The sequence below is a fragment of the Pseudomonas sp. ICMP 3272 genome (assembly GCF_001466905.1).
GTDB lineage: Bacteria > Pseudomonadota > Gammaproteobacteria > Pseudomonadales > Pseudomonadaceae > Aquipseudomonas > Aquipseudomonas amygdali.
The window spans coordinates 1-55,555 of record NZ_LKEK01000119.1 but is presented as its reverse complement, the minus strand read 5'-3'; the positions used below and the strand labels follow the sequence as shown (position 1 = coordinate 55,555).

At 59.4% G+C, this 55,555-nt stretch carries 57 protein-coding genes and 2 pseudogenes (1 of these 59 cut by a window edge); 30 read left to right on the top strand and 29 right to left on the bottom strand.

From position 1 onward, the window contains the following. On the top strand, positions 1 to 615 hold the end of the coding sequence (locus AO068_RS25460; protein WP_058409793.1) for an ABC transporter ATP-binding protein. Its footprint begins 969 nt before the window's first position; only the last 615 of its 1,584 coding nucleotides appear in the window; its start codon lies beyond the left edge, outside the window; the stop codon is at positions 613 to 615. A 28-nt stretch (positions 616 to 643) separates the two neighbouring features. On the opposite strand, the gene AO068_RS25455 is transcribed toward AO068_RS25460, so the two are convergent. The 4 genes from AO068_RS25455 to gabT all read right to left on the bottom strand — a co-directional run bounded on the left by AO068_RS25455 (position 644) and on the right by gabT (position 5,077). Further along, complete coding sequence (locus AO068_RS25455; protein WP_058409792.1) at positions 644 to 2,140, bottom strand: methyl-accepting chemotaxis protein; 1,497 nt, start codon at positions 2,138 to 2,140, stop codon at positions 644 to 646. A gap of 358 nt (positions 2,141 to 2,498) precedes the next feature. After that, positions 2,499 to 2,987, bottom strand: a complete 489-nt coding sequence (locus AO068_RS25450; RefSeq protein ID WP_002555947.1) for an Lrp/AsnC family transcriptional regulator — start codon at positions 2,985 to 2,987, stop codon at positions 2,499 to 2,501. 47 nt (positions 2,988 to 3,034) lie between these two features. Next, the gene (locus AO068_RS25445) at positions 3,035 to 3,691 is read right to left on the bottom strand and encodes an HAD family hydrolase (protein WP_058409791.1); all 657 of its coding nucleotides are present in this window, start codon (positions 3,689 to 3,691) and stop codon (positions 3,035 to 3,037) included. A gap of 81 nt (positions 3,692 to 3,772) precedes the next feature. Continuing rightward, positions 3,773 to 5,077 (bottom strand): 4-aminobutyrate--2-oxoglutarate transaminase, encoded by a 1,305-nt coding sequence (gabT, locus tag AO068_RS25440; protein WP_058400880.1) that lies wholly within the window; start codon positions 5,075 to 5,077, stop codon positions 3,773 to 3,775. A 284-nt stretch (positions 5,078 to 5,361) separates the two neighbouring features. Here gabT and AO068_RS25435 point away from each other — a divergent pair, with 284 nt between their 5' ends. Continuing rightward, entirely contained in the window at positions 5,362 to 6,291 is a 930-nt protein-coding gene (locus AO068_RS25435) for a 2-hydroxyacid dehydrogenase (protein WP_058409790.1), read from the top strand. Positions 6,292 to 6,480: 189 nt separating this feature from the next. Here AO068_RS25435 and AO068_RS25430 read toward each other — a convergent pair whose 3' ends face one another. The 11 genes from AO068_RS25430 to AO068_RS25380 all read right to left on the bottom strand — a co-directional run bounded on the left by AO068_RS25430 (position 6,481) and on the right by AO068_RS25380 (position 19,497). Beyond that, on the bottom strand, positions 6,481 to 7,938 hold the full coding sequence (locus AO068_RS25430) for an NAD-dependent succinate-semialdehyde dehydrogenase (RefSeq protein WP_044322026.1): 1,458 nt from the start codon (positions 7,936 to 7,938) through the stop codon (positions 6,481 to 6,483). A gap of 114 nt (positions 7,939 to 8,052) precedes the next feature. Beyond that, positions 8,053 to 9,210, bottom strand: coding sequence for an acetylornithine deacetylase (argE, locus tag AO068_RS25425; RefSeq protein WP_058409789.1), 1,158 nt, complete (start codon positions 9,208 to 9,210; stop codon positions 8,053 to 8,055). Next, on the bottom strand, positions 9,207 to 10,361 hold the full coding sequence (locus AO068_RS25420) for an NAD(P)/FAD-dependent oxidoreductase (protein ID WP_058400883.1): 1,155 nt from the start codon (positions 10,359 to 10,361) through the stop codon (positions 9,207 to 9,209). The genes argE (AO068_RS25425) and AO068_RS25420 overlap by 4 nt, the downstream gene beginning before the upstream one ends. Then, complete coding sequence (locus tag AO068_RS25415) at positions 10,358 to 11,767, bottom strand: FAD/NAD(P)-dependent oxidoreductase (RefSeq protein WP_058400884.1); 1,410 nt, start codon at positions 11,765 to 11,767, stop codon at positions 10,358 to 10,360. Before AO068_RS25415 ends, AO068_RS25420 begins: the two co-directional genes overlap by 4 nt. Further along, entirely contained in the window at positions 11,746 to 12,057 is a 312-nt protein-coding gene (locus AO068_RS25410; protein WP_058400885.1) for a (2Fe-2S)-binding protein, read from the bottom strand. Before AO068_RS25410 ends, AO068_RS25415 begins: the two co-directional genes overlap by 22 nt. Then, a complete protein-coding gene (locus AO068_RS25405; RefSeq protein ID WP_058409788.1) occupies positions 12,054 to 13,895 on the bottom strand; it encodes an ABC transporter ATP-binding protein in 1,842 nt (613 codons plus the stop codon). Before AO068_RS25405 ends, AO068_RS25410 begins: the two co-directional genes overlap by 4 nt. 1 nt (position 13,896) lies before the next feature. Next, the gene (locus AO068_RS25400; protein WP_004659576.1) at positions 13,897 to 14,775 is read right to left on the bottom strand and encodes an ABC transporter permease; all 879 of its coding nucleotides are present in this window, start codon (positions 14,773 to 14,775) and stop codon (positions 13,897 to 13,899) included. Continuing rightward, positions 14,772 to 15,728: an ABC transporter permease gene (locus AO068_RS25395; RefSeq protein WP_002555958.1), complete on the bottom strand. Its 957-nt coding sequence runs from the start codon at positions 15,726 to 15,728 to the stop codon at positions 14,772 to 14,774. The genes AO068_RS25400 and AO068_RS25395 overlap by 4 nt, the downstream gene beginning before the upstream one ends. Positions 15,729 to 15,759: 31 nt before the next feature. Further along, entirely contained in the window at positions 15,760 to 17,397 is a 1,638-nt protein-coding gene (locus tag AO068_RS25390) for an ABC transporter substrate-binding protein (RefSeq protein WP_058400887.1), read from the bottom strand. A 90-nt stretch (positions 17,398 to 17,487) separates the two neighbouring features. Next, the gene (locus AO068_RS25385; protein WP_058409787.1) at positions 17,488 to 18,762 is read right to left on the bottom strand and encodes an NAD(P)/FAD-dependent oxidoreductase; all 1,275 of its coding nucleotides are present in this window, start codon (positions 18,760 to 18,762) and stop codon (positions 17,488 to 17,490) included. A 66-nt stretch (positions 18,763 to 18,828) separates the two neighbouring features. Continuing rightward, positions 18,829 to 19,497: a haloacid dehalogenase type II gene (locus AO068_RS25380; RefSeq protein ID WP_058400889.1), complete on the bottom strand. Its 669-nt coding sequence runs from the start codon at positions 19,495 to 19,497 to the stop codon at positions 18,829 to 18,831. 35 nt (positions 19,498 to 19,532) lie between these two features. On the opposite strand from AO068_RS25380, the gene AO068_RS27745 reads away from it, so the two are divergent. The 5 genes from AO068_RS27745 to AO068_RS25360 all read left to right on the top strand — a co-directional run bounded on the left by AO068_RS27745 (position 19,533) and on the right by AO068_RS25360 (position 23,500). After that, entirely contained in the window at positions 19,533 to 19,886 is a 354-nt protein-coding gene (locus AO068_RS27745) for a hypothetical protein (protein WP_227447903.1), read from the top strand. A 145-nt stretch (positions 19,887 to 20,031) separates the two neighbouring features. Further along, a complete protein-coding gene (locus AO068_RS25375) occupies positions 20,032 to 20,889 on the top strand; it encodes a GNAT family N-acetyltransferase (protein ID WP_058409786.1) in 858 nt (285 codons plus the stop codon). A 160-nt stretch (positions 20,890 to 21,049) separates the two neighbouring features. Next, positions 21,050 to 21,763, top strand: coding sequence for a cupin domain-containing protein (locus AO068_RS25370; RefSeq protein ID WP_058409785.1), 714 nt, complete (start codon positions 21,050 to 21,052; stop codon positions 21,761 to 21,763). Between the two features lie 450 nt (positions 21,764 to 22,213). Then, on the top strand, positions 22,214 to 22,663 hold the full coding sequence (locus tag AO068_RS25365; protein WP_003367576.1) for a hypothetical protein: 450 nt from the start codon (positions 22,214 to 22,216) through the stop codon (positions 22,661 to 22,663). A 129-nt stretch (positions 22,664 to 22,792) separates the two neighbouring features. Continuing rightward, on the top strand, positions 22,793 to 23,500 hold the full coding sequence (locus AO068_RS25360) for a hypothetical protein (protein WP_058409784.1): 708 nt from the start codon (positions 22,793 to 22,795) through the stop codon (positions 23,498 to 23,500). Between the two features lie 95 nt (positions 23,501 to 23,595). Here AO068_RS25360 and AO068_RS29415 read toward each other — a convergent pair whose 3' ends face one another. The 4 genes and pseudogenes from AO068_RS29415 to AO068_RS25345 form a co-directional block, all read right to left on the bottom strand. Continuing rightward, on the bottom strand, positions 23,596 to 24,036 hold the full coding sequence (locus AO068_RS29415) for a GNAT family N-acetyltransferase (protein ID WP_003367574.1): 441 nt from the start codon (positions 24,034 to 24,036) through the stop codon (positions 23,596 to 23,598). 6 nt (positions 24,037 to 24,042) lie between these two features. Beyond that, positions 24,043 to 24,918: pseudogene (locus tag AO068_RS25355) on the bottom strand (phosphoenolpyruvate carboxykinase (ATP)); the annotation flags it as partial. A gap of 179 nt (positions 24,919 to 25,097) precedes the next feature. After that, positions 25,098 to 26,000 (bottom strand): Hsp33 family molecular chaperone HslO, encoded by a 903-nt coding sequence (hslO, locus tag AO068_RS25350; protein WP_004663183.1) that lies wholly within the window; start codon positions 25,998 to 26,000, stop codon positions 25,098 to 25,100. A 171-nt stretch (positions 26,001 to 26,171) separates the two neighbouring features. After that, a complete protein-coding gene (locus AO068_RS25345; protein ID WP_002555828.1) occupies positions 26,172 to 26,579 on the bottom strand; it encodes an RNA-binding S4 domain-containing protein in 408 nt (135 codons plus the stop codon). A 170-nt stretch (positions 26,580 to 26,749) separates the two neighbouring features. Here AO068_RS25345 and rimA point away from each other — a divergent pair, with 170 nt between their 5' ends. From rimA to AO068_RS25310, 7 genes are all read left to right on the top strand, one after another. Continuing rightward, a complete protein-coding gene (gene rimA, locus AO068_RS25340; RefSeq protein WP_058409783.1) occupies positions 26,750 to 27,532 on the top strand; it encodes a S6 modification regulatory phosphodiesterase RimA in 783 nt (260 codons plus the stop codon). Between the two features lie 16 nt (positions 27,533 to 27,548). Continuing rightward, entirely contained in the window at positions 27,549 to 28,025 is a 477-nt protein-coding gene (gene rimB / locus AO068_RS25335) for a retropepsin-like aspartic endopeptidase RimB (protein WP_002555826.1), read from the top strand. Further along, on the top strand, positions 28,022 to 28,927 hold the full coding sequence (gene rimK, locus AO068_RS25330; RefSeq protein ID WP_003318100.1) for a 30S ribosomal protein S6--L-glutamate ligase: 906 nt from the start codon (positions 28,022 to 28,024) through the stop codon (positions 28,925 to 28,927). Before rimB ends, rimK begins: the two co-directional genes overlap by 4 nt. A gap of 456 nt (positions 28,928 to 29,383) precedes the next feature. Next, entirely contained in the window at positions 29,384 to 30,715 is a 1,332-nt protein-coding gene (gltP, locus tag AO068_RS25325) for a glutamate/aspartate:proton symporter GltP (RefSeq protein ID WP_002555824.1), read from the top strand. Positions 30,716 to 30,806: 91 nt separating this feature from the next. Continuing rightward, positions 30,807 to 31,082 (top strand): hypothetical protein, encoded by a 276-nt coding sequence (locus AO068_RS25320; protein ID WP_080394867.1) that lies wholly within the window; start codon positions 30,807 to 30,809, stop codon positions 31,080 to 31,082. Positions 31,083 to 31,299: 217 nt separating this feature from the next. Further along, a complete protein-coding gene (locus tag AO068_RS25315; RefSeq protein ID WP_002555822.1) occupies positions 31,300 to 31,548 on the top strand; it encodes a TIGR02647 family protein in 249 nt (82 codons plus the stop codon). 183 nt (positions 31,549 to 31,731) lie between these two features. Further along, on the top strand, positions 31,732 to 34,578 hold the full coding sequence (locus tag AO068_RS25310; RefSeq protein WP_058409782.1) for a class I adenylate cyclase: 2,847 nt from the start codon (positions 31,732 to 31,734) through the stop codon (positions 34,576 to 34,578). Between the two features lie 169 nt (positions 34,579 to 34,747). Here AO068_RS25310 and rnk read toward each other — a convergent pair whose 3' ends face one another. The 3 genes from rnk to cyaY form a co-directional block, all read right to left on the bottom strand. Continuing rightward, complete coding sequence (gene rnk / locus AO068_RS25305) at positions 34,748 to 35,155, bottom strand: nucleoside diphosphate kinase regulator (RefSeq protein WP_058409781.1); 408 nt, start codon at positions 35,153 to 35,155, stop codon at positions 34,748 to 34,750. Between the two features lie 137 nt (positions 35,156 to 35,292). Beyond that, positions 35,293 to 35,523 carry a DUF1289 domain-containing protein gene (locus AO068_RS26280; protein WP_044295754.1) on the bottom strand — a complete coding sequence of 77 codons (231 nt, stop codon included), beginning with the start codon at positions 35,521 to 35,523 and terminating at the stop codon, positions 35,293 to 35,295. Positions 35,524 to 35,525: 2 nt separating this feature from the next. Then, positions 35,526 to 35,858, bottom strand: a complete 333-nt coding sequence (gene cyaY, locus AO068_RS25300) for an iron donor protein CyaY (RefSeq protein ID WP_058409780.1) — start codon at positions 35,856 to 35,858, stop codon at positions 35,526 to 35,528. A gap of 237 nt (positions 35,859 to 36,095) precedes the next feature. Here cyaY and lptM point away from each other — a divergent pair, with 237 nt between their 5' ends. From lptM to AO068_RS25275, 6 genes are read left to right on the top strand one after another with little or no spacing between them, the layout of a single operon-like run. Then, a complete protein-coding gene (lptM, locus tag AO068_RS26275; RefSeq protein WP_002555817.1) occupies positions 36,096 to 36,242 on the top strand; it encodes an LPS translocon maturation chaperone LptM in 147 nt (48 codons plus the stop codon). A gap of 9 nt (positions 36,243 to 36,251) precedes the next feature. Next, entirely contained in the window at positions 36,252 to 37,499 is a 1,248-nt protein-coding gene (gene lysA, locus AO068_RS25295; protein WP_004659605.1) for a diaminopimelate decarboxylase, read from the top strand. Between the two features lie 4 nt (positions 37,500 to 37,503). After that, positions 37,504 to 38,334 carry a diaminopimelate epimerase gene (gene dapF, locus AO068_RS25290; protein ID WP_005734557.1) on the top strand — a complete coding sequence of 277 codons (831 nt, stop codon included), beginning with the start codon at positions 37,504 to 37,506 and terminating at the stop codon, positions 38,332 to 38,334. 13 nt (positions 38,335 to 38,347) lie between these two features. Continuing rightward, positions 38,348 to 39,082 carry a DUF484 family protein gene (locus AO068_RS25285; protein ID WP_058402145.1) on the top strand — a complete coding sequence of 245 codons (735 nt, stop codon included), beginning with the start codon at positions 38,348 to 38,350 and terminating at the stop codon, positions 39,080 to 39,082. 2 nt (positions 39,083 to 39,084) lie between these two features. Beyond that, positions 39,085 to 39,984 carry a tyrosine recombinase XerC gene (gene xerC, locus AO068_RS25280; RefSeq protein ID WP_058409779.1) on the top strand — a complete coding sequence of 300 codons (900 nt, stop codon included), beginning with the start codon at positions 39,085 to 39,087 and terminating at the stop codon, positions 39,982 to 39,984. Then, on the top strand, positions 39,977 to 40,669 hold the full coding sequence (locus AO068_RS25275) for an HAD family hydrolase (protein WP_058402147.1): 693 nt from the start codon (positions 39,977 to 39,979) through the stop codon (positions 40,667 to 40,669). Before xerC ends, AO068_RS25275 begins: the two co-directional genes overlap by 8 nt. A 74-nt stretch (positions 40,670 to 40,743) precedes the next feature. Here the strand turns inward: AO068_RS25275 and sutA are convergent, their stop codons facing one another. From sutA to glnK, 4 genes are all read right to left on the bottom strand, one after another. After that, positions 40,744 to 41,073, bottom strand: coding sequence for a transcriptional regulator SutA (gene sutA, locus AO068_RS25270; RefSeq protein WP_058402148.1), 330 nt, complete (start codon positions 41,071 to 41,073; stop codon positions 40,744 to 40,746). Between the two features lie 104 nt (positions 41,074 to 41,177). Further along, positions 41,178 to 41,597, bottom strand: a complete 420-nt coding sequence (locus AO068_RS25265) for a secondary thiamine-phosphate synthase enzyme YjbQ (protein ID WP_058409851.1) — start codon at positions 41,595 to 41,597, stop codon at positions 41,178 to 41,180. A gap of 242 nt (positions 41,598 to 41,839) precedes the next feature. Beyond that, positions 41,840 to 43,177, bottom strand: coding sequence for an ammonium transporter (locus AO068_RS25260; protein ID WP_003435008.1), 1,338 nt, complete (start codon positions 43,175 to 43,177; stop codon positions 41,840 to 41,842). Positions 43,178 to 43,210: 33 nt separating this feature from the next. Then, on the bottom strand, positions 43,211 to 43,549 hold the full coding sequence (gene glnK, locus AO068_RS25255) for a P-II family nitrogen regulator (protein WP_002555808.1): 339 nt from the start codon (positions 43,547 to 43,549) through the stop codon (positions 43,211 to 43,213). Positions 43,550 to 43,967: 418 nt separating this feature from the next. On the opposite strand from glnK, the gene AO068_RS25250 reads away from it, so the two are divergent. Next, complete coding sequence (locus AO068_RS25250) at positions 43,968 to 44,243, top strand: accessory factor UbiK family protein (protein ID WP_058402149.1); 276 nt, start codon at positions 43,968 to 43,970, stop codon at positions 44,241 to 44,243. A 171-nt stretch (positions 44,244 to 44,414) separates the two neighbouring features. Here AO068_RS25250 and AO068_RS25245 read toward each other — a convergent pair whose 3' ends face one another. Further along, positions 44,415 to 45,278 carry a LysR family transcriptional regulator gene (locus tag AO068_RS25245; RefSeq protein WP_058402159.1) on the bottom strand — a complete coding sequence of 288 codons (864 nt, stop codon included), beginning with the start codon at positions 45,276 to 45,278 and terminating at the stop codon, positions 44,415 to 44,417. A 526-nt stretch (positions 45,279 to 45,804) separates the two neighbouring features. Between AO068_RS25245 and AO068_RS25240 the strand changes: the two genes are divergently transcribed. From AO068_RS25240 to AO068_RS25200, 9 genes are all read left to right on the top strand, one after another. Then, on the top strand, positions 45,805 to 47,325 hold the full coding sequence (locus AO068_RS25240) for an amino acid ABC transporter permease/ATP-binding protein (RefSeq protein WP_058409778.1): 1,521 nt from the start codon (positions 45,805 to 45,807) through the stop codon (positions 47,323 to 47,325). A gap of 24 nt (positions 47,326 to 47,349) precedes the next feature. Next, the gene (locus tag AO068_RS25235) at positions 47,350 to 48,222 is read left to right on the top strand and encodes a phytanoyl-CoA dioxygenase family protein (RefSeq protein WP_058409777.1); all 873 of its coding nucleotides are present in this window, start codon (positions 47,350 to 47,352) and stop codon (positions 48,220 to 48,222) included. Between the two features lie 26 nt (positions 48,223 to 48,248). Then, positions 48,249 to 49,082 carry a transporter substrate-binding domain-containing protein gene (locus AO068_RS25230; protein ID WP_058409776.1) on the top strand — a complete coding sequence of 278 codons (834 nt, stop codon included), beginning with the start codon at positions 48,249 to 48,251 and terminating at the stop codon, positions 49,080 to 49,082. Between the two features lie 58 nt (positions 49,083 to 49,140). After that, entirely contained in the window at positions 49,141 to 49,872 is a 732-nt protein-coding gene (locus tag AO068_RS25225) for a class II aldolase and adducin N-terminal domain-containing protein (RefSeq protein ID WP_003367530.1), read from the top strand. Positions 49,873 to 49,998: 126 nt separating this feature from the next. Beyond that, positions 49,999 to 51,294, top strand: a complete 1,296-nt coding sequence (locus AO068_RS25220) for a flavin-containing monooxygenase (protein WP_054082343.1) — start codon at positions 49,999 to 50,001, stop codon at positions 51,292 to 51,294. A gap of 31 nt (positions 51,295 to 51,325) precedes the next feature. Then, a complete protein-coding gene (locus AO068_RS25215) occupies positions 51,326 to 51,742 on the top strand; it encodes a RidA family protein (protein WP_003408344.1) in 417 nt (138 codons plus the stop codon). Positions 51,743 to 51,754: 12 nt separating this feature from the next. Continuing rightward, a complete protein-coding gene (locus tag AO068_RS25210) occupies positions 51,755 to 52,432 on the top strand; it encodes a DUF1028 domain-containing protein (protein ID WP_058402153.1) in 678 nt (225 codons plus the stop codon). Then, a complete protein-coding gene (argE, locus tag AO068_RS25205; RefSeq protein WP_058409775.1) occupies positions 52,429 to 53,583 on the top strand; it encodes an acetylornithine deacetylase in 1,155 nt (384 codons plus the stop codon). Before AO068_RS25210 ends, argE (AO068_RS25205) begins: the two co-directional genes overlap by 4 nt. A gap of 113 nt (positions 53,584 to 53,696) precedes the next feature. Beyond that, the gene (locus AO068_RS25200) at positions 53,697 to 54,314 is read left to right on the top strand and encodes a hypothetical protein (RefSeq protein WP_058409774.1); all 618 of its coding nucleotides are present in this window, start codon (positions 53,697 to 53,699) and stop codon (positions 54,312 to 54,314) included. Between the two features lie 66 nt (positions 54,315 to 54,380). On the opposite strand, the gene AO068_RS25195 is transcribed toward AO068_RS25200, so the two are convergent. Next, on the bottom strand, positions 54,381 to 55,046 hold the full coding sequence (locus AO068_RS25195; RefSeq protein ID WP_058409773.1) for a hypothetical protein: 666 nt from the start codon (positions 55,044 to 55,046) through the stop codon (positions 54,381 to 54,383). Further along, positions 55,043 to 55,555 (bottom strand): annotated as a pseudogene (locus AO068_RS25190) (hypothetical protein); the annotation flags it as partial. The pseudogene AO068_RS25190 and the gene AO068_RS25195, both read right to left, overlap by 4 nt.

The window sequence follows — 55,555 nt, the reverse complement described above, 5'->3', positions numbered from 1 at the left end:
CAGGCGATTTTGCGTCTTGTCGATTCAGAGGGCAGCATCCGTTTCGGCACCAAGGAGCTGAGCCTGCACAGTCAGCACCTGATGCGCCCGTTGCGTCGTCAGTTGCAGGTAGTGTTTCAGGACCCGTTTGGCAGCCTCAGCCCGCGCATGACCGTGGAGCAGATCATTGCCGAGGGCCTGGTGACGCACAACATCGGTACGCCGAAAGAGCGTGAGCAGACGGTGATCCGCGTGTTGCAGGAAGTCGGGCTGGACCCGGCAACCCGGCATCGTTACCCGCACGAGTTTTCCGGTGGGCAACGCCAGCGCATTTCAATCGCCCGGGCGTTGGTGCTTAAGCCGGATCTGATCCTGCTCGACGAGCCGACGTCAGCGCTCGACCGTACGGTGCAGAAACAGATCGTCGCCCTGCTGCGTGACCTGCAAATCCGTCATGGCCTGACGTACCTGTTCATCAGCCATGACCTGGCGGTGGTTCACGCTCTGGCGCATGACCTGATTGTGATCAAGGACGGCAAGGTGGTCGAACAAGGCCCGTCCCGCGAGATCTTCGCCGCGCCGCAGCAGGCCTACACTCAGGAACTGCTGCGTTCTTCCGGGCTGGTGTTTGCCTGAGCCTGAATTTGAAAGCCAGGTACGAAAGCTAGTTGTGGAAACTCTGGCCTAGCGCCTCCAGGCGTATGGCCAGCGGCGACAGGCTCTGGCTGCTGGTCGCCAGCACACCGATATTGGCGGCGGTGTGCTCGGCGATGGTCTGCACCGAACGTAATTGATCGGCGATTTCCCGGCTGACGGTGGACTGCTGTTCAGTGGTCGTGGCAATCAGGCCGTTAAGCTGGGTGATATGACCGATACCTTCGCCGACTGCACGCAGGGATTCCGACGCCCGCTGGCTGTTTTCCACACAACGCCCGACGCCTTGCAGGCTGTCGTTCATGGCTGTAGCGGCCTGACGGCTGCCCCTTTGCAGGTCTTCAATGATGGTCTGGATTTCCTTGGTCGACGATGCTGTGCGTTGCGCCAGATTGCGCACCTCGTCGGCCACCACGGCAAAGCCCCGGCCCTGCTCTCCGGCTCGTGCAGCTTCAATCGCTGCGTTCAGCGCCAGCAGGTTGGTCTGCTCGGCAATACTGCCGATCACGTCCAGCACCTTGCCGATCTGCTCTGACTGGTTGGCGAGTGCCTGCACGGTTTCATCGGTGGTGTTGATGCGCGCGGCAAGCTGAGTGATTTCGCTCTGCGCACGGTCGACACTGTCGCGCCCGTGGGCGACCTGATCGCTGGCGTCACCGGCCCGCTGCACGGCGTGCGCGACGTGGCTGGAAATATCGTTCATGGCATCACCCATGCGCTGCATCGCGCCGGTCATGCGGGCGATCTCGCTGAGTTGATGCTGCGCCCCGGTTTCCAGCGTACCGCTGGCTTTGGCAAGGTCATGACCCAGTTCGCCGAGCCCGCGTGTGTCGCGCACCACGCCGTCGACAAGGCTGGTGATCTGCTCCAGAAACTGCTCGAAACGTTGCGCCAGCGGTACGCGTTTGGCCGAACGCTCGCTGGCCTGGCTATTGGGCGAAAACTGGTTGGTGGTGGCCAGCATTCGATCGAGCATGTCCTGATTCTCGACCGCCTCAGCCTGATTCTGCACGGCCAGATAGACCAGAATCGCGCTTTCTACAACGACGTACACCGCATGCACCATCACCATGCTCCAACCGCCGCCGTGGTGCATGACGTAAACCGGGAAGCCTGCATGCTGCAGAGCGTGGAAGCCGACATGGTGGATGGCGATGGTGACGGCGGCGACCAGAATCGGCAGCCAGTCGCGGTAGAAGGTCAGTACAGCTAGAAACACGAAGATGCCGAAATGTATTTCGATCAGCCCGTGCGCCTGATTGATATGCAGCGCGGCCATGACCATCAGGCCTACACCCACACAGCAGCGCATCAATCGGGTGCCGCCGATGGTGCGATACAGCCCGGTCAGCACCACCGCGGTGCCGCCACCTACCACCACTGCCTGGGTGAACGTATCAAACCAGAACGCCAACCCGAGCGCGTAGAGGAACAATAGCCAGATCAGGCCCAGCATGATCCGGTCGGCCTTGCGGTAATGGTCCAGGAAACGAGGGGCTACGGGCATCGAACACATCCTTTTGAAATCCATGGCGACAGGGGGCCCCGTCGGTTTTCGGATATGCACGAGCAAAACCCCGGCCAACGTGCCATCTGGATGGTGGCCCTATGCCAGAATTTCAGAAATATATTATTCGGTCAGTGTTGAGGCGCGACGATCTCTCTGGCTTGAGCAAGCGGCGCTACGCAGATTTGTGACGCAGAGCGTCACGAAGGGCGTTCCCACGCTGGAGCGTGCGGAACGATAAGTGTCTGGGGGATCGCGGAACGGGCGGCCCACGCGGTGGCCGGGCGAACACTATCGTGCCCATGCTCCGCGTGGGTATGCCGTTCTGGATGCTCTGCGTCCTCTCCGGGCTAGAGATTCAGTGGCGCAACAGTTTGCGCAGTGGCACGCCGTCTTTCATGACCGGGGATTTGATGACGATGTAGCTGAAGTACTTGGAGATGCCGATGTTCTTGTCCAGCAGTTCTTCGATCACTTCCTGATAGTGCTGAATGCTGCGGGTCATGAAGCGCACCAGGTAGTCGTAGCCGCCGCTGATCAGGTGGCACTCCAGGACTTCGTCAACGTGGCGGATGTTGGCTTCGAATTTGGCGAAGTCTTCACGTTTGTGGTCGCTGAGGGAGATTTCCGTGAATACGGTGACCGATTCGGTGATTTTTGCCAGATTAAGGTGCGCCTTGTAACTGGAAATGTAACCTGCCGACTCAAGACGTTTGACGCGCTGCAGGCAAGGGCTCGCGGAAAGCCCGACGGCGTCGGCCAGGCTGACGTTGGTCATGCGCCCGTCTTTCTGGAGTTCTACCAGGATATTGATATCAATCCGATCCAGTTTGACCAAGCCTTCCATTACCTACCTCTTGTATTGCCATTCACGGTGCCTACCTTCTAGCAAAATCAGCGCCGTAAAGACAGCTGATGCTGAGCGACCAGATCGGCCATGCTGTTGATGCACAGGTCGGCAGTGCATGGCTGACAGTGTTGCTCACGGCTACGGCGGATCAGACACAGCCCACCAGTGCCTAGCGCCGAGGCAGGCGGGCGAGACACAAGAAGCGTTTCACGCGGTTCCAGATCCATCCCGGCAAGCCAGTCCGGATCGTCCAGCGGGTGAGTGGTCAGGGACAGCAGGCTGTCAGGTTCAAGCCCCAGCCGTTCGCACAGGATGCCGCGATCCTGCAGGTCCCGGTCGGCGTAAACCAGCAGCCGATAGAACTTGCGCAGGTAGAGCATCGCGCCGGGAGCATCCTCGAACAGCGTCCAGTTCGGTACGGAACGGGCGAAAGTCATGCCCTCTTCCCAACTGGCCTTGATGCCAAGGCGCTCGGCCAGTTGCCGGTGCGCAAAGCACAGCAGGCCGCTGAAACCCAGTTCGTCGAAGCGCGGATAGAGCGTGCGCACAACATCATTGAATTCGGTCAGGACCGAGTCTTTATCCGGTGTGTTCAGACCGTTTTCCAGCAACGGCTGCAACGCCGCCCAGACACCCGAATCACGGTCTACCAGAACCTCATCACAATCGATCAGCAGTGCGCGGTAATCAATAAGCCCCATGGCAGGCAACGTCTCCATTCAACAATGATCCCCAGCGCTGGTGGTCGCAGCGTCTCGCGATAACCGCGACCACGCCTACGCTCAGCTGGACTTCAATACTCGTGCCAAGGCGGCATCGAGAATGGTCAGTGCTTCATCGATCTGCTGTTCTGTGGTGACCAGCGGTGCGAGGAAACGCAACACGTTGCGGTACACACCGCACTTGATCACCAGCAGACCGCCAATGCGTGCCTGATCAATGATCTTCTGATTGAGATCAGCGTCCGGGCTGCGTGCGGCGTCGTTCTTGACCAGTTCCATGGCGAGCATGAAACCGGTGCCGCGCACGTCGCCGATGCAGGTGTAACGGTCTTTGAGCTTGAGCAGACCGGCACGCAAGTGCTCGCCCAGCTGCTCGCCACGCACGAGCAGATTGTCCTGTTCGTACGTATCGATCACTGCCAGTGCCGCGGCGCAGGACAGCGCATTACCGCCGTAGGTGCCGCCCAGGCCGCCCGGAAGCGGTGCATCCATGATCTCGGCACGCCCGACCACGCCTGACAGCGGCATGCCGCCTGCGAGGCTCTTGGCCACGGTCACCAGATCAGGCTGGATACCCGAATGCTCGAAACCGAACCATTTGCCGGTACGACCAAACCCGGTCTGGATTTCATCGAGGATCAGCACGATGCCGTGCTGTTCGGTGAGGGCACGCAGGGCTTTGAGGAATTCGACCGGCGCGGTCAGGAAACCGCCGTCGCCCTGGACTGGCTCGATCAGAATGGCCGCCACACGATCCGGCGCGACCTGAGTTGCCAGCAGTTCATGCAGCGCAGCCAGGGCCACTTCGGTGGTCACACCGCGATACTCGTTCGGGTACGGGGTGTGGAACACTTCGGGGGCCATCGGGCCGAAATTCTGTTTGTACGGCTGGCTCATGCCGGTCAGCGTAGTGCCAAGCAGCGTACGGCCATGAAAACCGCCGCGGAACGAGATAACTGCCGGGCGATTGGTGTGAGCGCGGGCGATTTTCACCGCGTTTTCGACCGCTTCGGCACCTGAGGTGAAGAACACGGCCTTGTGATCGATGCCGCTCTGGCCCGCTATGAGATGGCTCAGGCGTTTGGCCAGATCAACATAGGGCTGATAGGACGCCACCTGGAAGCAGGCGTGGGTAACCTTGGTCAGTTGCGCCTGTATCGCCTTGACCACGTTGGGGTGGTTATGGCCGATGTTCAGTACGCCGATACCGCCGACAAAATCCAGATAGCGCTTGCCATCGACGTCCCACAGTTCAGAACCCTGCGCGCGGTCGATGACCAGCGGGTGGGCCGTGACAATGCCACGCGGCACGAACTGATCGCGCTGGCGGAGCAGATGAGGTGTTTCGTCGACTTTGCTGTTCATGGTTTTACCTGTCGTGGGCCTGGCAGCCGGCGGGGTGGCTGCGATGCTGTTCAGGTTAAGCGTTCAGCGAAATGATCTACGCCGAACTTGCCCTCTCAGATGTCCAGATCGACTGTTTTTCGCCTCGCAAACGGCAGATTCCTTCATGCCTTGCGAGCACCACGCAATCTGCCGGGCAACGCTGCTTTTCAGTCATGCCGGTGCTCTGCAAAAGGCTGTTTCGACAGATCCTGCTTTCGACTTGCGGCATGATGGGGCTCCACTTTCACACTCAGGAAATGCCCATGCCCGCCCTGCTCTACAAAGCCGATCCCGCACGCGCCGAACGCTGGCGTGTCCTGTTTGCCGAGCATGCGCCGGACATTGAATGGCGGGTGTGGCCGGATATCGGCGACCCGGCCGATATCCACTACTTGGGCGCCTGGCTGGCACCTGACGATCTACAGGAATTGCTGCCCAACCTGAAGGTGCTGTTCGCCTTGTCTGCGGGCGTCGATCAACTGGACCTGAGCCGTATTCCCGAGTCCTTGCCGGTGGTTCGTCTGCTGGACCCCGGCATCAGTCAAGGGATGTGTCAGTACGCATCTTTTGCGGTGCTGAGCCTGCACCGGGAAATGCTGCGTTATCGGCAACAGCAGGTTGAAGGCGTCTGGAAAGCCCACCCGCTGATACCGGCAAGGCAACGTCGAGTGGGCGTGATGGGGCTTGGGTTGCAGGCGCAGCATATTCTGTCGAGCCTCAAACCGTTCGGTTTCCAACTGTCGGGCTGGGCGCGCAGCGAGCATCAGGTAGAAGGCGTGACGTGTTATGCGGGTGAAGAGCAGCTGGGCGTGTTTCTTGGTCAGTGCGACATTCTGCTGTGTGTCTTGCCGCTGACCGGGCAAACCGAAGGCATCCTCAATCGCCAGCTTTTCGAGCGCCTGCCCCAAGGTGCCGCGCTGATCAACATGGGCCGTGGCGGGCATCTGGAGGAAGCGGACCTGCTTGAAGCACTGGACAGCGGCCAATTGAGCGCTGCGGTGCTGGATGTGCTGCAACAGGAACCGGCACCGGCTGATCATCCGTTCTGGCAACACCCGAAGATCATGCTGACACCGCATGTCGCGGCCATGACCCAACCGGAAAGCGCCTTTCCTGGCCTGCTCGATAACATTCGCCGCTTTGAGCGTGGTGAAGCAATGCAGGGGCAGGTGGATCGCGGCCAGGGTTATTAACGCGCCACACTTTGAAGATCGGACGCAGAGCGTCCAGAACTGCATTCCCACGCTGGAGCGTGAGGAACGATAATCTCAACTATCGTGCCGATGCTCCGCGTCGGTACGCCGTTCTGGACGCTCCGCGTCCGATCTTGAGCCAGCAGCGCGGCGCAGGTCTGTGACGCGGAGCGTCCTCGCACTGCGCTGTTACAACCCCCCCACATGAAACGCCTTCACTTCCAGGTATTCATCCAGGCCGTAGCTGGAGCCTTCGCGGCCCAGGCCGGATTGTTTGACGCCACCGAAGGGGGCGACTTCCATGGAGATGATGCCGGTGTTGAGGCCGACCATGCCGAACTCCAGCGCCTCGCCGAAACGCCATGAGCGACGCAGGTCTTGGGTGAAGTAGTACGCGCCAAGGCCATAAGGCGTGGCGTTGGCCAGTGCCAGCGCTTCGGCTTCGTCGGTGAAGCGCATCAGTGGCGCAACAGGCCCGAAGGTTTCTTCATTGGCCAGCAACATGCCTGCATGGGTTTCGCCCAATACCGTTGGCTGGACGAATTGGCTGGTGCCATCGGGACGGCCGCCATGCAGCAACTTCGCGCCCTGGCTTAGTGCATCATCGATGTGCCGGGTAACCTTGCTGACCGCCGCCGGGTTGATCAGCGGGCCAATGGTCACGCCCTCTTCCAGGCCGTTGCCGACCTTGAGTTTGCTCACTTCCTCTACCAGCCGTGCAGCAAAACGGTCGTAGATGCCGTCTTGCACCAGAATCCGGTTGGCGCACACGCAGGTCTGCCCGGCGTTGCGGAATTTGCTGAGCATGATGCCCGTCACCGCCTGTTCCAGGTCCGCGTCGTCAAACACAATGAAAGGCGCGTTGCCGCCCAGTTCAAGGCTCAGGCGCTTGATGTGTTCGGCGCTCTGGCGCATCAGCAAACGGCCGACCGGAGTCGAGCCGGTAAAGGAAATCTTGCGCACCACCGGATTGCCGGTGAGTTCTTCGCCAATGCCTGCGGGCATGCCGGTGATGACGTTGAACACACCGGCAGGAATACCCACACGCTCGGCCAGTACCGCCAGCGCCAGCGCCGACAAAGGCGTAAGGTCCGATGGTTTGACGATGATCGGGCACCCGGCAGCCAAGGCTGGCGCGCACTTGCGGGTGATCATTGCGTTGGGAAAATTCCACGGGGTGATTGCGGCGCACACACCCACCGGCTGCTTGAGAGTCATCAAACGGCGGTCTGCGCTGGGCGCGGGGATGGTTTCACCGTAGGAGCGGCGCGCCTCTTCAGCGAACCATTTGACGAAGCTCGCGCCATAGCGGATCTCGCCGCGAGATTCGTTCAGCGGCTTGCCCTGCTCAAGGGTCATGATCAGCGCCAGGTCTTCGACGTTGTCGAGCATCGCCTGATGCCAGCGCTCCAGCAGGGCCGCGCGCTCGGCAGCGGGACGTGCACGCCAGGCGGGCCAGGCACGATTCGCAGCTTCGATGGCGCGACGGGTTTCAGGGCCATTCAGGGCCGGAACCTGCGCGATCATTTCGCCGGTCGCCGGGTCGCTGATGGTCAGCGTTGCACCATCGTCAGCGCTGATCCATTGCCCATCGACGTAGGCGCGGTCTACCAGCAGGCTGGGGTCTTTCAACTGATTCTTGAGCATGGTCGAGTCCTGTTTCGGGATACCTGCCAGTCTAGGCAGGCGCCGCAGTCCAGGATGCTGAAAGCAGGATAACGGCAGCGTCCGATGCTGAAATTTGCCCTCGGACGGCAGCCTCTACTGCTTCAACGAACCCAGCAGGCTTTGCAAAAAGCGCTCGCCCGCGTTCATCTGGCTCTCCTCGATAAACTCGTCCGGCTTGTGTGCCTGCTCGATGGAGCCAGGCCCGCACACCACCACCGGCACGTTGAGCCGCCCGGCGAACAGGCCGCCTTCAGTGCCATAGGAGACCTTGATGTGCTGTGTGCCCGGTTCGGCAAATGCATGCAGCATGCGCACTGCTTCAACGCTGGGGTGTGTCTCAAGCGCCGGGTATTCGTTCATCACTTCGATTTCGATAGCGGCCACGCCCGACAATTGTTTCGCTTCGCGTACCAGCACTTCGGCGCGCTCGCGCAGTTGCTCGAGTAACAGCTCGGGATTGTCGCCCGGCAGATTGCGGTACTCGAATTCCATGGTGCACAGGTTGGGCACAATGTTCAGCGCCTTGCCGCCATCGATACGGCCGATGTGCACGGTGCTGTAAGGGATGTCGTAACCCTCGTCACGCGCGCCTTGTTGCTCGATCCGTTTCTGGCTGTTGCGCAGTTCGGCGATGAAATCGCTGGCCAGATGAATCGCGTTGACCGCTCTCGGGGCCAACGAGGAATGCGCCTCCTGGCCCCGGCAGAAGGTGCGATAGGACGCCTTGCCCTTGTGCCCGACGGCAAACTGCATCAGCGTCGGTTCGCCGACCACACACAGAAACGGACGCACGGGTGCCAGATGCAACACATCCAGCAGCCGCCGCACGCCGACACAGCCGATCTCTTCATCGTGGGACAGCGCCAGTTGCAGCGGGCGCATCAGGGTCATGTCTGCGGCATCGAGCATCGCGTCGATGGCCAGGGCAATGAAACCCTTCATGTCGCAGGTGCCACGACCGTAGATGCGCCCGTCGCGCAGGGTCGCCTGAAATGGCGGCATCGTCCACGCCTGGCCCGCAGCAGGAACCACGTCGGTGTGCCCGGAAAGCAGCACGCCCGGCACATCACGCGGGCCGGTGCTGGCGAACAGGTTGGCCTTCTTGCCGGTCTCGTCTTTGACGATAAGCGACTCGATGCCTTTGCTGGCCAGCAGTTCACGGACGTATTCGATCAGTGCCATGTTCGGCTCCGACGACACGGTGTCGAAGGCGATCAGGCGTTTGAGAATTTCCAGGGCGCGGGGGCTCATGAGGCTTTACTCGCTTGTTCGGTAACGATTTCAAAACGGCGAATGTCGAACGGGCTGATCGAGGTGCTGGTGGTGCCGGTGCTGATCAGTTCAGCCATCACGTCGCCCACGCCCGGACCGAGCTGGAAGCCGTGACCGCAGAAGGCAAATGCATAGAACAGGCCGTCGACCTTACCGCTGCGGCCCATCACCGGCAGCGAGTCCGGCGTGTAGCCTTCAATGCCGCTCCACACGCGGATGATGTTCAGGTTGCCGACGCCGGGCAACAGCCGACGCATCTGCTGCACCTGATTGATGATGCTGCGCGGCTCGACATAGGCGCGGCGGTTGACCATGTCCGGCTTGCTGCGAAAGCCACCGCCGATGACGATGTTGCCACGTGCGATCTGCCGAAAGTAGATCACTTCGTGAGGGATTTTGGTGAACACGCCGATCACTGTCGGCAGCGCATAAGGCACCGGTTCGGTCACGGCCATCTGCGGGCCATTGGTTTCCAGCGGTACGGGCTCGCCAAACTGCGCGGAGAGTTTTTGCCCCCAGGCACCTGCGGTGATCAATAATTGATCGGCAGTAAAAATGCGCCCGTCAGTGGTGGTGACTTCAAATTCGTGACCGACCTTTTCCACATGCGCCACTTCGGTACGCTCTTCGATGCGCGCCCCGGCACGAATCGCTGCACGAGCGAAAGCCGGTGCGGCCAGACGCGGGTTGGCGTGGCCATCGTGCGGCGCGTAGGAGCCGCCCTTTACGTCCGGCCCGAGAAACCCGAAACGCTCGTGCAGTGCCTTGCCGCTGTAGATTTTCAGGTCCAGCTCACGGGCTTCCGGAGCCGCGGCATAAGCTTCCAGTTCAGCGATTTCATCCTCGCGATAGCAGACGCGCATGTGACCGCTGGGCAGAAACTCCAGGTCTTCACCGATCAGCTCCGGCAACCGCTGCCACAGTGCTCTGGAACGGTTGGCCAGTTCCAGCTGACCAAGGTGCCGGCCTTGACGGCGCACGTTGCCGAAGTTGACGCCGCTGGCGTACTGGCCGATCACGTCGCGCTCCAGCAGCGTCACCGACTTGCCGCGCTGACGCAGAAAAAACGCCGACGCCGAGCCCATGAAGCCGCCACCGACAATCAGTACATCCACTTTCGGTTGTTTCATGAGGTCACCTCGTCCACCAGCATCGACAGCGGTTTGACCGGTGCCTGCCCGCGCTGACGACCGACCTGCTCGACTGGCACACCGGCCTGGGCAGCGATTACTTCGGCACCGGCCTGAGAGCAATAACGCCCTTGGCAACGGCCCATGCCGACGCGACTGAATGCCTTGGCGCGGTTGACTTCGCATGCGCCCTTTTCACGCACCACGCCGCGCAACTCGCCTGCGCTGATCATCTCGCAGCGGCAGACAATCGCTTCATCGGGCAACGCAGCTGCCTGGGCAGCAGGCCAGGGAAACGCTTCGGTCAGCCCGACACGGAAGCGGTCCATGACCAGCAGATTCTTGCGTACTTCTTCGCGGCGCGAGTTATCCACAGGCCGGCCAAGATCGTCCAGCAGCGCCATCGCCGCCAACCGCCCTGCCTGCTCGGCAGCATCGGCACCGCGAATTTTTGCGCCGTCGCCTGCTGCATAAACGCCGTTCACTGAGGTGCGACCGTCTTCGTCGACCGCCAGCACCCACTGCCCGGACGCATCGTCGAAACGCAGCTGGCAGCCGGCCAAGTCAGCCAGTTGGGTTTCCGGACGCAGGTGATAACCCAGCGCCAACGCATCGCAGTCGACGGACAGCGAGTTGCCGTTGGCGAGCTTCACCCGCACGCCGGTGACGCCGTCCTGCTCGCTGCCGATAATTTCCTCAGGCTGCACGCCCAGGTGCACCGGCACTTTGGCGCTGTACAACTGGGCCAGCAGCTTCATGCCGTTGAACAGCAAGCCTGGGCGCGCGAGCAATTTGGGCATCGCGCCGATGCGCTTGCTGAACGGCGAAGTGTCGAGCACAGCAGCCACGTCGGCACCGGCTTTGACGTACTGGCTGGCGACCAGGTAAAGCAACGGGCCGCTGCCCATGAACACCACACGACTGCCGATGGACACCGACTGCGACTTGAGCGCGATCTGCGAGCCGCCCAGGCTGTAGGTGCCCGCCAGTTGCCAGCCCTTGATCGGCATCAGCCGGTCGGTGGCACCGGCACACAGGATCAGTGCGTCGTATTCCACCACGGTATGCACGCCCTGGCTGGCACAGCACAGCTCGCCGTGCGTGAGGTTCCAGGCCAGCGTGTCGGGGCGATAGTCGATTTGCGCGCGCAGGCGATCAAAGCTTTCGTGCAGGTCACGCGCCTTGGCGGCTTCGGTGCCATACAACGCTGAATAATCGCGCTTAAAGCCTTCTGGCTGACGGCGATAGATCTGCCCGCCGTCGCGCCGGTTTTCGTCGATCAGAATCGGCTTGATGCCCGCCGCCAGCAAGGTTTCGGCGCAACGGGTGCCCGCCGGGCCAGCGCCAATGATGACGACTCTCGGGCTGGCAGGGTTCTGAACGTCTAACCGTGAAGAAGTGGCCATTTCGCCTCCGGTTGGGTGGTGACGATATCGAGTCCGTCGCGGACTTCATTGGAGCAGGCGCGCAGGCGCTCGCCGCTGCGGGTCCAGACCCAGCAATCCTGACAGGCACCCATCAGGCAAAACCCGGCACGGCGTCCGGGGTCGAACTCGGACTGGCGCAGCGTGGCTTTGCGGGTCAGCAACGCCACCATCAAGGTGTCGCCCTGTAATGCTTCTATGGGGGCGCCGTCGACCATCAGGCTCACAACCGGGCGATCACGCTCGCCCAGTCTCACAAAACGGCCACTCATGCGTAGGCTCCCACGGTCACAGGATTAAGGTTTTCTTGTACGGCCTGCAGTTCGTCGCTATCGCGATGGCAGAGGATTTCGCTGCCGCCTGCGATCTTGCGACGGCTCGGGGCAGTCTTGTTGCACAGGCCTTCGATACGGGCCGGGCAACGGTTGAGGAAGGTACACAGTTCGGGGTTGTTGGCCGGGGCGCTGATCGGCGGCAGCTTGCCGCTGGTCACACCACAGGTTTCCAGCCAGCCCTGACGCAGTTCCGGCACTGAGTGCACCAGCAGGTCGGTGTACGGATGGAACGGCACACGGCTGAACGCTTCGCGGCTGCCCTCTTCGACCTTGTGGCCGCTGTACATCACCACAATGTCGTCGCACAGCGCGCGGACGGTGGAAATGTCATGGCTGATGAACAGGTAGGAAACGCCCAGCTTGCGGCGCAGTTCGCCGAGCAGTTCAAGGATGCACGCGCCCACCACGGTATCCAGCGCCGAGGTCACTTCATCACAGAGGATCAGGTCCGGCTTGGCCGCCAGCGCACGGGCCAGGTTGACGCGTTGTTTCTGGCCCCCCGACAGTTCGTTGGGACGCCGCTCGGCCAGCTCGCGAGGCAGGCGCACCAGGTCCATCAGTTCGTCAATGCGATCATGCAGGGCTTTGCCCTTCAGGCCGAAATACATCTTCAACGGGCGCGCCAGAATTGCGCTGATGCTGTGCATCGGGTTGAGCGCGGTGTCGGCGTTCTGGAACACCATCTGGATGCGCCGAAACTGCTCTTCGGTGCGTCCCGCGAGGGTACCGGACAATTCGGCACCGTCGAATGTCAGGCTGCCGTGCGCCGGGTCCAGAAGACCGGCGACCACACGGGCCAGGGTCGACTTGCCCGAACCGGACTCGCCGATCACGCCAATGGCCTGACCACGGCGAATGGTCAGGTCGATGTCTTCCAGCACGCGAATCATCGGCATGCCTTGCAGGTTCTTTTTGCCATAGCCCGCCGTCAGGCCCTTGATGGTCAACAGCGTGCTGTCCTTGACCACTTCGCTGGCCGGTTTCAGCACTTTGTCGGGCCGCGCCGCTGCCAGCAGGCTGCGGGTGTAGGCGTCTTCCGGGCCTTTGAGCAGCGCTTCAGTGCTGCTCTGCTCGATAATCCGCCCGCCATTGAGCACTACGATCTGATCAGCCATCTGCGCCACGACGGCAAGGTCGTGGGAGACATAGACCGCCGTCGCACCGCGCTCGCGCACCACCCGCTTGAAGGCGCGCAGCACGTCGATCTGCGTGGTGACGTCCAGCGCCGTGGTCGGCTCGTCGAGGATCACCAGCAACGGGTCGCTGATCAGCGCCATGGCCGCCATCACGCGTTGCAACTGACCGCCCGAAACCTGATGCGGGTAACGCTGGCCGATGCTTTCCGGGTTGGGCAAGGCCAGGTCGCGGAACAGCTCTACGGCCTTGGCTTGCAGGTCTGCACGGCTGCCCAGACCATGAATCAGCGCGCCTTCGATAACCTGATCAATAAGTTTTTTTGCCGGGTTGAAAGCCGCCGCGGCACTTTGCGCAATGTAGGAAACACGGTTGCCGCGCAGGCCCTGCAACTGGCTTTCGGGCAGGCTGAGCATGTCGTGCTCGCCCACCTGAACCACACCGCCAGCCAGTTTGCAGCCGCGTCTGGCATACCCCAACAGGGCCAGCGCAATAGTCGTCTTGCCCGAGCCGGACTCGCCAATCAACGCCAGCACTTCGCCTTTTTCCAGCGCGAAGCTGACGCCTTTGACGATCTCCAGCTCGCCCTGATCGCCATCGGCAACCACGCGCAGGTCTTGCACACGAATCAACTGGCTCATCTCAATGCCCTCCCGAGCGGCGACCACGCCGTGAGGCCAGCCGGTCGATGAACAGGTTGACACCGATGGTCAGCGTGCCGATGGCCAGCGCCGGGATCACGATGGCCGGCGCGCCCTGACTCAGCCCGCCGATGTTCTCGCGTACCAGCGAGCCAAGGTCGGCATCGGGCGGCTGCACGCCAAGCCCCAGAAAGCTCATGCCGCTGAGCAGTAACACGATAAAACCAAAACGCAGCCCCAGGTCGGTCATGACCGGGTTGAGCATGTTCGGCAGAATTTCCCGGCAGGCAATGTAAATACGACCCTCACCCCGCGTGCGCGCCACTTGCACGTACTCCAGCGCCTCGATATTCACTGCCAGGCTGCGCGCGATACGAAACGCTCCCGGCGTGTAGCTCAATACCGCCGTACAGATCAGCAGCACTTCGGAGGAGCCGAACGCCGAGACCATGATCAGCGCCAGCATTTTGCTGGGGATCGAGATGAACGCGTCCATCAGGCGGCTGATGATTTCGTCCAGCCATTTTGGCGCGACCACCGACAACAGCGCGCAAAGCGTGCCGATGCCGCTCGCCAGTACCGCCGAGATCAGCGCCAGGCCCACTGTAAAGCGCGCGCCGACCAGCACCCGGCTGAGCATGTCGCGGCCCAGGTAATCAGTACCGAACGGATAAAGCGCGCTCATGTTTTCAAACATGTTGTCGGAAACCACTTCGCCGACAGCATGTGGCGCGAGCCAAGGGCCGAACAGCGCAACCATCAGCCAGATGAAGCACACCGTTGCGCCCAGCAAGCCAAGCCATGAGGTGGGGCGGGACGCTTTTTTGCGCAGCACCGGTGCCGGCGCTTCAGGCGTCGATTTCGCAATGAATTGAGTCATTGGGTTCTCAGCCTCGGATTGGAAAGAATTGCACACAGGTCGGCCATCAGCACCAGACCCAGGTAAGCGGAGCAGAACAGCATGGTGCAGCCCTGAACCAACGCCATGTCACGGTTGGTTACAGCATCGACCATCAGGCTGGCGATGCCGGGGTAGTTGAAGATGGTTTCAACGATGACCACCCCGCCCAGCAGGTAGGAAAGGCTCAGCGCCACCGCGTTGACGATCGGCCCGATAGCATTGGGCAAGGCGTGGCGCAGTACGATACGCACCGGGCTGACGCCCTTGAGGCGGGCCATTTCCACATACGGGCTGTCCAGTTGGTCGATGACCGCAGCGCGGGTCATGCGCGCCATTTGCGCCACGATCACGCAGCACAGGGTCATCACCGGCAGCGCGTAAGTACGCATGAACTGCCACGGCGAGCTGACGTCACCGCCATACGACAACGCCGACAGCCAGCCCAGATTAACGGCGAAAATCAGCACCGCCAGGGTGGCCACCAGAAATTCGGGCACCGCCACCAGGGTCAGCGTGATGAAACTCAGCGCCCCATCAAGGCGGCTGCCGCGGTACATCGCTGCGCCAATGCCCAGTGCCAGCGCTAGTGGTACCGAGACCAGCGCGGTAGTTGCCGACAGCATCAGGGTTTTCGGAAAGCGCCCGGCAATCAGCTCGGACACCGGCATTGCGTTGGACACCGACTCACCGAAGTTGCCACCGAGCAGGTTGGTCAACCAATGCAGGTAACGCACCACACCTGGCTGATCCAGGCCCAGTTTTGTACGCAATGCGGCGACCTGTTCAGGCGTCGCGAATTGCCCAAGGGCCTGTTGTGCCGCGTCTCCAGGCAACACCGCCGTAATGGCGAAGACCACGATGGAAACGATCAACAACGTCACGATCGCCGCGCCGAAGCGCTGCACGATCAACCAGAGTGTGTTGCTATTCATCTGCATCCTCCTGCTCGGTTCAGCGTTGCATTTATGCGTCCAGCCACACCTGCTCGCTGAACATGTAGCCCATGAAGCCGCCCAGCGGGTTGCTGGAATAGCCCTGAACGCGCTTGTCCACGCCGTCGATATTGCTGATGAACACGGGGATGCCGATGCCGCAGTTCTGGCTCACCAGAGTCTGCATGTCGCCGTACATTTTGGCGCGCTTGGCGTCGTCGGTTTCCCCGCGGGCCAGTAGCAGCAATTGGTCGAACTGATCGTTTTTCCAGCCGGATTCGTTCCACGGTGCCGAGGACTGGAAGAACTGCGAGAAGATCACGTCGGCGTTCGGTCGCGGGTTGATGTTGCCGAAGCTCAGCGGGTGCTTCATCCAGTGGTTGGACCAGTAGCCATCGCTCGGCAGGCGGTTGACGTTGAGCGTCAGCCCGGCCTGTTTGGCCGACTGTTGCAGCAGCACGGCGATGTCCACCGAACCGGTCGCAGCAGGCGATGCCGCTACGGCCATGGTGATTTTTTCCATGCCGGCTTTCTTGAGCAGGAATTTGGCCTTTTCCGGGTCATAGGCGCGTTGCGGCAGGTCAGCGTTGAAGTAGCGCGAGCCGGGCGCAATCGGGTGGTCGTTACCGACGCGGGCATAGCCACGGAACACGGCCGATTTGACCTGCTCACGGTCCAGCAGGTACTTCATGGCCTCGGTGAATTCCGGGCTCTTGCCGGGCATCTGGTCCTGGCGAATGATCAGGTCGGTGTAGTTGCCGGACGGCGCATCCACAACGCGGTGCTTGGCACTGGCCGCGATGCGTGTGGTGGAGCGCGGGTTGACCTCGTTGATCATGTGCACGTCGCCGGACAGCAGCGCGTTGACGCGTGACGGCTCGTCGGCAATGGCAATGAATTCGATCTCGTCCAGGTACGGCAGGCCTGGTTTCCAGTAGTTAGGGTTGCGCGCACTGACCGAACGCACGCCAGGGTTGAATTCCTTGACGGTGAACGGGCCGGTACCGATGCCCTTGCTGAAATCTGTCGTGCCTTCGGGCACGATCAGCAGGTGCGAAACCGCGAGGATCGATGGCAACTCGGCGTTTGGCGAGCTGAGGGTGATCTGTACTTCCAGCGGGCCAGTGGCCTTGATCTCGGAAAACTGCGCCATCAGCGGCAGGACTTTAGAACCGGTGGCCGGGTCCTTGTGGCGCGACAGGGAGAACACCACGTCGCCAGCGGTCAATGCCTTGCCGTTGTGGAAGGTCACGCCCTGGCGCAGGGTGACGGTCCAGACCGTGGCGTTGTCGCTCTCGATCTTCTCGGCCAGTTCCATGTGCGGAACCAGATGGCTGTCGAAACGGGTCAGACCGTTGTAGAACATGAAATGGCGAACGTAGTCGGTAGACAGCGCGCCTTTGGCCGGATCAAGTGTGTCAGCGGTGGAGCTGGACATGCCCGCTACACGAATGCGCCCGCCTGGCTTGCCTTTGACAGGCGCATCGGCGTCATCGGCAAAAACCTTGCCCGCCGCACCGAACAGGCTGGTCGAGCCCGCCGCAACCACACCTGCAACACCCAGCATACGCAACGCATCGCGCCGCGACAGACCACGATTGAGACCTTCGAAAACACGCAGGCTGTCTTCGCCTGTGATCAGCTGGGAGTCGGTTTTTTTGTCAGCCATATCAGTTCTACCTGTCGAAAAGGGGAAATTCCGAGTTGCTCACGGTTGGCCGGAGCGTCCTTCAAGCACACACGACGGTTAAACAAAAACTCAGTGGCGGCTGTCCTGATAGCGGTAATACGCACCTACCAGCGGCAGAAACCACGGCTTGCCGAAGTGGCCGGGAATGGCTGGCCAGTTCAGGTCTTTCCAGGGATTGGCCAACGCCTTGCCTTCCATGACCTCAGCCATCACCCGCCCCATATGCACCGACATCTGCACACCATGGCCGCTATAGCCCATCGAGTAGAAGACGCCGTTGTGTTCGCCTGCACGCGGCAGACGGTCGGACGTCATGTCCACCAGCCCGCCCCAGCAGTAGTCGATCTTGACGTGCGCCAGTTGCGGGAACATCTGCACCATCGCCGCTTGCAGCACCTTGCCGCTCTTGGCATCGGAACTGCTGTTGGACATGGCGAAGCGTGCCCGCCCGCCGAACAGCAGGCGGTTATCCGGGGTAAGACGGAAATAGTTGCCGATCAAACGGCTGGTCACGTAAGCGCGCTGGTTGGGAAACAGCTGGTCAATCAGCGCCTGTGGCAATACTTCGGTAACGATGACGAAACTGCCGACCGGCACGATGCGTCGGCGATACCAGCCCAACCCGCCGTGCTGGCAGGCACCGGTCGCCAGTAACACCTGCCCGGCCTGAATAGAGCCTTTCGAGGTGTTGACCACGAAGCCGCCACGGTTGGCTTTCCAGTCCTTCACCGTGGCACCCTGATACACCTTTGCGCCGTGGCGCACAGCCGCATCGGCCAGGCCCAGGCCGAAACGGCCGACGTGCATCTGCACACCGTTGCGCTGCAGCAGGCCACCGTGAAATTCGTTTGAATCGATTTCGCTGCGCACGTCCTCAGCAGACAGCAACTCAACGTCGGCATCGACCTCACGACGAATCAGCTCGCAGGTGCGCGCCAGTCCTTCGTAATGCCCTGGCTTGGCCGCCAGCTTGAGCTTGCCGTTACGCTTGATGTCGCAGGCGATGTTTTCCTGCTCGACCACGGTGACGACGCTCTGCACCGCACTTTCATAAGCCTTGTAATACTCGCGCGCCTGATCGGCCCCCAGGGTCGCGCTCAATGACGCGTAGTCCTGAGCCACGCCGGTATTGCACTGTCCGCCGTTGCGGCCCGACGCTTCGCCGATCACCCGGCCAGCTTCCAGAACCACCACGCTGGCACCTTTCAAGGCCAATGCACGCGCCGCCGCAAGACCGGTGAAACCGCCACCGACCACCACAACGTCAGCCTGCCCCTCCACTGCGCCGTCCTGCGCGCCGGTAAAGTCTGGAGCCGTATCGAGCCAGTAAGACTCACTGCGCATTCTGTTCCCCTTGTCACTCATAGAAGAGCACCTTGAAAAATGCCGGTGTTGCGCGAGTTGTCCGGTTTAGAGGCCGACCAGCCCGGCAAGCCCGCCGATGTCCGGGATCTGGTGGTATTCATAAGAGCTGTGAGCTGGCTGTTCATGACCACGCGCCACAAATGCCTTGTTCTTGATTTTCATGTCGTGTGCGGAAAACAGGTCGTAACGGAAGCTTGAAGACACATGCAAGATGTCTTCCGGGCCGCAACCCAGGTTATCGAGCATGAATTCGAAGGCTGCCAGACGTGGCTTGTAGACCTTGGCCTGGTCAGCGGTGAACACCTTGTGAAACGGTGCGCCGAGTTTGTCGACGTTGGACATGATCTGGCTGTCGCTGGCGTTGGAGTAAATCACCAGCGGGATCTTGTCGGCGATTTTCGACAGCCCGGCGGGCACATCAGCATGTGGGCCCCAGGTCGGCACGGCGTCGTAATACAGCTGGCCTTCTTCGCGGTATTCAACGTTCCAGCGCTTGCAGGTGCGAGCCAGTGCAACCTTGAGAATTTCGTCGTACGGCATCCAGTCCCCCATGACCTGATCCAGACGATACGCCGAAAAATCCTTGACGAACTGATCCATCTGTTCAGCCGGAACGCGGTCGGCAAAGAGCTCGCGCGTCATGGTGCCCATGTGGAAATTGGTCAACGTGCCGTAGCAGTCGAACGTAATGAATTTTGGTCGAAGAAAGCTCATTGTGTGCGGTCCTGAAAGTTCGTTGAGGTCATGGCATGACGAGCAATCCGGCCTCATTTCCAAGGGCGGTGATGCACGCTGCAGCACAACCTCATTACAACACCGTGAAATCAGCATATGGCGTTAAAAGTGATGGCTGCTTGATAGAAACCACCGTTTTGAGGTGCGCGCTCAGCAGACTTTGCGGGGCGCTCCAGCCTTGGGCAGCCCCCGGTTTTTGGCGCTTTTTTGACCCTTTTCAGGGCGCTCGGGCTCAAGGGCGCGGGTTTGCACCGCAGAAACTGCGCCGCGCCAGTGATCTGCGAGCAGCAAATTCCGGCGGCTATATAAAGAGCCTGAAGCCGAAGAAAAACCACAAGCATTTGCTGCCGGGTGCCCGCCCGATTTAAGCAGTAACTGTGGTCTGGCGAACGGCGGTTTGTGGAATCTGCCGAATGCTTGCAGACCTCTTGTCAGAGCCCGCATCAGGTGGGATACAGCAAGCTTGCCGCAGCCTTTATTTTGCCGGTGCATCCTTCTGGACGGAGACACGTCATGCTCGCTCAGCAACGCCTCGACTTTGAATTTCGCCCCATGACCGCAGCCGACGTCGGCAACGCTCATGAGTTATCCATTGCCCTGAAGTGGCCGCATCGACTGGAAGACTGGGCCATGCTGCAACGTGTCGCCCAAGGCTTTGTTGCAGTACACAACGGTCGCTTGATCGGCAGTGCCTTCGCCTGCCATCAGGGCGAGTTTTCCACTATCGGTCTGGTGATTGTCAGCGACGACTATCAAGGCAAGGGTATTGGCCGCAAATTGATGGAGCTTGCTGTCGGCAGCGTGCCGCCGCGCACCGCCATCCTCAATGCAACACTTGCCGGCGCCCCGCTGTACGAAAAAATGGGCTTCGTCAGTTTTGGTGAGGTTCAACAGCGTCAGGGGCAGGCACAACTGCCCGACACAACCGTATTGAAAGCACAGGAAAGCAGTCGTGCGCTGAGCGAGGCTGACCACGCTCGCGTGCTGGAACTGGCCAACGCCGGTTCGGGCATGGACCGTTCGGCAACGCTGGGCGATGTGCTGAACAACCTTGAGCACGCCGTCGGCATCGAACGCGATGGCCAGTTGCAGGCTTTTGCCCTGTTGCGCCCGTTCGGCCGTGGCCTGTGCATCGGCCCTGTTGTCGCCCAGACGGTGGAGCAGGCCCGCCACATGATCGAGCAACTGCTGGCCAAAGTGCCTTACGCATTTGTACGCATCGACATCCCGACCGACTGCGGCCTGGCCGACTGGCTGGACGAAGCTGGCCTCAAGCGTGTCGACAGCGTGACCTGCATGAGCATGGGCGCAGTTCCGCAAGCCCGCCAGGGCGTGCGCCAGTTTGCGCTGATTACCCAGGCGATCGGCTGATCGCCCGGAAGAACATCATCGTGCCAATGCTCTGCGTTGGCATGCAGTTCTGGACGCTCTGCGTCCGGTCTTGAGCATGTGACGCAGAGCGTCACGAAAGGCATTACCACGCAGAGCGTGGGAACGATCAGTCACTCTTCAACTTCAGGAGCCCAACCCAATGCCCCAACCCACAGTCCTGCTATTGGCCCGCGCTGACCTCAGCCCGGTAGATACCGAATTCACCACCGGCCCCATTGATGCGCATGACCCGTTCGACAGTGGCCGCCGCACAGCATTTGTCGATGAACAGGGTATTGCGGCTGGCATCGTTGAATTGGGTACGGCGCTCTCGGTGGAGGCCTACCCCTACACCGAAATGCTGGTGATGCATCGCGGCAGCGTCACGCTGACCTCTGGCACCGGCAGCATCACCATCAGCACCGGCGAAAGTGCCGTGATCGGTCGTGGCACGCAAGTACGTATCGAAGCGCAACCGGACAGCCTCTGGGCGTTCTGCGTATCCACTCAGGCCAATGGCCCCGACAAACCCGGTATTACCGCTCTGGACCGCCTCGCCATGCTCACACCGTCCTCACCGCCAGACCCGGCGATCATGATCAGCGCGCTGCCGCAGTGCCGCAGCAACAACCTGTTTGAAGACACCGCAAGCACTTTGCGCATCGGCGTCTGGGACTCCACACCCTACGAGCGCATCTCGCGCCCGCACAAAATCCATGAGCTGATGAACCTGATCGAAGGCAGCGTAGGGTTGAGCCTGGAAAACGGCCCTAGCCTGACCGTGAACACAGGCGACACCGTATTCGTCGCCCAGGGCGCGCCTTGCAAATGGACCAGCACGGGGTATGTGCGCAAGTTTTATGCAGTGACGTGAAGAAAGCTATTGCGCCCTTCAGTCTTGCAGGGCGCAATATACTTACATGTTTAGCTCTCGCCAGCGCAGTTAATCCAATGCAGCGCTAAAAGACAAGAATAAAAAATATCTTTCGCCAATGCACGAAGAATCAGAAGTTTCCTACTTGCCTTCCGTGTCGCTTGTGTTAAAAAAACAACAACGAATTTCAGCAAGTTAAAACTTGCTCCTGACGGGCACATCAAGGCAGTCATGCGCTTTATGCATCGCTTAACCTTTATCTATCATGTTGACTGGAGATACTTTATCTGACCGACGCATTCACTGTGCGCACGACTTCCTAACCCTCCGCGACACTCTATAAACTGAACGATCCGTATGGGCACGAACGACCGCTGCCCCGTTTCGTCTCGCGTTTATCTTATTCAAAATCAATATGAAATTACTCATTTAACTCAAGGATTATTCCCTATGAAAACCAACAAGACCTTATTGGCTTCCCTTGCTTTTGCAACACTGTGCACCAGCGTTACGGCGCAAGCGGGACCAGCAGTTACTGTTACATTTAAAAACCTGGGCTCCGAGGTGGCGGAGTATAAACCTGTTACGCGTAATGAGATATCTGCCCGGCTGAATGCTAAATCACCGATTAACTCTGCAGTCCCCCCGGGAGGTTCAGATACTTACTCGATGCAAAGCACTCTCTCGCCGGATACCAGCTACGCCAGTGTTCGCTACGTCATGGGGTCCAAGGTTTGCGTATTCTCGACCACCTTTATAAAGCTTCCCGGTGCAGGCGGGGCCAAGGTGCCGAAATGGAACCGGACTGCAAATTCTGAAGGCGGCGCTGTCTGCGCGGCGACGTCTCGCGCCACCAATCTGTCCACCTACGCGTGGGCTGCTGAATTCACCATGAAATAAGCCCCCGGAGCGTGCGTGTCGCATTTTGATACGCACGCTTTTCAGCGGAAAACTAAAGCGGTGTCTGGCTGGGCCGATACAAAGAGTGAATATAAAGCCATGGATTGGCCCCTGCCGCGAGGACGCAGCATGATTGATACGATATCCCTCACACACCTCACCCATAAAACCGCACTAAAAGCTGTCGAGAAAAGCACCTCCGCCACGCCTTTAAACTCCAGCCTAAAAGAACTTGATTCTGCACTCGCCATTGATGGCGCCACCTTCTCGACATTGTCCGCTCAATTAAGTAGCAGCGCAGCACGAGCCCAAGCCCGCGACAGCAGTCTTGACTTCAAAAACCTGGGGGCCTTGGCAAAAAACATTAGTGATAAAGTTGCAGGCAACAGCTATTACGCCAGTAGAAAACTGCACGACGCAGAGATTCCGGATACGGACGACCCTGCATTGCTCGAAAGAGCCGTGCAAGCGACTTCGTTCAACAACGGGGCAGGAAAAAACCCATTCGCGGGTTTATCTCAGGATCAACTGAGGTTGATTATTTATGACGAGGGTGGCGACTTCACAATAAACGAAAGAAATGCCGCGTACTCCGAAAACTACTCTCAAGAGCAAGTATGGAAAAGGGCCATATGCCAAAGGTATACCGACGAATACAACGAAACCGGCAAAAGCACTCAAACACTGGTCATGCTTCTCGCCCACTACGACCAGCTGCCACCCATAGAAAAAGCACAATACCCCGCCAATTACGCCGCGCTCATCACATCGGACGACAGCTCGGCCATGGACATTTTCAACACGCAGAAAAGCCAGTCAGGCACTCAGGGGACTTGAGCGCCTGTGACGGAGCACGCGGGTTCGCGTGCCCTCTATGGCTGTCCGCGTTCTGCTGCATTGCGGTTCGCCGACACCGCTGCGGTGTAGCCACGTCATTGTTCTTTCAGGCCCAGCACATAGAACTTGCTGTCCACCGCGATCAACGGAAAGCTCGCAGGCAGGTCCTCCTTCGTGATCTCTCTAAAGCCGTGCTTTTCATAGAAGCGATGCGCAGCGTGAAACTTGTCGGTCGTGCCCAGGAATACTTCGGTGACGCCTTTGCGAGTTGATTCCTCGATCAGGCGCTCGAGCAGTCTGGCTGCAACGGAGAATTCCCGGCCGCGAAACGGCGCGGCGACAAACATCTTGCGCAGTGCTGCCTGGCCTGCGCCGATGTCCCTGAGGCCGATGCTGCCGATGACCTGATCGTCTTGTACCGCGACCCAGAAATCCCCTGTGCCGGTCTGGTAAAAGTCCGGAATCGCTTTCAGGTCAGGCTGGTCTTCGGCGGTGATGGGAATACCGAACTCTTCGCGCTGGATGGGCAGAATCATCGCCGATACACCTTGCTCGTCGAGTACGACGTTTTCCAGTACGGCGCCGTGCTGAATGGCTTTCCAGATGACCGGCTCGTTCTTCTCGGACAGGTCGATGCACTTGGCATAGCAACCGCCTTCGATGTTGAACACCACGCCTTCGCCCCAGCCGTGCTCGTCGTCACCGATCAGGTAACGGCTTTCATCGGCGGACAAGGTGGTCTTGCCGGTGCCGGACAGGCCGAAGAACAGGGTTACATCGCCCTCTTCGCCCATGTTGGCGGCGCAGTGCATCGGCAGTACGTCCGAAGCTGGCAGCAGGAAGTTCTGTACCGAGAACATGGCTTTCTTCATTTCGCCGGCATAACGCATGCCTGCGATCAGAACCTTGCGGGCTGCGAAGTTGATGATCACGGTGCCGTCGGAGTTGGTGCCGTCACGCTCAGGATCGCAAACGAACCATGGCGCGTTCTGGATTTCCCACTCGTCCTTGCCAGCCGGGTTGTACTGTTCAGGGTTGATGAACAGGCAACGGCCGAACAGGTTGTGCCACGCAGTTTCGGTGGTCATCTTGACGGGCAGGTAGTGCGCAGGATCGGAGCCTACATGAACGTGGGAAACGAAGCGCTCGCGCTCGGCCAGGTATGCACCGACACGGTTCCACAAGGCGTCGAATTTCTCGGCCGGAAACTTGCGGTTGATCGGGCCCCAGGCGATGGCGTCCTGGGTGCTCGGCTCTTCAACAATGAAACGATCGACCGGCGAACGGCCAGTACGATGGCCTGTCTCCACAACCAGTGCGCCAGTGTCGGAAAGTACGCCTTCGTTACGGGCAAGGGCTTCCTTGACCAGTTCGTCGGTGCTCAGATCGGTGTGCACAGCGTTGTTGATTTGCGTCATGAGGTTCCCCGTCGGCCTGTAGCCGAGTGCTCCAAACGGTTTTGTAGTAAAAAAACAACCACTACTACAGCGTAAAAGTGGGCCGGATTATGCCAGAAATGCCCAGAAATGGTAGGACCCTCCTGTCAGAACAGCATTACAAGGGCCCCTACCGTATTCTGAGGGGCTTTACGCGTTGATCAATGGCGCGTGTCAGATGGCGAATCGACACCGCCGCCAGCAAACAGCTGTGCAACGTCAGTGGCATCGAACAGGTAGCGCTCGTTGCAGAACTGACAGTCGATCTCGATGCTGCCGTTGTGCTCGATGACCAGTTGCTGCGCGTCCTCCAGGCCAAGACTGACCAATGCGTTGGCCGAGCGCTCGCGCGAGCAACTGCAGCGAAAACAGATTGGCTGGGCGTCGAACAGGCGCACCGGGTCTTCGTGATACAGGCGATGCAAAATGGTCTGGTTGTCCAGGCCGAGCATTTCTTCGGCAGTCAGGGTGCTGGCGAGGGTAATGACATGTTCCCAGCTGGCATCGCGCTCTTCCGGGTCGGTGATCTGTGCGGCAGGCAGTTGCTGCAGCAGCAGGCCGCGGGCGCGATGACCGTCAGCCTTGAGCCAGAAACGGGTGCCCAACTGCTCGGACATCACGAAGTAGTTAGAGAGGCTTTCCGACAGGTCGACGCCATCCAGCGCCACAATGCCCTGATAGCGCTTGCCCTTGTGCGGGTCGACAGTCAATGCCAGCGAACCGTCAGGCATCAGGTCCTGCAGGCCCGCGTCTGGCGTGATGAGCGTTTCGTCATAGCGGGCGATACCGCGCAGCTCACGTTCGCTGGAGCATTCGACCATCAGCAGCGGTACAGCGCCGCTGGAGCGCGCCTGCAAAATCAGCAGTCCGTCGAACTTGAGGGTGCCGACCAGCAGAGCGGCGGCAGCCATCAGTTCTCCCAGCAACTGCGCGACCGGCTCCGGGTACGGGTGCTTGGCGAGTACTTCGGCATAACTGCGTTCAAGGGCTACCAGCTCTCCACGAACGTCGCTTTCGTCGAAGATGAAGCGCTGGGTGAAATCGGTGTCCGGTAAATCATGCATAGGGAAGGTATCTGAAGTAATGACAGTGGATGGCACGCGGCTGAGCAAGCACCGTCCGGCACTCGAAAGCGCCGTGGCCATGCGGATTGACCGGCATTTTAGGAGCTATCCGGTGCGCTTCCAAGCGGGTTGGCTGTTCGGGCTGATCGCCGGAGCCGCCATGCGCTGTTTTCAGTCGTTGTTGTGGCTGGCACGGAAACCAAAAAGCTCCCGGCGTTGCTTCTTGGTGGGCTTTCCGTCGGTAGTTACACCCAGGTTGCCAGCCTTGCGCTGAGCGGCCGCGCTTTCTCTTTTGGCGATGCTGTCGGGTGTCTCGCTATACAGCGTCTGCGCCTCAGGCGCACCCCGGCGAACGGTGGACAACGCCTCGACCACTATCGTGCGCTCATCGAAGCCCATGCGAATCTGAAACTCGTCGCCTGGACGAGGCTCCTTGCCGGGCTTGCAACGTTCGCCGCGACAGTGCACCTTGCCGCTTTCGATAGCTGCTTTGGCCAATGCGCGTGTTTTGAAAAAACGTGCGGCCCACAGCCATTTATCCAGACGGACCTTGTCATCTTCTTCCGGCTTTTGCGCCATTTGAATTCCTCATCAGTGCAGCAGTCTGAACGTTATCGGGCTCATCAGGAAACGCGACTGCGTCGCTCGCCTGATGTGTACATACCCACACGAACATGAAGTAACCGATCCTTGCTTGTCAAAAACAGCTATTCCCCTTTTCATTGCCCGACCCCTACATGGAGCGCGACGTGACAGATTTTCCAACTTCGTTGACCGCCCCCAGAAAAGGGTGCGCGGGATGCACGGGCAGTCCGGAACTGGATTTCTCGTTTGACTACGCGTATCAACCGATCGTGAACCTTCACGACCAGTCGATTTTCGCTCACGAGGCGCTGGTTCGTGGCCCCAATGGCGAAGGTGCGATGTCCGTTCTGAGTCAGGTCAACGACCAGAACCGCTACCGCTTCGATCAGGCCTGTCGGACCACCGCCATCGCCGGTGCCGCGAAACTAGGCATGACCGAGCGTTTATCGATCAACTTCTTGCCCAACGCCGTGTATCGTCCCGAGCTGTGCATCCGCAGTACGCTGGAGGCCGCCAGGCAACACAACTTCCCTATCGAGCGCTTGATTTTCGAAACCATCGAAAGCGAGCATGTGAACAACAATGGTCATTTGAGCAACATTCTGCGCGAATATCGCGAGTTCGGCTTTATGACCGCTATCGATGATTTCGGTGCCGGGTATTCCGGGCTGACGCTGCTCGCGGATTTTCAGCCAGACCTGATAAAACTCGACATGAACCTGATTCGCGACATTCATCGTGATCGCGCGCGTCAGGCTATTGTTCGTGGTGTTGTCACAATGTGTTCGGACTTGGGGATTAAGCTCATTGCCGAAGGTATAGAGCAGGTTGAGGAGCGGGACTTTCTCGCCGATTGCGGCATTTTCCTGATGCAGGGCTATCTGTTCGCCAAACCTGCATTCAAAGCCCTGGCGCAGATAGCACCTGACGCCTGGCAGAAGTCTTGAGAAATACGGAATCGCATTGAAGACATTCGACCATCTGACAGTCATCGGCCTGCGCGAGTGGGTGGCGCTTCCCGACCTGGGGGTGGCGGGCCTGCGGGCAAAAATCGATACCGGTGCGAGCACGTCAAGCCTGCATGCCACCGAAATCGAACCTTTTGAGCGCGATGGCCAGAAATGGGTGCGCTTCAACGCGCATCTGGGCACTGTGGTTCAGTTGCGCCATCGCCGCTGCGAGGCGCAACTGGTTGCCATGAAAACCATTAAAAGCTCCAACGGCCACGCGCAGGTGCGTTACGTCATTCGCACCACGCTGGCCCTGGGTGATCGTATCTGGCCAGTGGAATTCACACTGGCTTGCCGCAAGTCGATGCGTTATCGACTGCTGCTGGGTTCCAAAGCGCTGATCGACGGCCAACTGGTGGTCAATCCTGGCATAACTTACGTACAAGACAAGCCGGTGTTCCCGGCCTCTACTTCCTCAGGTGTTGCATGAAGATCGCTGTGCTTTCGCGTAATCCGCGTCTGTATTCCACCCGTCGTCTGGTCGAAGCTGGCATTGAGCGTGGCCATGAGATGGTGGTGATCGACACCCTGCGCGCCTATATGAACATCGCCAGCCACAAGCCGCAGATCCACTACCGCGGCAAACCTCTGGAGGGCTTCGATGCGGTGATTCCGCGCATCGGTGCTTCGGTGACTTTCTATGGCTGTGCGGTGTTGCGTCAGTTTGAAATGATGGGCGTTTTTCCGCTCAATGAATCGGTCGCCATTGCCCGCTCGCGCGACAAGTTGCGCTCGCTGCAATTGTTGTCACGCCGGGGCATCGGCTTGCCGGTTACAGGCTTTGCCCACTCGCCTGACGATATTCCCGACCTTATCCAGATGGTCAACGGCGCGCCGCTGGTCATCAAGGTGCTGGAAGGCACTCAGGGCATCGGCGTGGTGCTGTGCGAAACCGCCACGGCAGCCGAATCGGTGATTGAAGCCTTCATGGGCCTCAAGCAGGACATCATGGTGCAGGAGTACATCAAGGAAGCGGGCGGTGCCGATATTCGCTGCTTCGTTGTCGGTGACAAGGTCATCGCCTCGATGAAGCGTCAGGCCAAACCGGGCGAGTTCCGCTCCAACCTGCACCGTGGCGGCAGCGCCAGCCTGATCAAGATCACCCCGGAAGAACGCATGACAGCATTGCGTGCAGCCAAGGTCATGGGCTTGAGTGTGGCGGGTGTGGATATTCTGCGCTCCAATCACGGCCCGTTGGTGATGGAGGTCAACTCGTCACCTGGCCTGGAAGGCATTGAAGTCACCACCAGCAAGGATGTGGCCGGGATGATTATCGAGTATCTGGAGAAAAACAGCGGCCCGCACATGACCCGCACCAAAGGAAAAGGCTGACAGGGCGGCGACTCGACTCAATCGCTCAGGCCATGAGCTTGTCTGCGGATAAGCTGGCCTGAGCACTGCACTACCGTACATCTGTTAAATGCGCCGAGTAATCGATTCAGCAGCGCTATGTTCTTTCTGCAAACCCGCTTCTCCCCATCAGGCCGAAGACGACGTTTTAGCCACCTTCGCGCTGAATAGCCCTCTCGCCTCGCGACATAAATCAACACATTTCTGCTTATTTGTATGCCGATTGAGCATGAGGTAGTCGTTTACGGCATTAGACGTATGCGCGTGCCATGGGAATAGTTGCGACTTTTTTCGCCTGCTACAGAGCCGGGATGCTCGTCTGCGGTGACCTTCTCGGGACATTTCCAAAGGGATCCCCTGCCCTGAAACTGCTTTGCAAAGCACGCTCGGCGCATCGGTCTTGGACTTGCCCAAGCCACTTTGAACAAGGGTAATAATATGAAGAAGGCAAAGCTGAGTCTGGCCTGGCAGATTCTGATCGGACTGGTACTGGGTATCGCGGTGGGTGCGCTGCTCAACCATTTCAGCGCCGAGAAGGCCTGGTGGATCACCAATCTCCTGCAGCCCGCAGGCGATATCTTCATTCGTCTGATCAAGATGATCGTTATTCCTATCGTTGTCGCATCGCTGATTGTAGGCATCGCGGGTGTGGGCGACGCCAAGAAACTGGGGCGCATCGGTCTGAAGACCATCCTCTATTTCGAAGTGGTGACCACCATCGCCATTCTGGTGGGGCTGGTGCTGGCGAATGTGTTCCATCCGGGCACTGGCATCGACATGAGCACGCTGGGTACGGTGGATATCTCCAAATACCAGCAGACCACCGCCGAAGTTCAGCATGATCACGCATTTATCGCGACCATTCTCAACCTGATCCCGTCCAACATCTTTGCCGCCATGGCGCGTGGCGAGATGCTGCCGATCATCTTCTTCTCAGTGCTGTTCGGTCTCGGGCTTTCCAGCCTGCAGGCCGAGGTCCGTGAGCCGCTGGTGAAACTGTTTCAGGGCGTCTCGGAAACCATGTTCAAGGTCACACACATGATCATGAACTACGCGCCGATCGGCGTGTTCGCGCTGATTGCGGTGACCGTCGCCAACTTCGGTTTCGCCTCCTTGTTGCCGCTCGCCAAGCTGGTGATTCTGGTGTACGTGGCCATCGCTTTCTTTGCCTTCGTGGTGCTGGGACTGATCGCTCGGGCATTCGGCTTCTCGGTGATCAGGCTGATGCGCATCTTCAAGGACGAGCTGATTCTGTCCTACTCCACCGCCAGCTCCGAAACCGTACTGCCACGCGTGATCCAGAAGATGGAAGCCTATGGTGCGCCGAAAGCGATCTGCAGCTTCGTGGTGCCGACGGGTTACTCGTTCAACCTCGACGGCTCGACGCTTTATCAGAGCATTGCGGCGATATTCATTGCCCAGCTGTATGGCATTGACCTGTCGATTGGCGCGCAACTGATGCTGGTACTGACGCTGATGGTCACGTCCAAAGGTATCGCGGGTGTGCCGGGTGTTTCCTTCGTGGTGCTGCTGGCAACGCTGGGCAGCGCCGGTATCCCGCTGGAAGGTCTGGCATTCATCGCCGGTGTCGACCGGATCATGGACATGGCGCGCACCGCCTTGAACGTGATCGGCAATGCCCTGGCAGTGCTGGTCATCTCGCGCTGGGAAGGCATGTACGACGATGAAAAGGGCGAGCGCTACTGGAACTCCCTGCCGCACTGGCGCAGCAAAGAGCCTGTACCGATGGGCCAGCCGACGGCTGACTGATCTTCGCCAATGTACTGACAAACCCCGGACCTCCGGGGTTTGTTGTTTTCAGGTCGCCGGTTAGACTGCCTGCCTTACCTGAGGAGTGACCATGACCGACGACATCGATAATGACGAAGAAGACTTTGCTGCCTCGACCCTGATCGAAGCCATCGAAAACCAGATCGAAGCTGGTAAACCGCCTGCAGCCAGAGCGGTCTTCAACATGCTGACCCTGGTGAACTATGAGCGTGAGGATATTCTGGAGATGATGGCCCACGTGCTGGCCATCGAGATCGATGCCTTGCTGGAGCAGGACCGTCCGTTCGACACGCAATGGTATGAAGCAGCGCTGCGCGCCCTGCCCGATCTGCCGCCGGAAAAGTAATCCTGCGGTCCGAGCATGCCAGCAAGATATATGCTGCAAACACTCCAGACGCTGACTACACTGCAAATGCCCCGCTGCCGCATGATCCTCCGGGGCTGCCACGCCAAACCGGCTTCAACGGTCATCCAGAACCGACGAGCGCAGATTGGACACGTCGATTCCAGAGCACACCCGCCAGCCGGCGAGGTCGTACTACTACAAAAAGTCTGGAGTACCTATGTCGTATACCCCTGAGTTGGTTGCCGAACTGGAAATCCTTGCACTGTTCAATCTGGGAAACACCCAGGAAGGCCTGAAAGTCCACCATGTAGCGGCACCCACTGCCGTTGCAGCAGCAAAAAGACTCTTCGATAAAGGACTGACGACCCAGGTCGATGGCGGTTATCTGACCAGCCTCGGGCTTGAGGCCGCTCAACATGCCCAATCACTGTTGACCATCCTCAACGTTTCCAAACAAGCTGCCTGACAGGCGCAGGGCCTGCGCACAAAAAAGCGTGGCAGGCCCTTCACTTATCTGAACGCCGGTCGATACAGGATTCTGGCGTCAGAATAACAACCCGACTGAATCCTTTTCTCTCGGCTGCAAACCTTCTCCGCCATCTTTGCTCAGTAATTCCACGCCTGCACAGGCCAGATGCCTTGAGTTGCGATGACGCGTAATCCTGAAATTCGCCCCGACCTGGATGAGGGCATCGACCGCAAGGTTCTCAGCCAGTTGCGCAACCGTTTCCTGTCGCTCAATGACGGGCGATATGCGCGTGCCCTCGAAGGCATGTCGACCCGCCAGCAAAGCGTTCTGACCCTGCTGCCGCTGTTCTTTCACGTCAACCACCCTCTGCTGCCCGGTTACGTTTCCGGTGGCACGCCTGCTGGCGTCTCGCAGTACGAACCGGACACGCTGGCGCTGGCCGAAGCGCAACGCCTGACACGCTCCTTCTCTTACAAGGTCCGGCGTGGTAACGCTCCCCAGCCGATTCACGGCCTGTTCCTGATGGGCAGCCTCGGTACGCTGGCCCAGGCTGAACAAAGCGACATGGACGTATGGGTCTGCCACGACGGCGAACTGGAGCCTGAGGCCATCGCCGAACTGCGCAGGAAATGCCATGCCCTTGAAGCCTGGGCCGCCACTATGGGGGCAGAAGCGCACTTTTTCCTGATCGACCCGCAGCGCTTCAAGCGCGGGGACCGCGATTCGCAGCTCAGCTCTGACGACTGCGGCACTACCCAGCATTACCTGTTGCTTGATGAGTTTTATCGCACGGCGATCTGGCTCGCAGGGCGCACCCCGATGTGGTGGCTGGTGCCAGTCTATGAAGAGCAGAACTATGAGGATTACACCCATACCCTGCTGAGCAAACGCTTCATTCGCGCCAGCGAAGTGCTCGACCTCGGGCCGATGTCGCACATTCCTGCGGCGGAATTTATTGGTGCCGGCTTGTGGCAGTTGTTCAAAGGCATCGAGTCGCCCTACAAGTCTGTGCTCAAGCTGCTGTTGATCGAGGTCTATTCCAGCGAGCATCCTCGCGTGCAGTGCCTGAGCCTGCGTTTCAAGCAAGCGGTGTTTGCCAACCAGCTGGACCTGGATGAGCTGGACCCGTACGTGGTTGTGTACCGGCGTATCGAAGAGCATCTACAGGCACGCAACGAGCAAGAGCGGCTGGAACTGGTGCGGCGCAGCCTGTACCTGAAGGTCAACAAAAAGCTCACCGGCTCGAGCCGTCAGCGCAACACCGGTTGGCAACGCCTGCTGCTGGAGCGCCTGACCTCTGAGTGGGGCTGGGATGAACGACAACTGGCGCTGCTCGACAGCCGCAGCCAGTGGAAAGTCCGCCAGGTGGCCAGCGAGCGTCGTGCGCTGGTTAACGAGCTCAATTACAGCTATCGCTTTCAGACCCGGTTCGCCAGAACGCAAAGCACCGCCGATGCGCTCAATGCTCGTGACCTGACCATACTCGGTCGGCGTTTGTATGCGGCTTTCGAGCGCAAGGCGGGCAAGGTCGAGTTCATCAATCCGGGCATCGCCCCGGACCTTGCAGAAGACACGCTGACGCTGGTGCATTCTCCTGACAAGCGCGAGCCAGGCAAGCATCAGTGGGCCCTGTACAACGGCAACCTGGGTATTCACGAGTGGCCGAACTTTTCGCCGATCAAGCGCAGCCGGGAATTGCTTGAGCTGCTGACCTGGTGCCACCGCAACAACGTGATCGACACCACGACCCGCGTGGCGCTGCATCCAGGCGCCAGTGACTTGAGCGAGTTCGAGTTGTTCAACCTGCTGGGTGCCTTGCAGCAGAGTATTGAACTGCCGCTGCCCGAGGTCAGCGACGACGAGCTGCTCATGCCCAGTACACCCAGCGAGATACTGTTGCTGGTCAATGTCGGTGTCGACCCGCTCAGGCATCACCGCGACCTTAATATTCTGATGACCACCGAGCGCACCGACTCGCTCAGTTACGCGGGCGTCCGGGAGAATCTGGTGCTGACGCTGGACCAGATCACCCTCAATACCTGGAACGAAACGCTGGTCAGCCGCTATGACGGCCCGCATGCCCTGCTCGACTGCATGAGCGAACTGCTCGGCAGCCTGCCGCAGAGCGGTAAACAGCCGCAGATTCGGGTGCGCTGCTTCTGTCATAACCGGGCGCCTGCCATCGCCCAGCGGGTTGAAGAGTTGATCAGCACGGCCCGGTTATTACTCGCCAGGCAGTTGAACCACCGTTATCTGATTCAGGTGCAGCAGCAGTATCACGTGTTGGAGATCAAACCCGGACAGGTCGGTCATGTAGTGGTCAACAGCCTGCCAGGCCTGTTCAAGTACCTGGGTGAAGAGCTGCCGTTGTACAGCCCTTTGCATCTGGACCCTCAGGCACTCGACGGCCACGATCTGTCCGTGATCCTGCCACTTGGCCAGCCTGAATGTATTCAGGTGTTCTACCGAATCAACGAGCCGGATGCCGACGTGTATGTGCTGGACGAACACAATTCGCTCTGGCACCAGCGCCTGCCGTATCACGACGAACAAAGCCTGCTGACGCCACTGCAGCGTTTTCTTCAATCGCTGGTTTATCGCCGAGGCGCGTCATTGCCGCTGGACGACCCGTCCGAGTCGGTTTCGCTGGAAACCCTGTATTACCAAGTGCTGCCTTCCGGCCCTGGGCTTGCCCGGCGTGTTGAACATCGGCTGGCACCGACTGCGGCGGACAAGGCGTTTTATGACGTGCAGGCAATCATCGAAGAAACCTCGCCCGGACAGCTGACCGCCACGCTGTACTGCGATAACTGCGAGTTTTCCGAGCTGGAATATGGCGATCAGTTGTATGCCGCCGTTGCCCGGCAAATTCTCGGCAAACGCCTGGAACCCCAGCGCTATCGCTGTTACATCACCGACCTGGACCTGTCCGGGCTGCTGGATGACCGGCATGGACAAAGCATCCTCTTCCTGCATCACAAGGCCGAGCTGGAAAAACTGTTGAACGAGGCGATGGACCAAGCCTGACGTACGCTTATCCTGTCCCGCGCGCCTAACGTTCCAACGCGGAGCATTGGCACGATAGGTGTTCTGCGGGCCGCCTATCGTTCCGCACGCTCCAGCGTGGGAATGCCGTTCTGGACGCTCTGCGTCCGCTTTTGAATGCGGAGGCGCTCTACGGATGCAGCGCCTTCGATTACTCGTACTCGCCCGCGGCTTCCGGCTGATATTCCACCGCCAGCAAGGTCAGCTTGAGGGTCTTGCCGCCCGGTGCTGGCCAGTCAATGTGCTGGCCGACCTGCAGACCCAGCAACGCCGAGCCCATTGGTGCCAGAACCGAGACGGTGCCGTCTGCGCCTGCATCCTGTGGATAAACCAGCTTGAGGTGGTAATCCTTGCCGCTGACTTCTTCACGGCAATGCACACGCGAATTCATGGTCACAACGCCCGCAGGCACTTCATCGTGGCCCACTACCTGGTCGGCGCGGTCCAGTTCGGCCTGCAACGCCTGGATGCCCGGCGTGTTTTCGTCCTCGCTGTCGATGAAACTCTCAAGACGCTGTACATCGAGGCGGGTGAGGATGATCGAAGGTGCTGTGGTCATGGTCTGGGCAGACTCCTTTATTCTCCATGAATAAAACAAAACCCCGCCGGGGTGGGCGGGGTTCTACGGGCCTCTCAATCTGGAGAAGCAGAGTCCGACACTAACACAGCGCAGTAAATACACAACCCGACACGGTATCAGCCTGCGGTCTGGCCCGCAGTGGCTCGACGTTGGTCCGCCTCATGGCGAATCTGTCGACGACGATGGTCATCGGCCGAGCGCCATTCGCGTATGTCTTCGACATGGCGGAAGCACCCAAGGCAAACCTTCTGCTCATCGAGCCGACACAGGCTGATACAGGGCGACGGTACAGCCGGGCTGACGTTGCTGAAAAGCGGTTTGGGCGGTCGAACGGGGGACTGGCTCACGATCAGATATCGTCGAAATCCAGTTCGACACCGGCTTGCTCAAGGGTGATGCGCGCAAGCATCTCGCTGAGCAGCTCATCGCTGGTGTCGCATGCCCAACGGCTGCTATCTTCGTCATAATCGAAATGGAAGCCGCCGGAGCGGGCTGCCAGCCACAGCTGACGCAGCGGCTCCTGACGGCTGAAAATAAGCTGCGAGCCGCCTTCGAACTTGACTGTCAGTACACCGGCCGAGTTTTCCAGGTCGACATCCAGTCCACTATCATCGAAAACATCTTCGATATTATGCTGAGTCGCATCGACGAGGTCGTGAAAACGGGCTTCGGTCAAACTCATTGCGGGAACCTCGATAAGTGTCTGCTGATGGCGCAGAGGGGCAAGATACGGACGCTGCCAGGCAAATGCAAAGCTTACCCATCATCGGCGACGGATGCGCGCATTAATCCCGTCAGCCATAGCTCTGCCCCGACATTCACGCCAAAGGCCCGCCAGACGGGAGATCCATCGCATAGGCAAGCTGCCGGGTGGTCGGTATACTCTGGCGCAATTAATGCTTTTACAAAGGATTTCGCCATGAAGCGCCTGATCTCTTCGCTTGCTGCGCTTGTCGCGGTCGCTTGTCTTGTTACGGCCTGCGGCCAGAAAGGCCCGCTGTATCTGCCGGATGACACCAAAACTCCGGATGAACAAGCCAAATCGCAATCGCACAAGCACCTTTAAGGGAATTCAATGGACGCCTTCAACTACCGCGACGGTGAGCTGTTCGCGGAAGGGGTAGCATTGTCTGCCATTGCCGAGCGCTTCGGCACACCGACCTATGTCTACTCGCGCGCTCATATCGAAGCGCAATACCGTGCCTACGCCGATGCGCTGAGCGGCATGCCGCATATGGTCTGCTTCGCCGTAAAAGCCAACTCCAACCTGGGTGTGCTCAATGTCCTGGCGCGTCTTGGCGCCGGTTTCGACATTGTTTCGCGCGGCGAACTCGAGCGTGTGCTGGCCGCAGGCGGCAAAGCCGAAAAGATCGTCTTTTCCGGTGTCGGCAAGACCCGTGAAGACATGCGTCGCGCCCTTGAAGTCGGCGTGCATTGCTTCAACGTCGAATCCACCGACGAGCTGGAGCGCCTGCAGGAAGTGGCTGCCGAACTCGACGTCCGTGCGCCGATATCGCTGCGGGTCAACCCGGATGTGGATGCAGGCACTCACCCTTACATCTCCACCGGCCTTAAAGAAAACAAGTTCGGCATCGCCATTGCAGATGCCGAAGACGTCTACATTCGCGCTTCGCAACTGCCGAACCTGGAAGTGATCGGGGTCGACTGCCATATCGGCTCGCAACTGACCACGCTCGAGCCGTTCATTGATGCGCTGGATCGCCTGCTGGACCTGGTTGATCGCCTGGGCGATTGCGGCATTCACCTGCACCATATCGATCTGGGTGGCGGTCTTGGTGTGCGTTATCGCGACGAAGAGCCTCCGCTGGCGGCCGACTACATCAAAGCCGTGCGCGAACGACTTGCCGGTCGTGATCTGGGGCTGTTGTTCGAGCCGGGGCGCTTCATCGTGGCCAATGCAGGCGCGCTGCTGACCCGAGTCGAATACCTCAAGCACACCGAGCACAAGGATTTCGCCATCGTCGATGCGGCGATGAACGATCTGATCCGTCCAGCGCTTTATCAGGCGTGGATGGACGTCACAGCGGTGCGTCCGCGCGACGGCGAGCCTCGTGCGTATGACATCGTCGGGCCGATCTGCGAGACCGGCGACTTCCTCGCCAAAGGGCGCGAGCTGGCGCTGGCCGAAGGCGATCTGCTGGCGGTCCATTCAGCCGGTGCCTATGGCTTCGTCATGAGTTCGAACTACAACACCCGTGGCCGTGCTGCTGAGGTACTGGTCGACGGTTCCCAGGCTTTTGAAGTGCGTCGTCGCGAAACCGTGGCCGAGCTGTTCGCTGGCGAAAGCCTGCTGCCGGAGTAATCCCATGCTGCTGCGTTTTACCAAGATGCACGGGCTGGGTAACGACTTCATGGTCCTGGACCTGGTGAGTCAGCACGCGCACATCTTGCCCAAGCATGCCAAACAATGGGGCGACCGCCACACCGGTATCGGTTTTGATCAGCTTTTGCTGGTCGAGGCACCGAACAACCCGGATGTGGACTTTCGCTATCGAATCTTCAATTCCGATGGTTCCGAAGTCGAGCAGTGCGGCAACGGCGCGCGCTGCTTTGCCCGTTTCGTACTCGACAAGCGCCTGACGGCCAAGAAGCAGATACGCGTCGAGACCAAGAGCGGCATCATTGAGCTGGATATCCGCAGCGACGGGCAGATCAGCGTCGATATGGGGCCACCCAGGTTTGTCCCGGAAGAAATACCTTTTGAAGCTCCGGAGCAGGCCACCCGTTACAACGTCGAAGTAGACGGGCAGAATATCGAACTGGCTGCTGTGTCCATGGGCAACCCGCATGCCGTATTGCGTGTCGATGACATCAATAACGCGCCGGTCCACGAGCTGGGGCCGAAGATCGAGCATCACCCGCGCTTTCCGGCACGGGTCAATGTGGGCTTTCTCCACGTGGTGGATCGTCAGCGTGCGCAGTTGCGTGTCTGGGAGCGTGGTGCCGGGGAAACCCAGGCCTGTGGTACCGGCGCCTGTGCGGCGGCGGTTGCTGCCATTAGCCAGGGCTGGATGGATTCGCCGCTGCTGATCGACCTGCCCGGAGGTCGCCTGTCCATCGAATGGGCTGGCCCGGGACATTCTGTCATGATGACCGGCCCCGCCGTCAGGGTTTATGAAGGCCAAGTTCGTCTTTGAGTGAGTAACTGCCATGACCGATCAACCTCCCGCTTCAACAGGCACACCCTGCGAATCGCCTGTCGATAGCGCAGCGCCAGACCTTGAAGCAGAGGCGGTCATCGCCTTTCTGCTTGAGCACCCGGACTTCTTCGCCGAGCACGACGAGCTGCTGGTGTCGATGCGCATCCCGCACCAGCGTGGCAATACCGTTTCGCTGGTCGAGCGTCAGCTAAAGCTGCTGCGCGAGCGCAACATCGAAATGCGTCATCGCCTGTCGCAACTGATGGACGTCGCACGGGACAACGACCGCCTGTTCGAAAAGACCCGACGCCTGAACCTCGCCCTGATGGATGCCACCAGCCTGGACGAACTGGTCATCGCTGTCGAAGACAGCCTGCGTCAGGACTTTCAGGTGCCCTTCGTCAGCCTGATCCTGTTCAGCGACAGCCCGATGCAAGTGGGGCGATGGGTCAGCAGCGCCGAAGCACAGAAATCCATCGGCGGCCTGATTGGCGAGAAAATCATCTGCGGCGCTCTGCGTGAGCATGAACTGGCGTTCCTGTTTGGCGCAGAGCAAGGCAAGGAAGTCGGCTCTTCCGCCATCGCCAGCCTCAATCACCTGGGCTTGCATGGCGTGCTGGCCATCGGCAGCCGTGATCCGCAGCATTATAAAAGCTCGGTCGGCACCCTGTTCCTCAGTTACATCGCCGATGTCCTGAGCCGCCTGCTGCCGCGTTTCGCTCACTCTTTACGCTCGGTTCGCTAGCTATGGAACAGCATCTGGACGCCTACTGCATGCACCTGCGCAGTGAGCGTCAGGTGTCGCCTCATACGCTTGAAGCCTACCGGCGCGATCTGAGCAAGGTTCTGGCGTATTGCCAGAAGGCGCAACTGTCGAGCTGGAATGATCTGGATATCCAGCACCTGCGCAGCTTTACCGCCCGCCAGCACCAGCAGGGCCAGTCTTCACGCAGTCTGGCGCGCATGCTGTCGGCGGTGCGCGGTTTCTACAAGTACCTCAATCGCGAAGGCATCTGCCAGCACGACCCGGCAAACGGCCTGTCACCGCCCAAGGGTGAACGGCGTCTGCCCAAGACGCTGGACACCGACCGCACCGCGCAATTGCTGGACGGCGGCGTCGAAGATGATTTTCTGGCTCATCGCGATCAGGCCATTCTGGAGCTGCTTTACTCATCAGGGTTGCGACTGTCCGAACTGACTGGTCTGAACCTGGACCAGCTGGACCTGCGCGACGGGCTGGTGCAGGTCTTGGGCAAAGGCAGCAAGACCCGCGTACTGCCGGTCGGCAGCAAGGCGCGCCAGGCATTGGAAATATGGTTGCCGTTGCGTGCCCTGACCAATCCGCAGGACGACGCCGTATTCGTCAGCCAGCAAGGCAAGCGTCTCGGCCCGCGCGCGATTCAAGTGCGGCTCAAGGCGGCCGGTGAGAGGGAGTTGGGGCAGAACCTGCACCCGCACATGCTGCGTCACTCGTTCGCCAGCCACCTGCTGGAGTCTTCACAGGACTTGCGCGCCGTGCAGGAGCTGCTGGGTCATGCGGATATCAAGACCACGCAGATATACACGCACCTGGACTTCCAGCATTTGGCTACTGTTTATGACAGCGCCCATCCCCGAGCCAAACGTAAAGGAGCTGCAGATGATTAAGCTGGTGACGTTTGATCTTGACGACACGCTCTGGGACACCGCCCCTGCCATTGCCGGTGCCGAAGTCACACTGCGTGACTGGCTGGGCGAAAACGCACCCAGGCTGGGGGCGATTCCTGTCGAGCACCTGTGGGAAATTCGCTCGCGCCTGGTGGCTGAAGACCCGTCCTTCAAGCACCGCATAAGCGCCTTGCGCCGCCGCGTGCTGTTCCATGCGCTCGAAGATGCCGGCTACGACCCGGACGAGGCGCAGGACCTTGCCGACCGGGGCTTTGAAGTCTTCCTGCATGGCCGCCATCAGGTGCAGATTTTCCCTGAGGTGCAACCCATGCTGGAAATTCTCGCCAAGACCTTCACGCTGGGCGTGATTACCAATGGCAATGCCGATGTGCGTCGTTTGGGGCTGGCGGACTACTTTGCCTTCGCGCTGTGCGCCGAGGACCTGGGCATCGGCAAGCCCGACCCCGCACCGTTTGTGGAAGCGTTGCGGCGCGCAAAGGTCGATGCTGGCGCGGCCGTGCACGTAGGCGACCACCCCAAGGACGATATCGCAGGTGCCCAGCAGGCTGGCATGCGCGCCATCTGGTACAACCCGCAAGGCAAGGCCTGGGACGCAGACCGGCTGCCGGATGCCGAGATCCACAACCTGTCGCAGCTGCCGGAAGTCCTGGCACGCTGGGCCTGAAAACGGTCTGATGTTCGCTCAATAGAAAAAGCCCGCAGCGACGGCGGGCTTTTTCTCATACAGCGTCTGCAGCCTTAAATCGGGCGGCTACCGTATTTGTTGTCAGGCTTCTTGGGCGGATCGGCGACCACGTTGGCCTCCACTTCCTGCACCTTGCCACCACGCGCCAGGAATTCTTCCATGGCACGCGCCAGAGCATCGCGCTCTTTGTTCTTGGCTTCTACGCTAGGCAGTTCATCGACCGAGACAGCGGCCTTGGCCTTGCCTTTTGCCGGTGCTGCCGGAACGTCGGAATCGTCTGGCTCGGCTGCGTCGTCTTCCGGGGAGGCTGCTGCGAGACCATCGTCTTCTTCGCCGTCCAGATCGTCTTCCAGATCATCCTTAATATCGTCGTCGTCGCTCATGTTGTACCTCATGACTTGCGAAAGCTGATTAGTTATAGCCCAACCGCCCGGAAATGCTAAGGCGATCGGAAAAATTCAACAACCGCTGATCTCAGCGGTTATGTCTACTCACCCTGAAGGGTGGCCAGGACGTTACGAGATCCACCAGCGTCTCGATGTTCGCCCAGGTAAATACCTTGCCAAGTGCCCAGCGCCAGTCGTCCTGCCGTCACCGGCAGAACCAACTGGCAGCCCAGCAGACTGGCCTTGAAATGCGCTGGCAAGTCATCAGGGCCTTCGTCGTCATGTTCGTAACCGTCCACGCCCTGGGGCACCAGACGGTTGAAAAAACGCTCAAAGTCGCGACGTACCGCCGGATCGGCATTTTCGTTGACGGTCAACGAAGCCGAGGTATGTTGCAGCCATACATGCAGTAGCCCGACACGACAATCGCGTAATGCGGGCAAACCCGCGACTATCTCGTCAGTCACCAGATGGAACCCGCGGGGCTTGGCCCGCAAGGCAATTCTGGATTGATGCCACATACCGTTCTCCGCACCTTCGGCGCGCATTCTAACTCGACTGAGAAAAAAGCAAAGCGCGCAATAAACCGGCTTCCCTGCAAGTTGACGAAGACTGTCGATACATCGTTACCTGCGCTGCGTCACGGTGCCGAAATCATTGACGCGGGCAAGATCAATGACAGCAAAAAGCGGCGGTATATCCGCAACCGTCAGACAAAAAAAATGCCCGGAGACCGGGCATTCTTTTTTGCATCTGCGGCTGCTTACAAGTTGTAGCCACGCTCGTTGTGTTGCGCAAGGTCCAGACCGACAGACTCTTCCTCGTCGGTGACGCGCAGACCCATCACTGCATCCAGCACCTTGAGGATGATGAAGGTCACGATTGCGGTGTAGACAACGGTGAACGCAACGCCCTTGAACTGAATCCAGACCTGAGCACCGATGTCAGTCACAGTGCCGAAACCGCCCAGTGCAGGTGCTGCGAACACACCGGTCAGGATTGCGCCGACGATACCGCCGATACCGTGAACGCCGAACGCATCCAGGGAGTCATCGTAGCCAAGCTTGCGCTTGAGGCTGGTGGCGCAGAAGAAGCAGATCACGCCTGCTGCCAGACCGATGATCAAAGCGCCCATCGGGCCAACTGTACCGGCGGCAGGGGTAATGGCAACCAGACCGGCAACCACGCCCGACGCGATACCCAGAGCACTTGGCTTACCGTGAGTCAGCCACTCGGCGAACATCCAGCCCAGTGCGGCGGCCGCGGTAGCGATTTGAGTAACCAGCATCGCCATACCGGCAGTGCCGTTGGCCGCAGCGGCGGAACCGGCGTTGAAGCCGAACCAGCCGACCCAGAGCATTGCTGCGCCGATCAGGGTATAACCCAGGTTGTGTGGTGCCATCGGCGTGGTCGGGAAGCCTTTGCGCTTGCCCAGTACCAGGCAGGCCACCAGACCGGCTATACCGGCGTTGATGTGTACGACGGTGCCGCCAGCGAAGTCCAGCACGCCCCAGTCCCACAGCAAACCACCGACGCCGCCCCAGACCATGTGGGCGATTGGCGCGTAGACCAGAGTGAACCAGATACCCATGAACACCAGCATCGCGGAGAACTTCATGCGTTCTGCGAAAGCACCGACAATCAGGGCAGGGGTGATGATTGCGAAGGTCATCTGGAAGGTGACGAACACCGCCTCAGGGAACAACGCAGCAGGACCGGTAATGCTTGCCGGCGTGATGCCTGCCAGGAACGCTTTACCCATACCGCCAAAGAAGGAATTGAAGTTGACGACGCCCGCTTCCATACCGGTTGTATCGAACGCAATGCTGTAGCCGTAAACGACCCACAGGATGCTGATCAGACCGGTGATGGCGAAACACTGCATCATCACGGACAGAATATTCTTCGAGCGAACCATACCGCCGTAGAACAGCGCGAGACCGGGGATGGTCATGAACAGGACCAGAGCGGTCGAGGTCAGCATCCATGCAGTGTCGCCAGAGTTCAGCACCGGCTCGGCCACTGGGTCAGCCGCCAGGGCAAGACCAGGTAATGCGAGGGACAACAGGGCACCGAGCCCTGCGAATTGACGCAGAGTCATATTGTTTTCTCCTGGGGCGTTGGGTTTGGCGGCTTAAATAGCGTCTGTATCGGTCTCGCCGGTACGGATGCGAATGGCCTGTTCCAGATTGACCACGAAAATCTTGCCGTCACCGATCTTGCCGGTGTTGGCGGCCTTTGTTATGGCTTCGATGACACGATCCAGATCCTTGTCATCGATGGCGACATCGATCTTCACTTTTGGAAGGAAGTCGACGACGTATTCAGCACCGCGATAAAGCTCAGTGTGACCCTTCTGACGCCCGAAGCCTTTGACTTCAGTGACGGTGATGCCCTGCACGCCGATTTCAGACAACGACTCGCGAACGTCATCCAGTTTGAACGGCTTGATGATGGCAGTGACTAGCTTCATGAAAACTTTCTCCCGAATTTGGTGGACTTGCCCCAGGAAAACAAACCCGACTCAAGTCTAAGCGCAGTGCCTGGCTTTGTAACGTGTCGGCCGCCTGATCAGGCCAGACCAACTCCAGAAAACCGCTTCTGACGAAACACTTCCCCGCTCCGCCTGCCGCACTGCATTCGTCACAGCGACTGCATCAGTGCATGGGTCATAAGCCACTAAGCAGAAAGCTTGCCATCTCGTGAATATTCATTGAATACAGGCCCTTGGGCAGGTTTTACAGGGCCAAACGGGTTTCGCGACGAAGGTAATGCACACTAATGGTGCTCATGTGCACGCCACAGCGCTCCATAAGCGTGCGAGTCGCCCCGTCAAATTGACTATAGACACTGCGTGTTACACTGCTGACCTCTGATTCAGGAAAATCATCATGCTCGCGCCCAAAGCCTTTCTTGACGCCCTCAGTGGCCACGCTTCCCGTCTTTTCAACGGCGAAACGCCAGTCCCCCGCAGCGAATTCGAAACCCAGTTCAAGGCCCTGCTGCAAAGCGGCTTCAGCAAACTGGACCTGGTCAGCCGTGAAGAATTCGACAGCCAGATGGCCGTCCTCGCCCGCACCCGCGCCCGCCTTGAAGCGCTGGAGGCCAAGATGGCCGAGTTGGAAGAAAAGGCCGCCGGGGCGACAGGGACTGAAAAAGCCGAATAAGCTTTCCTTGTTTTGCAGTCAGTGCGCTGCAGCGCTGAACATTGTCATGCACAGCGAGCCAGGCACCTCACCTGCTCGCGAATCTGAACGGCCTTTTCCATTTCTGTCTTGCCCAGGTGGTGAGTCAGTTGCAGGTTCAGCCAGCATTCGTTGCACGCTTCGCAAGCGCCTTCAGGCTGCAGGCGGTGCCAGCTCGATGGTCCGGCAGTAATCCATGAACAGGCGTGTCGCACGGGTTGGCTGGTTGTTGCGCAGGTAGGCCATGACCAGGGTGGAGGCGGGCATGTCGTCTTCGATATCGAGCTGCACCAGCAGCTCGCCGTCGTAGGTCATGTTGGTTCTTGGGCGCGTGACCAGCACCGAAAACCCCAGGCCCTGGCCGACCATACAGCGCACCATTTCGATCGATGGTGAACTGTACGCGACCACCGGCGCGTAGCCCTTTTCCGTGAAGATATCGATGAAGTAGGTCCTGCTGGGCACGGCGTCGAGCAGGATCATCGGCTCGCGGCTCAGCTCCAGCAAGGTCACGGTTTTTTGCTTCGCCAGAGGGTGGGCTGCTGGCAGCAGCGCATAGGGCTTGTGCGGTGCATTCAATTCCTCTTTGTTGATCGTGGTTCCCAGTTCCAGGTCGTACAGAAACGCCAGATCGAAGCGCCCACGGTGCAGCCCGTGCATCAGTTCATGTTGCTCGCCGTCATACAGCTGAATGGTGACGTCCGGGTATAAACGCTTGAAACCGGCCACCAGCCTGGGCATGTAAAGCGGCGCGGCCGATTCAAAACAGCCAATCGCGATAGTGCCGGAGACGTGTTTGTTTTCGGCCCGGGAGTTTTGTTCAAGCTCTTCGGAAAGTCGCAGCAACTCTTTGGCTTTCTCATACACTTTCCCGCCACCGGAAGTTAGCGAAACACCTTGAGCGTGGTGACGCACAAACAGCGGCTGATTGAAGGCTTCTTCAAGGTTCTTGATGGCGACGGAGATGGAAGGCTGTGAAATATGCAACTGCCGTGAGGCTTCGGCAATGCTGTCCATTTCGACGGCTGTCACGAAATACTTGAGCTGTTTCAGTGTGAAGTGAGCCACGTGATACCTCGTGATGAGCAAATGCTGGACGGCTGCATTTGAATAGCTTTTACCTATGCTTAGCGAGGAGCGTGCCAGCCGCCCGCGCCTTGGCGGATTCACCGGGCGCGCTGCTGGCCATGGTCACTCAGTAACACCCGCAAATAATAGAGGCTTGCCAGAAAAGCCCGAAAACCCGGGCTGCGCACCTATTACGAGCGCTTATCGCTGCCGCTTTATTCAATCGCCCTAAAAGTGTGCAATCAATGCGCTGTGACACTAAAGCACAACTAACCCGTTTCAATGCGACGCAGCCCTGAAGATGAATACCGGCGTATCTGCTTAGGATTTTCCTATGCTGCGGGCCAAAACTTACTATTTGTCTGCCGGACCTGGCATCAATCATGATGGTTTCAGAAGGGCAAACGGACAGCGTCCCGTTTCAACTTCAACAGGACGTCGCCCATCACTATTCAATTTGCCGAGCGAGCCGACAATGACGTTTGATTGGAAATACATGTTTGGCCTGTTCAGCGATACGGAATTCTGGATGGCCACCTGGACGGTCATTCAACTCAGTGTACTGACCTGGGTTATCAGTATTGTTCTGGGTTTTGCTCTGGCGCTGGCCAAACAATCATCATTGCCGCTGATCAACTTGCCGGCCAAAGCCTATATCTGGTTATTTCGCAGTTTGCCGTTACTGGTACTGCTGATCTTTGTCTACAACTTGCCGCAGGCAGTGCCCGCCACTTCTGCGGTACTGGCCAACCCGTTCTGGGCAGGCCTGATTGCCATGGTGATGTGCGAAACGGCCTACGTCGCGGAAATTCATCGCGGCGGCCTGCTGTCCATCGCCAAGGGCCAGACCGAAGCTGCCCGGGCACTGGGCCTGCGTTTCGTCGGTACGCAATGGCGGATCGTGATCCCACAGGCACTGCGTGTGGCGCTGCCGTCGCTGACCAACGAATACATTTCCATCGTCAAACTCAGTTCACTGGTTTCCGTGATCTCGCTGACCGAGATCCTGATGGTTGGTCAGCGCCTGTATTCGCAGAACTTTCTTGTGATGGAAACCATGGCGGCCGTGGCGTTCTATTACGTGCTGATCGTGACCGTATTCGACTTCCTGCTCAAACGCCTGGAACGCTATCTGGACGTCACGCAGCACAAGGCCACCCGCACACCGGACGCCGAAATGCTCGAGCTGGCCAAGCGCAAATCGCCAGTTGTCGCTCGTCCTGTCATCGACTTCGACGGACCGGCACTGCAAGCGACACGACTGCACAAGGCGTACAACGACATCGAAGTGCTCGGTGCGGTCAGTCTGCAGATCAACTCCGGCGAGGTGGTGTCGGTGATCGGCCCATCAGGCTCGGGCAAAACCACGCTGATCCGGCTTCTCAATGGCCTTGAGCAGATCGACAACGGCGACATCAAGATCAACGGCCAGCCATTCATTCACCTGGTTCGCCAGGGCGCGCAAAAGCCGCGTTACGTGGAGAACGCCGCCTACCGCCTGAACATCGGCATGGTGTTTCAGAGCTTCAACCTGTTTCCGCACCTGACGGTGTTGAACAACCTGCTGCTGGCCCCGCGTTATCACCGCCTGGCGCCGGTACCCGAGCTCAAGCAGCAGGCCTACGAATTGCTGAACAAGGTCGGGATGCTGGAGCACGCCTGGAAATACCCGCATCAGTTATCGGGTGGCCAGCAGCAACGTGTCGCCATCGCTCGCGCCCTGATGATGCGCCCGCAAATCATGCTGTTCGACGAGCCCACCTCGGCGCTGGACCCGGAGAAGGTCAACGAGGTGTTGCAGGTCATTGAAACCCTGGCCCAGGAAGGCATCACGATGGTCATCGTGACCCATGAAATGAACTTCGCCTTCAAGGTCTCTGACCGCATCGTCTTTATGGAGAAGGGACGTGTGATCTGCGATGACAAACCCCAGGCGCTACGCGACGGCCAGCACCCCCGCGTTGAAGCCTTTCTTAAAGATGTCTCACTGGCCTGAGGCCTTGTTGAAGAGGAGAAGAACATGATCGAGCAATGGCAGATTGACCAGTTTCACGAGCAGGGTTTTCTGGTAGTGGAGGGCGTGCTGGCAGCCGATGAAGTGGCAGCGCTTCAGCAGGACTTCGACCAGTGGGTCGACGACAGCCGCAGTCAGAGTCAGGCCTGGGGGCAGACTCAGGACGGGCGTCCGCGCTTCGACATCGAAAGCGATCATCGGCCGGATCACCCGTCGCTGCGCCGCGTGGCTTCGCCCACGGAGATCTCGCCGGCTTACCAGCACGCAGCGTTCCAGTCCCGGATGGCAGCCATCGCCGCGCAGCTGATAGGCGGTAACGGCACCCGTTTTCATCACAGCAAGATCAACTCCAAGCTGCCGCACACCGCGACTCAGGTGAAGTGGCATCAGGACTTCCTCTTCACACCGCACAGCAATGATGACCTGGTCACGGCGTTGCTGATGATCAGCGATGTGACCCCGGAAAACGGCCCGCTGAACGTGGCGCCGGGCAGCCATAAGCAGGCGCTCTGGTCGCATTGGCAGAACGACCGTTTCACCGGTGCCGTGGAAGACGCGGTGGTTGAACAGCATTGTCAGCAACCGGTCGCCTGCTATGGCCCGTCGGGCTCGGTGTGCTTCATGCACACACGTCTGCTGCATGCTTCAAGCCCCAATGAAACCGAGTTCCCGCGCACGCTGTTCATCAGCGTCTATGCCGCTGAAGACGCATTGCCGTTCGGTGAGAACCCTTTGCCCAGCGAGCATGCCGGGTTGATGGTCGCAGGCCAGGAGAGCGGTCTGGTACGTAGCACCGAGAACCATATACGCCTGCCGCAGAAACCCAAGGGTGCTTCATTTTTCGTGCAGCAAGCCGGAAAAGACGCCGCCGTTGCCTGATCTCCATGACCCCACGAGGAATACCTATGAAGCTGTCAGCTCTGATTGTTCGTCCCGTAGCCCTGGCTTTGCTGGGCGCTGTGGTTGCCATGTCCTCGTCTGCCGCTTCGGCTTTCCAGCAGCCCGGCAAGATCATCGCCGGCTCGGACATGACGTTCTTCCCCTATGAATACATGGACAAGAACCGTCCCGCCGGTTTCGACATCGAGTTTCTCGACGGCCTGGCAAAGGTCATGGGGCTCAAGGCCGAGAACATCGACACGCGCTTTCCCAATCTGATCGGCGGGCTGCAGGGCGGACGTTTCGACATCACCAACTCGTCGATGTACATCACCGCCGACCGCCTGAAAGTCATCGACATGATTCCTTACCTGAAAAGCGGCGAGGCGATTCTGTCGGTCAAGGGCAGCGACTATCAGCCCAAGACGCCAGAGGACTTCTGTGGCCACAAGATTGGCTCCATGGCGGCCACTTCCTGGCTGCAACAACTGCAGAAACTCTCGACCGACTACTGCGTGAAGAACGGCCTGCAACCGATCGCCATCAGCGAGTACGGCACCGACCCACAGACCACCCAGGCCATGCTGGCCCATGCCGTCGAAGCGCAGATCACTGACGCAGCCGTCGCACGCGGCGTGGTCGAAAAACTGGGTAGCCGGGTGGTGATTTCTTCCGAAACCCTGATTTACCCGGTGCTCAACGGCTTTGGCGTGAAGAAGGGTAACGATGTGGTCCGCAAGGCCCTGGAAGACGGCCTTGAGAAGTACAGCAAGACCCCGGAATACGCCGCGTTGCTGGAGAAATACAAGTTCCAGGCACCGACAGCCGATGACATCGCCGCCCTGATGCCCAAGCCCTGACAACCAAAGGACGTGCCTGGCAGGTTCGGCAGGCACGCTCGACCGGAGAGCAATTAGCATGGCCCTTAATTTCGAAGAGCAGACGCGCATAGACTTGGCCGCGACGTTCCGCATCATCGCCCATCTGGGTATGCATGAAGCGGTCGCCAACCACTTCAGCGCGGCCATTTCGGCGGATGGCAAACAGTTTTTGCTCAACCCGAAGTGGAAACATTTTTCACGCATACGTGCCAGCGATCTGTTGCTGCTCGACGCCGATGATGCCGACGCGGCGCATCGCCCTGATGTCGATGCGACAGCATGGTCCATTCACGGCCAGGTCCACCAGCGTCTGCCCGATGCGCGCGTGGTGCTGCACTTGCACCCGGTCTACACCACAGCCGTGGCGTGCCTGGCCAAGCCGCATATTCCGCCCATCGATCAGAACACTGCGCGCTACTTCAACCGCATCGCGGTGGACGAGCTTTACGGCGGCATGGCCGACACGACTGCCGAGGGCGCTCGACTGGCCGGTTTGCTGGAGGACAAGAGCCGCTTGTTGATGGGCAACCACGGTGTGATCGTCACCGCGCCGACCGTTGGCGAAGCCTTCGATGACATCTGGACTCTGGAGCGCGCCTGCCAGATTCTGGTGACGGCCTGGTCCACCGGCCAGCCGCTCAAGGTGCTGGCGGACGATGTCGCCGAGAAGACCGCTCGTGACTGGCAGAAGATTACGGATTTCTCTCATCAGCACTTCGAGGAAATGAAACTGCTGATGATTCAGGCTGACCCCTCTTTGGTCGACTGATCGCCCCTGCTACTGACTGGATGCGCGTCTGCGGATGGCGTAGGGCTTTTTGCGCCCGCGCATCGACGTTTCAACACTTTTCATTACGTCCAACAGGTCGTAAGCCACCTGTCGAGGGATGCCGAGATGACAGAAAAAATCATAGAGATCGATACGCTCGTCGTAGGTGCGGGGCAGGCCGGAGTGGCCACCAGCGAACACCTGAGCCGTCTTGGCATCGAGCACCTGGTGCTTGAAAAACACCGCGTTGCCGAGGCGTGGCGCAGTGGCCGCTGGGACTCGCTGGTAGCCAATGGTCCGGCCTGGCATGACCGGTTTCCCGGCCTTGAATTCGCCATGGATCAGGACGGGTTCGCGGGCAAGGAGCAAGTGGCCGAGTACTTCGAGCGCTATGCCCGCAAATTCAATGCGCCGATCAAGACCGGCGTCGAGGTCAAGCGCGTTACCCGCAATACCGGGCGTGCAGGCTTTACCGTCGAAACCAGTGCCGGCACCTATGTGGTCAATCATCTGGTCTCGGCGACAGGGCCGTTCCAGAAACCGGTCATCCCGCCGATTGCGCCGGTTAACGAGGCGCTTCATCAGATCCACTCGGCGCACTATTTCAATCCGCAACAACTGCCCGAGGGCGGCGTACTGGTGGTCGGCGCTGGTTCCTCGGGTGTGCAAATCGCCGAGGAGCTGCTGCTCTCGGGTCGCAAAGTGTACTTGTCGGTCGGCCCTCACGACCGTCCGCCGCGCGCCTATCGCGGCCGGGACTTCTGCTGGTGGATGGGTGTGCTGGGGTTGTGGGACAGCGAAACCATGCAGCCCGGCAAGGAGCACGTGACCATCGCGGTCAGTGGTGCAAGGGGCGGCTACACGGTCGACTTCCGCCGGCTGGCTCAGGCCGGAATGAACCTCGTGGGCCTGACCGAAAGCTTTGTCGGCAACAAGGTGCACTTCCAGAACGATCTGGTGAGCAACCTCGACAGTGGCGACGCGAACTACCTGTCGCTGCTCGATGCCGCTGATGCCTATGCCGCACGCAACGGCCTGGACCTGCCGCTGGAGCCGTCGGCCCGTGAACGCGTGGCGGATGCGCCGTGCATCACCCATCCGCTCAGCGAGCTGGACCTGATCGAGTCAGGCGTCACGTCGATCATCTGGGCCACCGGCTATGCCCTGGATTACAGCTGGCTGCAGGTCGACGCCTTCGACAGCAAAGGCAAACCTCGTCACCAGCGTGGCGTGTCCTGCGAGCAAGGCCTGTACTTCGTCGGCCTGCCATGGCTGTCACGCCGCGGCTCCGCGTTTATCTGGGGCGTATGGCACGACGCCAAACACGTCGCCGATCAGATCGCCACGCAGCACAAATACCGTTCCTATGACGCCGGCAAACGTGCCACCCCCGTCGTGCCGTTGCGCAACGTCAACGGTTGATCATCGCGCTCAATGCCCACAGGAGTTACCCATGACTACGCCGACTCATACTCGTATCCGCATGTTCAACACCAAGGACACCTACCCCAATCAAAGCCTGAACAACGACCTGTGTCAGGCGGTGCGCGCGGGCAATACCGTGTACGTCAGGGGCCAGGTCGGCACCGATTTCGACGGTAATCTGGTCGGCCTCGGTGATCCGGCTGCACAGGCGCAGCAGGCGATGAAAAACGTCAAACAATTGCTCGAAGAGGCGGGCAGTGACCTGTCGCACATCGTCAAGACCACCACTTACATCACCGACCCGCGCTACCGCGAGCCGGTCTATCACGAAGTGGGCAAGTGGCTGAAAGGCGTGTTCCCGATCTCCACCGGGCTGGTGGTGTCGGCGCTGGGTCAGCCGCAATGGCTGATGGAAATAGACGTGATCGCCGTGATCCCTGAATAAGGACTGTTGCCCATGACTTTTTCCATTGCCGCCCGCTGTGCCAAAACCGGCCAGCTGGGCATTGCCATCAGCTCGTCGAGTATTGCCGTAGGCGCGCGTTGCCCCTGGCTGCGTGCGGGTGTCGGCGCGGTGTCGTCGCAGAACATCACACTGCCGGCCCTGGGACCGCAAACGCTGGACCTGATGGAGCAGGGCATGTCTGCCTCTCAAGCGCTGGACCAGGTCATGAGCGCCAGCCCGCTCAGCGAGTATCGGCAGATCACGGCGATTGATCATCAGGGGCGAGTCGCGCATTTCAGTGGCAGTGAAACACTGGGCATCAACAACGCGGGCAGCGGCGATCAGTGCGTGGTGGCTGGCAACATGCTGGCGAGCCAGGCCGTCATCGACGCGATGATTCAGTCCTTCGAGCAGGCAACCGGGCACCTGGCAGAGCGTTTGTTACAGGCGATGCAGTCCGGTCTGGCAGCAGGCGGCGAAGCAGGGCCGGTCCATTCGGCGGCGCTGAAAGTCGTGGGCGAGCAGTCCTGGCCCATCGTCGATCTGCGCGTCGACTGGGCCGAGCACGACCCGCTAGGCGAGCTGAAAAGTCTTTGGCAGGCCTATCAGCCGCAAATGCAGGATTACCTCGACCGCGCGCTGAACCCGGCTGGCGCACCAGGCTACGGCGTGCCCGGAGACGAGCGATGAGTTCCAGCCGCGAGCTGTTGGCGCGGCTGGTGGCCTTCGACACCACCAGTCGCGAATCGAATCTGGCCTTGATCGACTTCGTTGGCGATTACCTCGAGCGCTTCGGCGTCTCCTGCGAGTTGATCTACAACGCGCAGAAAACCAAGGCCAATCTGTTCGCCACCATCGGCCCGGCTGACGTGCCAGGCATCGTATTGTCCGGCCACACTGACGTGGTGCCGGTCGACGGCCAGCCATGGACGTTCCCGCCGTTCGAACTGAGCGAAGCGGATGGCAAACTCTACGGCCGTGGCACTGCGGACATGAAAGGCTACATTGCCTGCGTGCTGGCGCTGGTTCCGGCGCTGACCCAGGCATCGCTGCACATGCCGGTGCATATCGCGCTGTCCTACGACGAGGAAGTGGGTTGCCTGGGCGTACGCTCGTTACTGGCATCGCTGCGGGCGCGGCCGGTGAAGCCGATGCTGTGTGTGATTGGCGAGCCGACGGAGTTGCAGCCGGTGCTCGGCCACAAGGGCAAGGTCGCGGTGCGCTGCGATGTACAGGGTGCTGCCTGCCACTCGGCCCACGCGCCCAGTGGCGTCAACGCCATTGAATATGCGGCGCATCTGATCAGCGAGCTGGGTCGTCTGAGCGAGGCGTTACGGGCAGCTGACGCCCTTGACCAGCGCTTCGATCCGCCATTTTCGACCATTCAGACCGGCGTGATCAGCGGCGGCACGGCGTTGAACATTGTGCCCGAACAGTGCCGTTTCGATTTCGAAGTGCGTGCGCTCCCCACCCTGGACCCGCAGCAGATCGTCACTGCCATGCACGTATACGCCGAGCAAAAACTATTGCCTGCCATGCAGGCCGTCAGTGCCCGGAGCGAGATTCGCTTCACTGAATTGTCGAGCTATCCGGGACTGGATATTCCCCAGCACAGCCATGCGGCGGAATTGATTGCCGGTTTTTGCGGCTCCCGGGCGTTCGGCACGGTTGCCTTCGGAACCGAAGGCGGGTTGTTCGACCAGTCAGGCATCCCGGCAGTGGTCTGCGGGCCGGGCAGCATGGAGCAGGGACACAAGCCGGACGAGTTCATCAGCGTCGCGCAACTTGACGCCTGTGACGAGATGCTCAAACGTGTACTGGCCTTCGCGTCGCAGCCATGAATCGCCACGGATTTCAGTGATACAGTTGCGCGCCGAAATACGCTAACGTCTCGGCGCGCCAGTCATGGACTGGCCACTCTTCCCGGCTATTCGAACGTTCTATGGATGGAAGCATGACTGACAAACGTCCCCTTACTCGCTGGTCTCTGGCCGCAACTCTATTGCTGTGTGTTGGCACTTCGGCGTTCGCTCAGGACACGGCACTGCATTCCGGCAAATACGAGCAGTTGATGCTGGCCGTGACGCCTGAGCATCAAGTCGAGGGTTATTACTCGGAGACGCGCGGCGAGGCATTCAGCTGTGCGTTCTATCTGCAAGGCAAGGTCGAGGCCGGGAAGGGCGCAGCGGTGTCGTCCTGGCTTGATGACGTCTACCCAGGAACACTGAAGGCCTCGGCTGATGGCGTGGTTCTGACGATAGAGCAAGGCCGGCAGCACCCTGGCTGCATGAACGTGTTGGTACCGGACATCGCCACCGGCATGGATCTGACCCGGACCGCCAGCAAACAGTGGGTCGGTCTGGTGACCGTCACCGTGGACAAGGCCTGGCTGCAGAAAACGCCGAATGCCAAGGCCTCCCGAGGCGCTTATATCGTCAAGGATGACGTAGTCGGGGTTATGGCATTCAAGGATGGCGCGGCCCAGGTCGAGTTCATCAATGCGGATGATCGTTCGTTCACAGGATGGATCAGTCAGGGCCAATATGCGCGTTTGGCCGCGCCCGGACGTTGATTACAGACATCACCAGACACGTTGGCGAACTTGGCCCACTCCCGGTTAAGAGGGTTGCAAAGGCGGCTACCACCTCCAGGCTTTTTCGGTGAATTCCGCAGTTGGGGGCAGTACGGTGTGTAGGAAGTTCAGGTACTTGTTGAACAATACCTCGTTCTGAAAACGGGCCTCGAAGCCGAGCGTGATGATCATGAGGCGTTTGCGGTCAATCGTGACAAAGTTGTACTCGACCCAGGGCAGGCTTTGTTCATGGTGAATGGGGTTTTCCCAGTTTAGTAGCTTGACGGCTGCGACACAGGCGATGGCTGCCGGACCGATCAGGAAGAGCAGTGAGCCGGTGAGCGTGGCTATGAAAATGAATATCAGGATGACGGCTATTGCAATGCCCTTGAAGAAGGACGAGGCGAAGTCAGGGTAGTGGAGGTAGTACTCCAGGTGGGCACAGTTGTTTTTTATGGTGTAGTTGTAGATGGTTTTTTGGCGGATGAGCAGGCCTATGAAGTAAGCCAGAACCCCACCAAGGGCAAGTATCAAGCCCACCAGTAAAGGCGGGTTTTTTAAAAATACTTTCCAGCCCCCCCAAATAAAAAGTGAACTCCCGATCAGATGAATTGCGGCAAATATGGACTGCGCTATCATGATTTCTTTAGGTGATTTAGCCAGCGTTTTTATTTTCCAGTTTAGAACATCTCGGCCTTTTAGCAGACATGGGGAGGGCGTCTGTTGAATCATAAAGGAGTACTCTCTGCGACTTCCAGAGTCAGGGTGCCAATTCTGCTTGATGCCTTTACTTCAAGCTCCACAGCAGCCAAACCATCAATAGCGGTATCGCCCCTTGTGCCAAGCTCCATCTGAAACAGATAGCCTCTATCGTCTTCACCAGGATTGATCAGATTGTTCGGATACCAGATTTGCAGCTCAAGATACGTTGCGTCCTTGTCGAGCGGCACCCAGGTTTCCCAGATGAGGTCTTCGTTTTCAGGTGGCATGAGAGGATAGGTGAAATCTTCACTCGCCTTGCCAGCTGGCTTGTTGGTAAGCGTCCCGAACTTTTCGGCCTTCCTGAATTGTCCCCTTTCCAGAAAGTCTTCATGTACTGGACGCTCGATTTTTTCTACCGGCAGCCCACCACGATCGTTTGCTGCTGATGAAGTTGAAATGCACCGATTGCCCGCGCAGAGTGGCATCAACCCTGATGCCAGTTAGTGGCTTTTTCGATGTATTGAGCGTTCGCTGGAAGT

Coding starts and splice junctions, on each gene's coding strand:
- lysA (WP_004659605.1), top strand. CDS start 36,252: ATGGACGCCTTCAACTACCGCGACGGTGAGCTGTTCGCGGAAGGGGTA.
- AO068_RS25285 (WP_058402145.1), top strand. CDS start 38,348: ATGACCGATCAACCTCCCGCTTCAACAGGCACACCCTGCGAATCGCCT.
- AO068_RS25455 (WP_058409792.1), bottom strand. CDS start 2,140: ATGCCCGTAGCCCCTCGTTTCCTGGACCATTACCGCAAGGCCGACCGG.
- AO068_RS25220 (WP_054082343.1), top strand. CDS start 49,999: ATGACAGAAAAAATCATAGAGATCGATACGCTCGTCGTAGGTGCGGGG.
- AO068_RS25315 (WP_002555822.1), top strand. CDS start 31,300: ATGTCGTATACCCCTGAGTTGGTTGCCGAACTGGAAATCCTTGCACTG.
- dapF (WP_005734557.1), top strand. CDS start 37,504: ATGCTGCTGCGTTTTACCAAGATGCACGGGCTGGGTAACGACTTCATG.
- gltP (WP_002555824.1), top strand. CDS start 29,384: ATGAAGAAGGCAAAGCTGAGTCTGGCCTGGCAGATTCTGATCGGACTG.
- AO068_RS25400 (WP_004659576.1), bottom strand. CDS start 14,775: ATGACTCAATTCATTGCGAAATCGACGCCTGAAGCGCCGGCACCGGTG.
- AO068_RS25195 (WP_058409773.1), bottom strand. CDS start 55,046: ATGATTCAACAGACGCCCTCCCCATGTCTGCTAAAAGGCCGAGATGTT.
- sutA (WP_058402148.1), bottom strand. CDS start 41,073: ATGAGCGACGACGACGATATTAAGGATGATCTGGAAGACGATCTGGAC.
- AO068_RS25435 (WP_058409790.1), top strand. CDS start 5,362: ATGCCCGCCCTGCTCTACAAAGCCGATCCCGCACGCGCCGAACGCTGG.
- AO068_RS25415 (WP_058400884.1), bottom strand. CDS start 11,767: ATGGCCACTTCTTCACGGTTAGACGTTCAGAACCCTGCCAGCCCGAGA.
- gabT (WP_058400880.1), bottom strand. CDS start 5,077: ATGAACAGCAAAGTCGACGAAACACCTCATCTGCTCCGCCAGCGCGAT.
- rimK (WP_003318100.1), top strand. CDS start 28,022: ATGAAGATCGCTGTGCTTTCGCGTAATCCGCGTCTGTATTCCACCCGT.
- AO068_RS25375 (WP_058409786.1), top strand. CDS start 20,032: ATGCTCGCTCAGCAACGCCTCGACTTTGAATTTCGCCCCATGACCGCA.
- AO068_RS25410 (WP_058400885.1), bottom strand. CDS start 12,057: ATGAGTGGCCGTTTTGTGAGACTGGGCGAGCGTGATCGCCCGGTTGTG.
- argE (WP_058409775.1), top strand. CDS start 52,429: ATGAGTTCCAGCCGCGAGCTGTTGGCGCGGCTGGTGGCCTTCGACACC.
- cyaY (WP_058409780.1), bottom strand. CDS start 35,858: ATGAGTTTGACCGAAGCCCGTTTTCACGACCTCGTCGATGCGACTCAG.
- rnk (WP_058409781.1), bottom strand. CDS start 35,155: ATGACCACAGCACCTTCGATCATCCTCACCCGCCTCGATGTACAGCGT.
- AO068_RS25380 (WP_058400889.1), bottom strand. CDS start 19,497: ATGAGCTTTCTTCGACCAAAATTCATTACGTTCGACTGCTACGGCACG.
- AO068_RS25395 (WP_002555958.1), bottom strand. CDS start 15,728: ATGAATAGCAACACACTCTGGTTGATCGTGCAGCGCTTCGGCGCGGCG.
- glnK (WP_002555808.1), bottom strand. CDS start 43,549: ATGAAGCTAGTCACTGCCATCATCAAGCCGTTCAAACTGGATGACGTT.
- AO068_RS25240 (WP_058409778.1), top strand. CDS start 45,805: ATGACGTTTGATTGGAAATACATGTTTGGCCTGTTCAGCGATACGGAA.
- AO068_RS25310 (WP_058409782.1), top strand. CDS start 31,732: ATGACGCGTAATCCTGAAATTCGCCCCGACCTGGATGAGGGCATCGAC.
- AO068_RS29415 (WP_003367574.1), bottom strand. CDS start 24,036: ATGATTCTGCCCATCCAGCGCGAAGAGTTCGGTATTCCCATCACCGCC.
- AO068_RS25225 (WP_003367530.1), top strand. CDS start 49,141: ATGGCCCTTAATTTCGAAGAGCAGACGCGCATAGACTTGGCCGCGACG.
- AO068_RS25200 (WP_058409774.1), top strand. CDS start 53,697: ATGACTGACAAACGTCCCCTTACTCGCTGGTCTCTGGCCGCAACTCTA.
- AO068_RS25265 (WP_058409851.1), bottom strand. CDS start 41,597: ATGTGGCATCAATCCAGAATTGCCTTGCGGGCCAAGCCCCGCGGGTTC.
- AO068_RS25405 (WP_058409788.1), bottom strand. CDS start 13,895: ATGAGCCAGTTGATTCGTGTGCAAGACCTGCGCGTGGTTGCCGATGGC.
- AO068_RS25320 (WP_080394867.1), top strand. CDS start 30,807: ATGACCGACGACATCGATAATGACGAAGAAGACTTTGCTGCCTCGACC.
- AO068_RS25450 (WP_002555947.1), bottom strand. CDS start 2,987: ATGGAAGGCTTGGTCAAACTGGATCGGATTGATATCAATATCCTGGTA.
- AO068_RS25210 (WP_058402153.1), top strand. CDS start 51,755: ATGACTTTTTCCATTGCCGCCCGCTGTGCCAAAACCGGCCAGCTGGGC.
- AO068_RS27745 (WP_227447903.1), top strand. CDS start 19,533: ATGACGAGCAATCCGGCCTCATTTCCAAGGGCGGTGATGCACGCTGCA.
- AO068_RS25215 (WP_003408344.1), top strand. CDS start 51,326: ATGACTACGCCGACTCATACTCGTATCCGCATGTTCAACACCAAGGAC.
- AO068_RS25260 (WP_003435008.1), bottom strand. CDS start 43,177: ATGACTCTGCGTCAATTCGCAGGGCTCGGTGCCCTGTTGTCCCTCGCA.
- AO068_RS25365 (WP_003367576.1), top strand. CDS start 22,214: ATGAAAACCAACAAGACCTTATTGGCTTCCCTTGCTTTTGCAACACTG.
- AO068_RS25445 (WP_058409791.1), bottom strand. CDS start 3,691: ATGGGGCTTATTGATTACCGCGCACTGCTGATCGATTGTGATGAGGTT.
- AO068_RS25370 (WP_058409785.1), top strand. CDS start 21,050: ATGCCCCAACCCACAGTCCTGCTATTGGCCCGCGCTGACCTCAGCCCG.
- AO068_RS25275 (WP_058402147.1), top strand. CDS start 39,977: ATGATTAAGCTGGTGACGTTTGATCTTGACGACACGCTCTGGGACACC.
- lptM (WP_002555817.1), top strand. CDS start 36,096: ATGAAGCGCCTGATCTCTTCGCTTGCTGCGCTTGTCGCGGTCGCTTGT.
- xerC (WP_058409779.1), top strand. CDS start 39,085: ATGGAACAGCATCTGGACGCCTACTGCATGCACCTGCGCAGTGAGCGT.
- AO068_RS25245 (WP_058402159.1), bottom strand. CDS start 45,278: ATGGACAGCATTGCCGAAGCCTCACGGCAGTTGCATATTTCACAGCCT.
- argE (WP_058409789.1), bottom strand. CDS start 9,210: ATGAGCCCCCGCGCCCTGGAAATTCTCAAACGCCTGATCGCCTTCGAC.
- AO068_RS25390 (WP_058400887.1), bottom strand. CDS start 17,397: ATGGCTGACAAAAAAACCGACTCCCAGCTGATCACAGGCGAAGACAGC.
- AO068_RS25360 (WP_058409784.1), top strand. CDS start 22,793: ATGATTGATACGATATCCCTCACACACCTCACCCATAAAACCGCACTA.
- AO068_RS25230 (WP_058409776.1), top strand. CDS start 48,249: ATGAAGCTGTCAGCTCTGATTGTTCGTCCCGTAGCCCTGGCTTTGCTG.
- AO068_RS25235 (WP_058409777.1), top strand. CDS start 47,350: ATGATCGAGCAATGGCAGATTGACCAGTTTCACGAGCAGGGTTTTCTG.
- AO068_RS25420 (WP_058400883.1), bottom strand. CDS start 10,361: ATGAAACAACCGAAAGTGGATGTACTGATTGTCGGTGGCGGCTTCATG.
- AO068_RS25345 (WP_002555828.1), bottom strand. CDS start 26,579: ATGGCGCAAAAGCCGGAAGAAGATGACAAGGTCCGTCTGGATAAATGG.
- AO068_RS25430 (WP_044322026.1), bottom strand. CDS start 7,938: ATGCTCAAGAATCAGTTGAAAGACCCCAGCCTGCTGGTAGACCGCGCC.
- hslO (WP_004663183.1), bottom strand. CDS start 26,000: ATGCATGATTTACCGGACACCGATTTCACCCAGCGCTTCATCTTCGAC.
- AO068_RS25250 (WP_058402149.1), top strand. CDS start 43,968: ATGCTCGCGCCCAAAGCCTTTCTTGACGCCCTCAGTGGCCACGCTTCC.
- AO068_RS25385 (WP_058409787.1), bottom strand. CDS start 18,762: ATGCGCAGTGAGTCTTACTGGCTCGATACGGCTCCAGACTTTACCGGC.